The organism is Roseateles sp., from assembly GCF_039929605.1.
Classification (GTDB): domain Bacteria; phylum Pseudomonadota; class Gammaproteobacteria; order Burkholderiales; family Burkholderiaceae_C; genus Pelomonas.
Window position 1 is genome coordinate 1 of sequence record NZ_JBDSQX010000125.1, and the last position, 46,855, is coordinate 46,855.

Annotated in this window: 47 protein-coding genes; 19 read left to right on the top strand and 28 right to left on the bottom strand. The window is 68.5% G+C overall.

The window, feature by feature from the left end; genetic code table 11:
- The coding region (locus ABIS05_RS17340; RefSeq protein ID WP_348010522.1) for an AMP-binding protein at positions 1-1,276 on the top strand (1,276 nt) is incomplete at its 5' end.
- A 62-nt stretch (positions 1,277-1,338) separates the two neighbouring features.
- Positions 1,339-1,854, top strand: a complete 516-nt coding sequence (locus ABIS05_RS17345) for a hypothetical protein (RefSeq protein WP_348063295.1) — start codon at positions 1,339-1,341, stop codon at positions 1,852-1,854.
- A gap of 9 nt (positions 1,855-1,863) precedes the next feature.
- Here ABIS05_RS17345 and ABIS05_RS17350 read toward each other — a convergent pair whose 3' ends face one another.
- On the bottom strand, positions 1,864-2,424 hold the full coding sequence (locus ABIS05_RS17350; protein ID WP_348010524.1) for a thymidine kinase: 561 nt from the start codon (positions 2,422-2,424) through the stop codon (positions 1,864-1,866).
- Between the two features lie 156 nt (positions 2,425-2,580).
- Between ABIS05_RS17350 and ABIS05_RS17355 the strand changes: the two genes are divergently transcribed.
- Complete coding sequence (locus tag ABIS05_RS17355) at positions 2,581-2,784, top strand: hypothetical protein (RefSeq protein ID WP_348010525.1); 204 nt, start codon at positions 2,581-2,583, stop codon at positions 2,782-2,784.
- Positions 2,785-2,813: 29 nt separating this feature from the next.
- Here the strand turns inward: ABIS05_RS17355 and ABIS05_RS17360 are convergent, their stop codons facing one another.
- The 4 genes from ABIS05_RS17360 to ABIS05_RS17375 all read right to left on the bottom strand — a co-directional run bounded on the left by ABIS05_RS17360 (position 2,814) and on the right by ABIS05_RS17375 (position 9,523).
- Complete coding sequence (locus ABIS05_RS17360; RefSeq protein ID WP_348010526.1) at positions 2,814-4,199, bottom strand: efflux transporter outer membrane subunit; 1,386 nt, start codon at positions 4,197-4,199, stop codon at positions 2,814-2,816.
- A 3-nt stretch (positions 4,200-4,202) separates the two neighbouring features.
- Positions 4,203-7,403, bottom strand: a complete 3,201-nt coding sequence (locus ABIS05_RS17365) for a multidrug efflux RND transporter permease subunit (protein ID WP_348010527.1) — start codon at positions 7,401-7,403, stop codon at positions 4,203-4,205.
- A gap of 92 nt (positions 7,404-7,495) precedes the next feature.
- Entirely contained in the window at positions 7,496-8,713 is a 1,218-nt protein-coding gene (locus ABIS05_RS17370; RefSeq protein WP_348010528.1) for an efflux RND transporter periplasmic adaptor subunit, read from the bottom strand.
- A gap of 21 nt (positions 8,714-8,734) precedes the next feature.
- A complete protein-coding gene (locus tag ABIS05_RS17375; protein ID WP_348010529.1) occupies positions 8,735-9,523 on the bottom strand; it encodes an alpha/beta hydrolase fold domain-containing protein in 789 nt (262 codons plus the stop codon).
- Positions 9,524-9,648: 125 nt separating this feature from the next.
- Between ABIS05_RS17375 and ABIS05_RS17380 the strand changes: the two genes are divergently transcribed.
- Positions 9,649-10,581, top strand: a complete 933-nt coding sequence (locus ABIS05_RS17380; protein WP_348010530.1) for a LysR family transcriptional regulator — start codon at positions 9,649-9,651, stop codon at positions 10,579-10,581.
- Positions 10,582-10,599: 18 nt separating this feature from the next.
- Here the strand turns inward: ABIS05_RS17380 and ABIS05_RS17385 are convergent, their stop codons facing one another.
- From ABIS05_RS17385 to trpE, 8 genes are all read right to left on the bottom strand, one after another.
- Complete coding sequence (locus tag ABIS05_RS17385) at positions 10,600-10,761, bottom strand: hypothetical protein (protein ID WP_348010531.1); 162 nt, start codon at positions 10,759-10,761, stop codon at positions 10,600-10,602.
- 146 nt (positions 10,762-10,907) lie between these two features.
- Positions 10,908-11,606, bottom strand: coding sequence for a uracil-DNA glycosylase (locus ABIS05_RS17390; protein ID WP_348010532.1), 699 nt, complete (start codon positions 11,604-11,606; stop codon positions 10,908-10,910).
- A gap of 4 nt (positions 11,607-11,610) precedes the next feature.
- Entirely contained in the window at positions 11,611-12,342 is a 732-nt protein-coding gene (locus tag ABIS05_RS17395) for a hypothetical protein (RefSeq protein WP_348010533.1), read from the bottom strand.
- Positions 12,343-12,374: 32 nt separating this feature from the next.
- Entirely contained in the window at positions 12,375-13,169 is a 795-nt protein-coding gene (gene trpC, locus ABIS05_RS17400; protein ID WP_348010534.1) for an indole-3-glycerol phosphate synthase TrpC, read from the bottom strand.
- A complete protein-coding gene (trpD, locus tag ABIS05_RS17405) occupies positions 13,169-14,203 on the bottom strand; it encodes an anthranilate phosphoribosyltransferase (RefSeq protein WP_348010535.1) in 1,035 nt (344 codons plus the stop codon). Before trpD ends, trpC begins: the two co-directional genes overlap by 1 nt.
- Before the next feature lie 101 nt (positions 14,204-14,304).
- Entirely contained in the window at positions 14,305-15,354 is a 1,050-nt protein-coding gene (gene ltaE / locus ABIS05_RS17410; RefSeq protein WP_348010536.1) for a low-specificity L-threonine aldolase, read from the bottom strand.
- Positions 15,351-15,935 carry an aminodeoxychorismate/anthranilate synthase component II gene (locus ABIS05_RS17415; protein ID WP_348010537.1) on the bottom strand — a complete coding sequence of 195 codons (585 nt, stop codon included), beginning with the start codon at positions 15,933-15,935 and terminating at the stop codon, positions 15,351-15,353. The genes ltaE and ABIS05_RS17415 overlap by 4 nt, the downstream gene beginning before the upstream one ends.
- 76 nt (positions 15,936-16,011) lie before the next feature.
- Entirely contained in the window at positions 16,012-17,499 is a 1,488-nt protein-coding gene (gene trpE, locus ABIS05_RS17420; RefSeq protein WP_348010538.1) for an anthranilate synthase component I, read from the bottom strand.
- A gap of 256 nt (positions 17,500-17,755) precedes the next feature.
- Between trpE and ABIS05_RS17425 the strand changes: the two genes are divergently transcribed.
- Positions 17,756-18,358: a chalcone isomerase family protein gene (locus tag ABIS05_RS17425; protein WP_348010539.1), complete on the top strand. Its 603-nt coding sequence runs from the start codon at positions 17,756-17,758 to the stop codon at positions 18,356-18,358.
- Here ABIS05_RS17425 and gph read toward each other — a convergent pair.
- The 3 genes from gph to ABIS05_RS17440 are packed head-to-tail and all read right to left on the bottom strand — an operon-like array spanning position 18,336 to position 21,806.
- Entirely contained in the window at positions 18,336-19,028 is a 693-nt protein-coding gene (gph, locus tag ABIS05_RS17430) for a phosphoglycolate phosphatase (RefSeq protein WP_348010540.1), read from the bottom strand. The two genes, ABIS05_RS17425 and gph, sit on opposite strands and share 23 nt — an antisense overlap.
- Positions 19,021-20,337 carry a glucoamylase family protein gene (locus tag ABIS05_RS17435; RefSeq protein WP_348010541.1) on the bottom strand — a complete coding sequence of 439 codons (1,317 nt, stop codon included), beginning with the start codon at positions 20,335-20,337 and terminating at the stop codon, positions 19,021-19,023. The genes gph and ABIS05_RS17435 overlap by 8 nt, the downstream gene beginning before the upstream one ends.
- Positions 20,334-21,806 (bottom strand): GH39 family glycosyl hydrolase, encoded by a 1,473-nt coding sequence (locus tag ABIS05_RS17440; RefSeq protein ID WP_348010542.1) that lies wholly within the window; start codon positions 21,804-21,806, stop codon positions 20,334-20,336. The genes ABIS05_RS17435 and ABIS05_RS17440 overlap by 4 nt, the downstream gene beginning before the upstream one ends.
- Before the next feature lie 450 nt (positions 21,807-22,256).
- Between ABIS05_RS17440 and ABIS05_RS17445 the strand changes: the two genes are divergently transcribed.
- Genes ABIS05_RS17445 through cyoD form a run of 11 tightly spaced genes read left to right on the top strand, consistent with a single transcriptional unit; the run spans position 22,257 to position 33,623 of the window.
- Positions 22,257-24,695, top strand: coding sequence for a membrane-bound PQQ-dependent dehydrogenase, glucose/quinate/shikimate family (locus ABIS05_RS17445; RefSeq protein WP_348010543.1), 2,439 nt, complete (start codon positions 22,257-22,259; stop codon positions 24,693-24,695).
- Positions 24,692-25,510, top strand: coding sequence for an SDR family oxidoreductase (locus ABIS05_RS17450; RefSeq protein ID WP_348010544.1), 819 nt, complete (start codon positions 24,692-24,694; stop codon positions 25,508-25,510). Before ABIS05_RS17445 ends, ABIS05_RS17450 begins: the two co-directional genes overlap by 4 nt.
- 2 nt (positions 25,511-25,512) lie before the next feature.
- Positions 25,513-27,132, top strand: coding sequence for a GMC family oxidoreductase (locus ABIS05_RS17455; RefSeq protein ID WP_348010545.1), 1,620 nt, complete (start codon positions 25,513-25,515; stop codon positions 27,130-27,132).
- On the top strand, positions 27,132-27,536 hold the full coding sequence (locus ABIS05_RS17460; RefSeq protein WP_348010567.1) for a DoxX family protein: 405 nt from the start codon (positions 27,132-27,134) through the stop codon (positions 27,534-27,536). The genes ABIS05_RS17455 and ABIS05_RS17460 overlap by 1 nt, the downstream gene beginning before the upstream one ends.
- A 19-nt stretch (positions 27,537-27,555) precedes the next feature.
- On the top strand, positions 27,556-28,014 hold the full coding sequence (locus ABIS05_RS17465; protein WP_348010546.1) for a cupin domain-containing protein: 459 nt from the start codon (positions 27,556-27,558) through the stop codon (positions 28,012-28,014).
- Between the two features lie 10 nt (positions 28,015-28,024).
- A complete protein-coding gene (locus ABIS05_RS17470) occupies positions 28,025-28,987 on the top strand; it encodes an SMP-30/gluconolactonase/LRE family protein (protein ID WP_348010547.1) in 963 nt (320 codons plus the stop codon).
- 23 nt (positions 28,988-29,010) lie between these two features.
- Positions 29,011-29,847, top strand: a complete 837-nt coding sequence (locus tag ABIS05_RS17475; RefSeq protein WP_348010548.1) for a VOC family protein — start codon at positions 29,011-29,013, stop codon at positions 29,845-29,847.
- Positions 29,844-30,665, top strand: coding sequence for a ubiquinol oxidase subunit II (cyoA, locus tag ABIS05_RS17480; RefSeq protein WP_348010549.1), 822 nt, complete (start codon positions 29,844-29,846; stop codon positions 30,663-30,665). The genes ABIS05_RS17475 and cyoA overlap by 4 nt, the downstream gene beginning before the upstream one ends.
- Complete coding sequence (gene cyoB / locus ABIS05_RS17485; RefSeq protein WP_348010550.1) at positions 30,665-32,608, top strand: cytochrome o ubiquinol oxidase subunit I; 1,944 nt, start codon at positions 30,665-30,667, stop codon at positions 32,606-32,608. The genes cyoA and cyoB overlap by 1 nt, the downstream gene beginning before the upstream one ends.
- On the top strand, positions 32,605-33,231 hold the full coding sequence (locus tag ABIS05_RS17490) for a cytochrome c oxidase subunit 3 (RefSeq protein WP_348010551.1): 627 nt from the start codon (positions 32,605-32,607) through the stop codon (positions 33,229-33,231). The genes cyoB and ABIS05_RS17490 overlap by 4 nt, the downstream gene beginning before the upstream one ends.
- Positions 33,228-33,623, top strand: coding sequence for a cytochrome o ubiquinol oxidase subunit IV (gene cyoD / locus ABIS05_RS17495; RefSeq protein WP_348010552.1), 396 nt, complete (start codon positions 33,228-33,230; stop codon positions 33,621-33,623). The genes ABIS05_RS17490 and cyoD overlap by 4 nt, the downstream gene beginning before the upstream one ends.
- Before the next feature lie 24 nt (positions 33,624-33,647).
- Here the strand turns inward: cyoD and ABIS05_RS17500 are convergent, their stop codons facing one another.
- From ABIS05_RS17500 to alaC, 12 genes are all read right to left on the bottom strand, one after another.
- The gene (locus ABIS05_RS17500; RefSeq protein WP_348010553.1) at positions 33,648-34,694 is read right to left on the bottom strand and encodes a putative sulfate exporter family transporter; all 1,047 of its coding nucleotides are present in this window, start codon (positions 34,692-34,694) and stop codon (positions 33,648-33,650) included.
- Between the two features lie 6 nt (positions 34,695-34,700).
- On the bottom strand, positions 34,701-35,474 hold the full coding sequence (locus ABIS05_RS17505; protein WP_348010554.1) for a ferredoxin--NADP reductase: 774 nt from the start codon (positions 35,472-35,474) through the stop codon (positions 34,701-34,703).
- Entirely contained in the window at positions 35,471-35,779 is a 309-nt protein-coding gene (locus ABIS05_RS17510) for a DUF971 domain-containing protein (RefSeq protein ID WP_348010555.1), read from the bottom strand. The genes ABIS05_RS17505 and ABIS05_RS17510 overlap by 4 nt, the downstream gene beginning before the upstream one ends.
- On the bottom strand, positions 35,776-36,648 hold the full coding sequence (locus ABIS05_RS17515) for an ABC transporter ATP-binding protein (RefSeq protein ID WP_348010556.1): 873 nt from the start codon (positions 36,646-36,648) through the stop codon (positions 35,776-35,778). Before ABIS05_RS17515 ends, ABIS05_RS17510 begins: the two co-directional genes overlap by 4 nt.
- The gene (locus ABIS05_RS17520) at positions 36,645-37,664 is read right to left on the bottom strand and encodes an ABC transporter permease (RefSeq protein ID WP_348010557.1); all 1,020 of its coding nucleotides are present in this window, start codon (positions 37,662-37,664) and stop codon (positions 36,645-36,647) included. Before ABIS05_RS17520 ends, ABIS05_RS17515 begins: the two co-directional genes overlap by 4 nt.
- A gap of 23 nt (positions 37,665-37,687) precedes the next feature.
- The gene (locus tag ABIS05_RS17525; RefSeq protein ID WP_348010558.1) at positions 37,688-39,148 is read right to left on the bottom strand and encodes an ABC transporter substrate-binding protein; all 1,461 of its coding nucleotides are present in this window, start codon (positions 39,146-39,148) and stop codon (positions 37,688-37,690) included.
- 77 nt (positions 39,149-39,225) lie between these two features.
- Positions 39,226-39,564, bottom strand: coding sequence for a ferredoxin FdxA (gene fdxA, locus ABIS05_RS17530; RefSeq protein WP_348010559.1), 339 nt, complete (start codon positions 39,562-39,564; stop codon positions 39,226-39,228).
- Positions 39,561-40,514, bottom strand: a complete 954-nt coding sequence (locus ABIS05_RS17535) for a HEAT repeat domain-containing protein (RefSeq protein WP_348010560.1) — start codon at positions 40,512-40,514, stop codon at positions 39,561-39,563. Before ABIS05_RS17535 ends, fdxA begins: the two co-directional genes overlap by 4 nt.
- Before the next feature lie 5 nt (positions 40,515-40,519).
- Positions 40,520-40,753, bottom strand: a complete 234-nt coding sequence (locus ABIS05_RS17540) for a ferredoxin family protein (protein ID WP_056269581.1) — start codon at positions 40,751-40,753, stop codon at positions 40,520-40,522.
- Between the two features lie 13 nt (positions 40,754-40,766).
- Positions 40,767-42,494, bottom strand: a complete 1,728-nt coding sequence (locus tag ABIS05_RS17545; protein WP_348010561.1) for a fumarate reductase/succinate dehydrogenase flavoprotein subunit — start codon at positions 42,492-42,494, stop codon at positions 40,767-40,769.
- An 85-nt stretch (positions 42,495-42,579) separates the two neighbouring features.
- Positions 42,580-43,359, bottom strand: coding sequence for a GntR family transcriptional regulator (locus ABIS05_RS17550; RefSeq protein ID WP_407074846.1), 780 nt, complete (start codon positions 43,357-43,359; stop codon positions 42,580-42,582).
- Positions 43,360-43,557: 198 nt separating this feature from the next.
- Positions 43,558-44,775: an alanine transaminase gene (gene alaC, locus ABIS05_RS17555; protein WP_348010563.1), complete on the bottom strand. Its 1,218-nt coding sequence runs from the start codon at positions 44,773-44,775 to the stop codon at positions 43,558-43,560.
- A gap of 92 nt (positions 44,776-44,867) precedes the next feature.
- Between alaC and ABIS05_RS17560 the strand changes: the two genes are divergently transcribed.
- From ABIS05_RS17560 to ABIS05_RS17570, 3 genes are all read left to right on the top strand, one after another.
- On the top strand, positions 44,868-45,557 hold the full coding sequence (locus ABIS05_RS17560; RefSeq protein WP_348010564.1) for an alpha/beta family hydrolase: 690 nt from the start codon (positions 44,868-44,870) through the stop codon (positions 45,555-45,557).
- Positions 45,558-45,566: 9 nt separating this feature from the next.
- Complete coding sequence (locus ABIS05_RS17565; RefSeq protein WP_348010565.1) at positions 45,567-46,475, top strand: carbohydrate kinase family protein; 909 nt, start codon at positions 45,567-45,569, stop codon at positions 46,473-46,475.
- The coding region (locus ABIS05_RS17570; RefSeq protein ID WP_348010566.1) for a pseudouridine-5'-phosphate glycosidase at positions 46,472-46,855 on the top strand (384 nt) is incomplete at its 3' end. The genes ABIS05_RS17565 and ABIS05_RS17570, both read left to right, overlap by 4 nt.

Genomic DNA, 46,855 nt, shown 5'->3' on the forward strand with positions numbered 1-46,855 from the left:
GTTGCAGCAGGTGATGGCGGCAGTGCCGACGCGCCATGTGATCGTGGCCTCGGTTGGCGACCTGCTCGGCTTTCCGGTCGGCCTGATCGCCAATTACGTGGTGCGCAAGGTCAAAAAGGCGGTGCCCGCCTTTGAGCTGCCGTCGGCGGTGAGCTTCAAAGATGCGCTGTCCAAGGGTCGCAGCTTGGCATACCAAGCGCCCGCCTTGGGTCCGAATGACATCGCGGTGCTGCAATACACCGGCGGCACGACCGGCGTCAGCAAGGGTGCCGTGCTCTTGCATCGCAACTTGGTGGCCAATGTGATGCAGTGCGAGGCTTGGTACCAGCCGGCCATGAACAAGATGCCGCCGGGCGAGCAGTTGATGACTGTTTGCGCGCTGCCGCTGTATCACATCTTCGGTTTCACCACGAACATGATGCTGTCCATGCATGTCGGGGGCTGCAACATCCTGATCCCAAATCCGCGCGACCTGCCCGGTGTTTTCAAGGAGCTGGCTCGCCATCAATTCCACAGCCTCCCGGCCGTCAACACGCTCTTCATGGCGATGGCCAACCACCCCTTGTTCGACACCGTCAACTGGGGCGGGCTGGTGATTTCGGTCGGCGGCGGCATGGCGGTGCAGGCCGCCACCGCCAAGCTCTGGCTGGAAAAGACCGGCTGCCCCATCGTCGAGGGCTACGGCCTGTCCGAGACCTCGCCGTCGGCCACCTGCAACCCGACCGACAGCACTGCCTACAGCGGCACCATCGGCCTGCCCATGCCGCTGACCGAACTCACGCTGCTGGATGACGACGGCAACGAAGTGCCCATGGGTCAGCCGGGCGAGATCGCCATCCGCGGCCCGCAGGTCATGGCCGGCTACTGGCAGCGGCCGGACGAGACCGCCAAGGTCATGACGGCGGACAACTTCTTCCGCACCGGTGACATCGGCACCGTCGATGAACGGGGTTATTTCAGAATAGTCGACCGCAAGAAGGACATGATCCTCGTCAGCGGTTTCAACGTGTATCCCAACGAGGTCGAGGACGTTCTCACGCAGATGCCCGGCGTGCTGGAGTGCGCCGCCGTGGGCGTGCTGGACGCCAAGGCCGGAGAGGCCGTGAAGGTCGTCATCGTGAAGAAAGACCCGAATCTCACCGAGGCCGATGTACGGGCCTATTGCGAACTGAACCTGACCGGCTACAAACGTCCCAAGATCGTCGAGTTCCGCACCGACCTGCCCAAGACCCCCGTGGGCAAGATCCTGCGCCGCGAGTTGCGAGACAAGACCTGATCGCCGTTTCTTTGTGACGAGGCCTGCCGACGGTGAATCCGTCGCGGGCGAGGCTCCACACCGTGCTTGATTTGCTGCATTCCAAAACTGAGGCTGGCCGCGCCGAGATTCGCGCGCGCGCCCTGCCGTTGTCCCGCGCCGCGCGCAACCTGCTGCTGGTGCTTGACGCGAGCAAGACGGCCGGCGACTGGCTGCGCATGGTCACCGGGGCGACCGAGGCCGATCTCGAAGCGCTGCGCCAGCAGGGCCTGATCGTGCCGCAAGGCGGTTCGGCTCCGCCGCCGGCACCCCCACGTGCCGCAGCGCCTGCACCGGCTCCTGCGGCCGCAGCGGCATCACCTCCGCGCGGTGCCGGGGGCTCCCCGCTGCTGGACCGCGCCGCCCTCTACACCTACATGAGCGGTCAGGCCACCAAGCTGCTCGGCCCCTTCAAGGGCTATGCCTTCGCGCTGGAGGTCGAGCGCTGCGACAGCCTGAGCGAATTGCAGGGCCTGGCGCTGCAGTTCGTGGAGCGCGTGCAGAAGGCCAAGGGCGACGACGCCGCCGCCGCCGTGCGAGACGCGCTGGGCCTGCGTTGATCGGCCGGGCTAGCCTTGCCTGAAGCAGCGCCCGCAGACTGATCGGTAGCGGGCGTTGCCGCCGATCTCCACCTGGGCACCCTCGGTGACCTTGCGGTTGCCGGCGTCCACACGCATGTTCATCGTCGCCTTGCGGCCGCAGTCGCAGATGGTCTTCATCTCGTCCATCTCGTCGGCCAGCGCCAGCAGCGCGGCCGAGCCAGGGAAGAGCTCGCCCTGGAAGTCCGTGCGCAGGCCGTAGCAGATGGCCGGCAGGTTGCTCAGATGCGCCATCTCGTGCAACTGCTGCACTTGCTGTTTGGACAGGAACTGCGCCTCGTCGATGAGGATGCAGGCGATGCCGGGGCTGTCTGTCATCAGCGCCCGGAAGTCGGTGTGGGCATCGAACTGCTCGGCCTCGCGCTTGGGGCCCAGGCGCGACGTGACGAAGCCGTGGCCGTAGCGGTCGTCCAGCCGGGCCGTGAAGATGCGCACGCGGTGGCCACGCTCTTCATAGTTGTGAGCCACCTGCAGCAGCGCGGTGGACTTGCCCGCATTCATTGCGGCATATCTGAAAAAGAGCTTGGCCATGGGTCGTCGAGAGCAGGCTTGCATTGTCCCCGGCGCCTGACCCCGTGCTTGCGGGTAGGGGAAGCCCGTGGTTTGATGCCTAACCAGGGGCTTGCGAGGTGGCGCTGTCATGCTTCATGTGCATCAATGCACACTTCGTCCTGACCTGTGCGAAGAATGAGCAAAGACACCGTGACCGCGGTCCGCCAAGACGGCCTGCGCTACCAGACGAAAGTGGGCGGTTCGCCCTTCCTCGGCAGCGGCCACACGCGCTCCTGCTTCAAATGCGGCAAGCACCGTGCGCCTGCCAGCCTGCAGTCGATCCGGCTGTTAGGGCGTAACGAGGTGGTCTGCAAGCCCAACTGCAAGACCCTCCCCTGACGCAGCAACCTAGCTGATGCCGGCCGCGCTCAGCGGCCAGCCAGCTTGACGCCGACCTCGCTCCAGCCGCCGCCCAGCGCGCGGATGAGGCCGACGGTCGCCTGGTACTGCGCCGAGCGCACCTGCAGCGCCGCACGCTTGTTGGCGAGTTCGCTGCGGCGTGCGTCCAGCAATTCGAGTTGGCTGACGAGGCCGTTGCGGTAGCGCGTGTCGGACAAGCGCAGCGCCTGGCCAGCGGCGCTGACGGCACGTGAATTGGCTTCGCCCTGGGCCTGCAGCAGCGTGAGGGCGCCGAGCTGGTCTTCCACGTCCTTCAGCGCCAGCAGGAACTGCTCGCGGAAGGCTATTGAACTGCCGTCGAGCTGAGCCTTGGCCGCGTTGACGCCGGCCTCGCGGCGGCCGCCATCGAAGATCGGCAGCGCGGCCAGCAGGCCCACGCCCCAGGTGCTCGCGCCGCTCCGCAACAGGTCGGAAACCTGGCTCGACACGCCACCACCCTGGGCCGTCAGCGCGAGGCTGGGCCACCAGGCGGCCTGCGCCACGCCGACTCGGGCCTGCGCGGCCTGCAGCTGGCTGCTGGCGGCGGCGAGGTCGGGCCGGCGCTGCAGCAGCTCGCTGGGCAGGCCAGCGGGCACGGTGGGCAGCGCGGTCGTCCACGGCGTGGGTGCGAGGCGGAAGTTGGACGCTGGCTCGCCCAGCAGCACGGCCAGCGCCGTTTCCAGCTCCAGGCGGCGGCGATCCAGCGCGAAGGCCTCGGCCTCGTTGGCGGCCAGCTCGGTGCGCACACGGGCCAGGTCCAGGTCGGCCACGTCGCCGGCGCGGGCGCGCTTTTCGGTCAGGGCCAGCGTCTCGGCATAGGCCGCGACGGTGCCGCGCACGATGTCGCGCTCAGCGTCCAGCGCGCGCAGTGCCAGGTAGCCGCGGGCGACGTTGGCCTGCACCAGCAGGCGGGCGTCGGCCAGCAGCTGCTCACGGGCTCGCACGTCCAGCGACGAGGCGTTGCGCTCATGCAGCAGGCGGCCGCCGAGGTCCAGCTCATAGGCCAGGTTCAGGCCGGCGCTGTACTGCGTGGCGCCTCGCGCGCCGGGGTCGGCTGCGCGGCCGGCACCGGCCGATGCGCCGAGCTGCGGCAGCCGCGAGGCCTCGGCGCCGCCCAGCGCCGCGCGGGCTTGCGCCAACCGGTTGGCGGCTGCCTGCACGCTCGTGTTGGCCGCCATCGCGCGGCCGACGAGGTCGTCCAGCACGGGGTCGGCAAAGGGCTGCCACCAGCTGGCGGTCAGTGCAGGTGCGTCGTTCGCAGATGCGGCCTTGTAGGCTGCTGGCGCCTGCGGCAGCTGGGCCGGGTCGACCGTGCCGGCCGAGGCGCAACCGGCCAGCAGCAGTGCTGCAAAAAGTGGGGTCAGGTTCAATTTCATTGATCACTCTCCTTGCGGGATGGCGGCGGCGGCATGAGCGACCTGACCGCCGTGGTGGCGCAGTGGCGCGTTGCCGGTGAGGCGGCGGACGATGACGTAGAAGAGCGGCGTCAGGAACAGGCCGAAGACGGTCACGCCGATCATTCCGGCGAACACGGCGATGCCCATGGCCTGGCGCATTTCGGCGCCAGCTCCCGTCGACAGAACGAGCGGCAGCACGCCCATTACAAAGGCCATCGACGTCATCAGGATGGGCCGCAGCCTCAGCCGTGCCGCCTCCAGCGCGGCCTGCACCGGCGTGCGGCCGGCAAACTCCAGCTCACGTGCGAACTCGACGATCAGGATCGCGTTCTTGGCCGACAAGCCGACCAGCACGATGAGCCCGATCTGCGTGAACACGTTGTTGTCGCCGTGGCTCATCCAGACGCCCGTCATCGCGGCCAGCAGGCCCATCGGCACGATCAGCAGGATGGCGATCGGCAGCGTCAGGCTTTCGTACTGCGCGGCCAGCACCAGGAAGACCAGCAGGATGGCCAGCGGGAACACCCACGCGCCCGAGTTGCCGGCGATCTTTTCCTGGTAGGTCAGGTCGGTCCACTCGTAGCCGACACCAGGGGGCAGCGTCTCGGCGGCGATGCGCTCGGCGGCGGCCTGGGCCTGGCCCGACGAGAAGCCGGGCGCCGCGCCGCCGTTGATGTCGGCGGTCAGGAAACCGTTGTAGCGCATGGCGCGCTCGGGGCCGAAGCTGGGCTTGACCTTCATCACGGCTGACAGCGGCACCATCTCGCCGGTGTTGGAGCGCACCTTCAGCGAGCCGATGTCCTCGGCCCGGGCGCGGTAGGGCGCATCGGCCTGCACGCGGACCGAGTAGGTGCGGCCGAACTGGTTGAAGTCGTTCACGTACAGGCTGCCGAGGTAGATCTGCATCGTGTCGAACACGTCTGTCACGGCCACGCCGAGCTGGCGGGCGCGGGTGCGGTCGAGGTCGGCAAACAGCTGCGGCACGTTGACCTGGTAGCTGGAGAACAGCCCGGCCAGTTCCGGCGCTGTTGCGGGGTTGCCGGCCTTGGCCATGAAGGCCTTGACCGCCTGGTCCATCGCCTCGTAGCCGACGCCGCCGCGGTCCTGCAGCTGCAGCTTGAAGCCGCCCGTCGTGCCCAGGCCCTGCACGGGCGGCGGCGGGAACATGACGATGAAGGCGTCCTCGATGGCGCCGTATTGCGCGTTCAGCGAGCCGGCAATCGCGCCGGCGGACAGGTCTTTGCTCTTGCGCTCATCGAAGGGCTTCAGCGTGGCGAAGACGATGCCCGAGCTGGAGCTGTTGGTGAAGCCGTTGATCGACAGGCCGGGGAAGGCCACCGCGTGTTCGACACCCGGCGTCTTCAGCGTGATGTCGGTCATGCGGCGGATGACGTCTTCCGTGCGGTCCAGCGTGGCGCCGTCGGGCAGCTGGGCAAAGCCGATCAGGTACTGCTTGTCCTGGCCCGGCACGAAGCCGCCGGGCACGGCCTTGAAGAGGCCGGCCGTGGCCGCCACCAGCACCAGGTAGATGACCATCATCAGCGCCTTGCGCGACATCAGCGTCTTCACGCCGCTGCCGTACTTCGCTGAGCTGCTGGCGAACAGCCGATTGAAGCCTGCGAAGAAGCGGCCGAAGACCTTGTCCATGCCGCGCGTCAGCGCGTCCTTGGGCGCGTCGTGGCCCTTCAGCAGCAGGGCGGCGAGGGCCGGCGAGAGGGTGAGCGAGTTGATCGCCGAGATCACCGTCGAGATGGCGATGGTCAGCGCGAACTGCTTGTAGAACTGGCCCGTCAGGCCGGTGATGAAGGCCAGCGGCACGAACACCGAGATCAGCGTCAGCGCGATGGCGATGATGGGGCCGGAGACCTCACGCATCGCGCGGTAGGTGGCCTCGCGCGGCGACAGCCCCGAGGCGATGTTGCGCTCCACGTTCTCCACCACGACGATGGCGTCGTCCACGACGATGCCGATGGCCAGCACCAGGCCGAACAGGCTCAACGCGTTGATCGAGAAACCGAAGCCGTGCATCACCGCGAAGGTGCCGATGATGGACACCGGCACGGCCAGCAGCGGGATGATGGACGCGCGCCAGGTCTGCAGGAACAGGATGACGACGAGCACCACCAGTGCGACCGCTTCGAGCAGCGTGTGGATGACGGACTCGATGGACGCGCGCACGAACTGCGTCGGGTCGTAGACGATGGTGTATTCCACGCCTTCGGGCATCGCGGCCTTCAGCTCTTCCATCGTGGCGCGCACGTTGGCGGAGATGTCCAGCGCGTTGCCGCCCGGGGCCTGGAAGATCGGCACGGCGACGGCGGACTTGTTGTCCAGCAGCGAGCGCAGCGCGTATTCGCTGGCACCGAGTTCGAGGCGGCCCAGGTCACGCAGCCGCGTGACCGCTCCGTTAGTACCGCTCTTGACGATGATGTCGCCGAACTCCTCAACCGATTGCAGACGCCCTTGTGCGTTGACCGACAACTGCAGGTCGATGCCTGCCAAGCCGGGCGACGCGCCGACCACACCGGCGGCCGCCTGCACGTTCTGGCTGCGGATGGCGGCCACCACGTCGCTGGCCGACAGGCCGTGCTCGGCCACCTTCTGCGGGTCCAGCCACACGCGCATCGCGTAGTCGCCCGCGCCGAACATCAGCACCTGGCCGACGCCGGGGATGCGCGCGAGGCGGTCCTTGACGTTGAGCAGCGCGTAGTTGCGCAGGTAGGTCATGTCGTAGCGGTCGTTGGGCGAGGTCAGGTGCACGACCATGGTCAGGTCGGGGCTGCTCTTGACCGTCGACACGCCCAGGCGCTTGACCTCCTCGGGCAGCCGCGCCTCGGCCTGGCTGACGCGGTTCTGCACCAGCTGCTGGGCCTTGTCGGGGTCGGTGCCGAGCTTGAAGCTCACGGTCAGCGTCATCAGGCCGTCGGTGGTCGCCTGGCTGCTCATGTAGAGCATGTCCTGCACGCCGTTGATGGCTTCTTCCAGCGGCGTGGCCACCGTCTCGGCGATGACCTTGGGGTTGGCGCCCGGGTACTGGGCACGCACGACGACCGAGGGCGGCACGACGTCGGGGTATTCCGAGATCGGCAGCGCGCGTATCGACAGCAGGCCGCCGATGAAGATCAGCAGCGACAGCACGCCCGCAAAGATGGGGCGGTCGATGAAGAATTTGGAGAAATTCATGGTGCTTCCTTCGGCGAACGGCAACACCACGCCCACGGGCCGGCGTAACCGGCCCGCAGCGCGGGGCTCGCGGTGAGGTGGGGGCTAAGGAATCAGGAGGTCTTCGCAGCCGCTTGCTGCGCAGCGAGCTCGGGCTTGGCGTCCATGGCGACGTCCTTCGGGGCGAGCACGGAGCCCGGCTTCACCCGCTGCACGCCGCCGACAACGACGCGCTCGCCGGCTTTCAGCCCGCTCGTCACGACGCGCAGGCCGTTCACGTTGGCGCCCAGCGTCACTGGTCGCCACTCGGCCTGGTTGCCCTGACCGACGACGATGACATAACGCTTGTCCTGGTCGGTGCCGACGGCGCGCTCATTCACCAGCAGCGCGGCCTCGCTCGATGCCTGGCCCATGCGCAGCTTGGCGAACTGGCCGGGCATCAGGCCGCCGTCCTTGTTGTCGAACACGGCGCGCACGCGCAGCGTGCCGCTCTTGGCGTCGACCTGGTTGTCGACAAGCTGCAAGCGGCCGGTGGTGGCTTTGTCACTGCCCGCGAGCATCTCGACGGGGATGCGCTCCAGCCCCAAGCGCGCGGCCGCACCGCTGGGCAAAGAAGCGAGCGCCTCGCGCACGACCTTCTCGTCGGCGTCGAAGCTCGCGTAGATCGGGCTCACCGACACCAGCGTCGTCAGCACCGGCGCACCGGCACCGGCGGCGACGAGGTTGCCCTGCGTCACCTCCACGCGGCCGACGCGGCCCGCCACCGGCGCCCGCACCTGCGTGTAGCCCAGGCTCAGCTGCGCCGACTGCAGCGCGGCCTGCGCGGCGCGCAGGTTGGCGGCGGCCTCACGGGCAGCGTTGTCCTTCTCGTCGAACTCGCGGCGGGCCACGGCGCGGTCTTCCCACAGCGCCTTGGCCCTTGCGGCTTCGCTCTGCGAGTAGGTCACGCGCGCCTGGGCTGCGGCCACCTGCGCCTCGAAGCGTGCCACCTCGGCCTGGTAGGGCGCGGGGTCGATGGTGACGAGCAGGTCGCCCGCCTTCACGAGGCTGCCCTCGCGGAAATGGAGTTGCTGCACGGCGCCCGACACGCGGGCGCGCACGTCGACGCGCTCCACGGCCTCGAGCCGGCCGGAGAACTCGTTCCAGGCGGCCACGTCCTGGCTGACGACCTGGGCGACCGAGACCGGCGTGGCCGGCGGTGCGGCGGGGCCCGAGTTGGCCTGGGCCGGCTGGTTGAACTGGCCGAAGCCGATGGCGCCGAGTGCCACGAGGGCGATGGCACCCGCGATGACGCCGATGCGGCGATTGAAACGGGGGGTGGTGGATGGCATGTCGTTCTCTCCCAGGGGGTATCAAGCAGAAGGCGATGCGAGAGCCTGGCGCGTGGCCTGGCTCAGGAATTCATGGATGGGGGCCAGCACATAGCCCGGCGCGATGGCCGGCAGCGTCAGCTCCTTGGCGGCGCCACCGTGCTCGCGCAATGCGGCGGCGTAGCGGCGCGATTCGTCGTTCAGCGGATGGCCAGCCACGCTGAGGATCAACGCCTGCGCCAGGCCCGCCAGGCGGCTGGCGTTCAGCGGTGCGGCGTAGGGATGGTCAGCGCGCGTGCTGGTGCCCAGGTAGGCCTGCCAGCCCTTGGCGTAGATGCATTCGCAGCCACCGCATTCGCCCTCGCGCATGGAGGCCGTTCCCAGCACCGGGTCCAGCATCGGCGAGATCAGCAACTGGCCGGCGAGATGCGGGGCGCGCTGGTCACGCGCCATCAGCGCCAATGCGGCGGCGATGTTGCCGCCGGCTTCCTCGCCGGCCACGAACAGCGCCGTCTGGGCACTGCCGATCAGTTTCGGCGGCTTGGCGGCCAGGGCTTGCAGCGCCTCGAAGGCGGCGCTCAGGCCGGTGGGGAAGGGGTGGGCGGGCGCGAGTGGGTAGTCCAGCGCGACAACGTCGGCACCGGCTTCGGCCAGCAGCTGGCTGCGCGCGGCGGCGGCCTCGGTCGCGCAGTCGGTGAACGCGCCGCCGTGCAGAAAAAGCACCAGCGCGCGCCCGCCGCCGTCCAGCGGACGTACTGCGGCGTAGTACTGGGCCGTCAGACCGGGGGCGGGGCCCAGGCGCAGCGGGGAAGGGGTGGCGAGCTTGTCCATGGACCGAAAGATAGGGCTTCGTGTCCCCTAGATAAACGCCCTGCAAAGTGACTCACTTTTCCTTCGCGTGGAACAATCTGCGTCGCCAGCAACAGTTGGCCGACCGGCACTCAACAACGAAGCCCATGGACCGACTCACTGCGATGCAAGCCTATGTCCGGGTCGTCGAGGCCGGCACCTTCACCAAGGCGGCCGACTCGCTGGACCTGCCCAAGGCCACCGTCACGCGGTTGATCCAGACGCTGGAATCGCATCTGCGCACCAAGCTGTTGAACCGCACGACACGCCGTGTCACGGTCACGCCAGACGGCGCCGCCTACTACGAGCGCGCCGTGCGCCTGCTGGGCGACCTGGAGGAGTTGGAAGGCAGCATGAGCCAGGCGCGCGTGACGCCGCGTGGGCGCATTCGCATCGACGTGCCCGGCGTGGTGGGCCGCGAAATGATCATTCCCCACCTGCCTGATTTCTACGCCAAGTACCCGGACATCCAGATCGAGCTGGGTGTTAGCGACCGCACGGTGGACCTGATCAGCGACAACATCGATTGCGTCATCCGCGGTGGTGACCTGACCGACCAGAGCCTGGTGGCGCGGCGCATTTCCGAGTTCCGCTTCATCACCTGCGCCACGCCGGAGTACCTGCGCCGCCACGGCACGCCCGCCCACCCGCGTGAGCTGGGCGAGGCGCCGCACCGCATGGTGGGCTACTTCTCGGCGCGCAGCGGCAAGGTCATGTCAGACACCTTCCGCCGTGACGATGAGCGTGTGGAGGTGGTGGGCAACCATGTCCTCGCGGTGAACGATGCGAATGCTTATCTGAACGCCGGCCTGGCCCATCTGGGCGTGGTGCAGGTGACCTGCTTCATGGCCTCGCCGCTGATCAAGAGCGGCGCGCTGGTGCGGGTGTTGGAGGACTGGGACGCCGAGCCGGTGCCGGTCTATGTGGTCTATCCGCCCAACCGCCACCTCAGCAGCAAGCTGCGGGTGTTCGTCGACTGGGTCGTCGAACTGCTCGGGCGCGAGGCGCTGGGCGGGATGACGTTGCGCTGTACGAGCTGATCGCTGGATAGCCCAGGCTCAGGCCTGCTCGGGCTCCGCTGCGGCCATCAGAGCCGGGGGCGAGAAATCATCCGTGGCCGGCGCTGGTGCGCTGATGGCCAGCAACATGCTCGCCGCCAACGCCACGACGGCCGTCGCGGCGGTGATGAGCGTGAAGAGGGGGCGTGCGGTGTTGTTCATGGTGACTCTCCTGGGCCGGCCACCCTCGTGTGGAATGGGGTGTGCCGACAGGTTGTCACTTTAAGAATTGCGGGCCGCGAGATAAAGCGGGCGCAGCAGAACGGCGAGTTGCTGGGCGCGGAACAATCCGCCGCTTGAAGCCGCCCTCAGGCTTTGCGAGGCGCACCCCGCCCGCGCTCTTCCAGCCAAGCCTTGGCCGTCGAGAAATGCCCGCAGCCGATGAAGGGGCGCGGCGGTTTCAGCGCTGAGAGGGGCGACGGGTGGTTGGCCTTCAGCACGAGGTGGCTTTGGCCAGCCGCCTCGATCAACGGCGCCTTGGCCTGGGCGTAGGCGCCCCACAGCATGAAGACCTTGGGGGCCGGGTCTTGCGCCGCAGCCTTGATGAGCGCGTCGGTCAGCGCCTCCCAGCCCTTGTTGGCGTGGCTGGCGGGCTGGCCGTCTTCCACGGTCAGCACGGCGTTCAGCAGCAGCGTGCCGCCCTTGGCCCAGCTGACCAGGCTGCCGGTCTTGGGGCGGGGCGTGCCGAGGTCGCGCTCGATCTCCTTGAAGATGTTCAGCAGGCTCGGCGGCGGGCGCACGCCCTCGGGCACGCTGAAGGAGAGGCCTTCGGCCTGGCCGGGGCCGTGGTACGGGTCCTGGCCGAGGATGACGACGCGGGTGGCGCTGAGCGGCGTCAGCGTCAATGCACGCAGTGGCTCGGGCGGGTAGATGGTGGCGCCGGCGGCGACGCGCTCTTCCAGGAAAGCCTCGATGCGCTGGCCGGCGGGTGACGCGGCCCAGGCTTCGACGACGGGGCGCCAGTCATGCAGGTCGTCAGGATTTGCAGGAAAGACAGACCGGCTCACGCATTCATCTCCGGTTTCCGGATGCGCCACTGGCGGGGCGGGACTGGAAGCTTGCCAAGCTCACGTCCGCCTCTAGAAGCAAGGTCCGCAGCAGGTCCTCCGATACCTTGACCCTGGCGATCACCTCGGGTCTCGCAGGTGGGCAATTCGCCAGCCAGGCCTTCTTGGCAGCCTCCAAGTCCTGTCGGGCCCCGGCGCGCGCCAGCGCACTGCGAATCCTGGCGTATTGGTTCTCCGGTGCCTTGACGTAGTAGAAGCTCAGGATGACGTTCTGAGCTGCAGCAAACGGGTCGGCGAGGATGTTGGGGGCGCAGACCCAGGCGGCTTGCTTCCAGGCGAAGTTAGACAAGGTCCATGCAGTAGCACCCGTGGAATTGCTGGCTTCCAGCTCGCGTCTGACGGCGGGTGACTCCAGCAAAGCTTCCACAACGAGTGCATAGCCATGCAGGCTGGCATGCATCAACACCGTTGAGCCTCCCTCGGTCTTGTCAACCAAGCTGGGATGCTCTGGATCAGCTATGACGCGCTCGCGGACCTTGGCCGCCACGCGCTCCTCGATCTGTCGTTGTTGCGCCCAATCGCCAGTCGTTTGCGAGATGCGAGAGATGGGGCCGCGTAGTGAGTCCATCCATTGCCGGATGGAGTCCGTGGGCGCTGACTGAGCGGCGCAGATTCGACTGAAACACAGCAGGCCAGCCGTGGCGATGGCAACGAGGAAACGGTGGGCGGGCAACATGTGAGGTTCTGCAGATTTCGAGTGCTGGACGTTCAAACCGAGAACAAGTTCGCCAGCGCCTGGCCCGGGTCCGGCGCACGCATGAAGGCCTCGCCGACGAGGAAGGCGTTCACGTTCGCCGCACGCATGCGTTGCACGTCCGCCGCGCCGAGGATGCCGGACTCGGTCACCAGCAGCCGGTCTGCCGGCACGCGCGACAGCAGGCCCAGCGTGGTGTCCAGCGTCACGTCGAAGGTGCGCAGGTTGCGGTTGTTGATGCCCACCAGCGGCGTCTTCAGCTTCAGCGCGCGGCCGAGTTCGTCGCCGTCGTGCACCTCGACCAGCACGTCCAGGCCGAGCGCGAACGCCGCCGCTTCGAGGTCGGCCATCTGCGTGTCGGCCAGGCAGGCGGCGATCAGCAGGATGCAGTCCGCGCCCATTGCGCCGGCTTCCATGACTTGGTACTCGTCGACCATGAAGTCCTTGCGCAACACCGGCAGCTCGCAGGCGGCGCGGGCCTGCTGCAGGTAGGCGACGGAACCCTGGAAGAAGCGCTCGTCGGTCAGCACGCTCAGGCAGGCCGCGCCGTTGCGGGCGTAGGTCTCGGCGATCTCGGCGGGCTTGAAGTCCTCGCGCAGCACGCCCTTGCTGGGGCTGGCCTTCTTGATCTCGGCGATGACGGCGGCGTGGCCGGCTGCAATGGTCGCGCGCAGCGAGCGCTCAAAGCCGAGGCGCTCGGGCTTGCGGGCCTCGGCCTCCTCACGTTGCGAGGCGAGCGAGCGCTTCAGCTTGACCGCCGCGATCTCTTCCCACTTGACCTCGACGATCTTGTTCAGGATATCGCTCATCAGTTCTTCCCCAGTCTTTGGGTGGCCTGCACGAAGGCATCCAGCTTGGCACGCGCCGCGCCGCTGTCCAGCGCCTCGCGGGCGTGGGTGATGCCGTCGGCCAGCGTCGGCGCCACGTTGGCGGCGTATAGCGTCGCGCCGGCGTTCAGCAGCACGATGTCGCGCGCCGGGCCCGGCTTGCCGTCCAGCACGCCGATCAGCATCTCGCGCGACTGCTCGGGGCCTTCCACCTTCAGGCTGCGGTTGCTGGCCATCGCGAAGCCGAAGTCTTCCGGGTGGATCTCGTACTCGCGCACGGCGCCGTTGCGCAGCTCGCCCACCAGCGTCGTCGCGCCCAGCGAGATCTCGTCCATGCCGTCCTTGCCGTAGACGACGAGGGCGTGCTCGGCGCCCAGGCGCTGCAGTACGCGCACCTGGATGCCGACGAGGTCCGGGTGGAAGACGCCCATCAGGATGTTGGGCGCGCCGGCCGGGTTGGTCAGGGGCCCGAGGATGTTGAAGATCGTGCGGATGCCCAGCTCGCGGCGCACCGGCGCGATGTTCTTCATCGCCGGGTGGTGGTTGGGCGCGAACATGAAACCGATGTCGCATTCGGCGACCGAGGCGGCCACCTGGCGCGGCGACAGCTGGATGTTGGCGCCCAGGGCCTCCAGCACGTCGGCACTGCCGGTCTTGCTGCTCACACTCCGGTTGCCGTGCTTGGCCACCTGCGCGCCACCGGCGGCGGCCACGAACATCGAGCAGGTCGAGATGTTGAAGCTGTGCGCGCCGTCGCCGCCGGTGCCGACGACGTCGACCAGATGCGGCTGCGGGCCGAGCGGCACCTTGTTGCTCAGCTCACGCATGACCTGCGCGGCAGCGGTGATCTCGCCGATGGTTTCCTTCTTCACGCGCAGGCCGGTCAGCAGCGCGGCGGCGATGACGGGCGACATCTCGCCGGCCATGATGCGGTGCATCAGCGTCAGCATCTCGTCGTGGAAGATCTCGCGGTGCTCGATGACGCGGGTCAGGGCTTCGTTGTCGGTGATGGACATGTCAGTTTTCCATTCCGTGTTCGCAGCACCCGCGAGGCATGAAACGCGAGGCGGCGTGCGGCAAGAGAGCACAGCCTCTGTGGCTTTGTTTGGTTTTCATTTCATGCCTTTTCGAGGAATTCGCGGGCAACTGCGATAGCGTGGTCGATGCCGGCGGCGTCGACGTCGAGGTGGGTCACGAAGCGCAGGCCGATGAGGCCGGTGGCCAGCACGCCGCGTGATTTGAGGTGCTCCAGCAGCGCCGGCGTGCGGCCGTCGCTCACCTGGGCGAAGACGATATTCGTCTGCGGTGGCGTGACGGTGACATCCGGCAGCGCGGCCAGCCCCTCGGCGAGCCGGCGGGCCAGCGCGTGGTCATCGGCCAGGCGGTCGACGTGGTGGGTCAGCGCATGGTCGGCCGCTGCCGCCAGCAGGCCTACCTGGCGCAGCCCGCCGCCGACCATCTTGCGCACGCGGTAGGCGCGAGCGATCAGCTCGCGCGAGCCGACGAGCATCGAGCCGATGGGCGCGCCCAGGCCCTTGCTGAAGCAGATGGAGACCGAGTCGAACGTGCGCGCCAGGTCCGCCACGCTGCGGCCGGAGGCGACTGCGGCGTTGAACAGGCGCGCGCCGTCCAGATGCGTGGCCAGGCCGCGCGCATGCGCCAGCTCGCAGGCTTCGTTGGTGTACTGGGTGGACAGCACCTGGCCGCTCCACGTGTTCTCCAGCGCCAGCAGCCGCGTGCGCGCGAAGTGCGGGTCATCGGGTTTGATGGCGGCGGCGATGTCCTCCAGCTTCAGCGTGCCGTCGGGCTGCTGCGCCAGCGGTTGCGGCTGGATGCCGCCCAGCGCCGCCGCGCCGCCGCCCTCGTAGCGGTAGGTGTGGGCGAGCTGGCCGACGATGTACTCGTCGCCGCGCCCGCAATGGGCCAGCAGGCCGCAGAGGTTGCTCTGCGTGCCACTGCTCATGAAGAGGGCGGCCTCTTTGCCGAGCAGGGCGGCGACGCGCTCCTGCAGCGCGTTGACGGTGGGGTCATCGCCGAACACGTCGTCACCGACCTGCGCCGCCGCAATGGCCGCGAGCATGGCCGACGTCGGCTTGGTGACCGTGTCGCTGCGCAGATCAACGGTGACGGGCCCGCCACCGCTGGAAGACGGCGCGTAGTCGCTCATGCCCGCAGTTCGAGGAAGTTGCGCAGCATCGCGTGGCCATGCTCGCTGAGGATGGACTCGGGGTGGAACTGCACGCCCTCCAGCGGCGTGGCCGTGCCGGCCAGCTCGCGGTGGCGCACGCCCATGATCTCGCCGTCTTCGCTGCGCGACGTGATCTCCAGCACCGCCGGGCAGGTCACTTCCTCGATGACGAGGGAGTGGTAGCGGATGACGCTGAAATCCTTGGGCAAGCCGGTGTAGACGCCGCGCTGGTCGGTCGTTAGCGTGCTGGCCTTGCCGTGCATCTGCCGCTGCGCGCGGACGATCTTGCCGCCCAGCGCCTGGCCCATGGCCTGGTGGCCGAGGCACACGCCCAGCAGCGGCTTCTTGCCGATGAAGTGCTGGATGGCTTCCACGCACACGCCGGCCTCGGTGGGCGTGCAGGGGCCGGGCGAGAAGACGATGTGGTCCGCGTTCAGCGCCGCCATCTCGGCGACGCTGATCTCGTCGTTGCGCACCACCTTCACGTCGGCGCCCAGTTCACCGAAGTACTGGACGAGGTTGAAAGTGAAGCTGTCGTAGTTGTCGATCATCAGCAGCATTTGGACTCCCGCCGGGCCGCCCCAAGGGAGGCCATCCCCCGTGGGGGGCAGTGAACGAAGTGAACGTGGGGGCTCATCAAAATCCCTCCTCGACGAGTTCGGCGGCGCGCAGCAAGGCGCGGGCTTTCGCTTCCGTCTCTTGCCATTCCAACTCAGGCACCGAGTCGGCCACAACACCCGCTGCCGCCTGCACGTACAGCATGCCGTTCTTGATGATGCCGGTGCGAATGGCGATGGCCAGGTCCATGTCGCCGGCAAAGCTGAGGTAGCCGCAGGCGCCGCCGTAGATGCCGCGTTGCACCGGCTCCAGTTCGTCGATGAGCTCCATCGCCCGCACCTTGGGCGCGCCGGTCAGCGTGCCGGCGGGGAAGGTGGCCTTGAGCACGTCGAGCTGGCCGACTTCGGGGCGCAACACGCCTTCGACGTTGGAGACGATGTGCATCACGTGCGAGTAGCGCTCCACGGCGAAGGACTGCGTCACCTTGACGCTGCCGGTGCGCGCGATGCGGCCGATGTCGTTGCGCGCCAGGTCGATCAGCATCAGGTGCTCGGCGCGCTCCTTGGGGTCGGCCTGCAGTTCGGCTTCAAGTTCGAGGTCGCGCTCGGGCGTGGCGCCGCGTGGGCGGGTGCCGGCCAGCGGGCGGATGGTGACCTTGCGGCTGCCGTCGCTGGCGTGCTCCTCGCGCACCAGGATCTCGGGGCTGGCGCCGACGATCTGGAAGTCGCCCATGTCGTAGAAGTACATATAGGGGCTGGGGTTCAGCGCCCGCAGCGCGCGGTACAGCGCGATCGGCTCGGCCTTGTAGGGCTTGGAGATGCGCTGGCCCACCTGCACCTGCATCAGGTCGCCGGCGGCGATGTACTCCTTGGCCTTGGCCACGGCGGCCAGGTAGTCGGCCTTGGCGAAACCGCGCGTCACGGCGTGCGCCTCGCTGCGCTGCACGCGCGGCACGCTCACCGAGTAGGTCAGCTTGTCGCGCAGCAGCGAGAGCTTCTTCTTGGCGCGGAAGTAGGCCTCGGGCTGGCGCGGGTCCGCCCAGACGATGAGGTAGAGGCGGCCGGACAGGTTGTCGATGACGGCGACTTCCTCCGACAGCAGCAGCACGATGTCCGGCGTGCCCAGGCTCTCGCCCTTGTGCTCACGGTCCAGGCGCTTCTCGATGGCCCGCACGGCCTCGTAGCCGAAGTAGCCGGCCAGGCCGCCGCAGAAGCGCGGCAGGCCGCTCGGGATCTTGGGCTTGATGCGGTCTTGATAGGCCGCGATGAAGTCCAGCGGATTGCCTTCGTGCGTCTCGACGATGGCGCCGTCGGTCAGCACCTCGCAGTGGTTACCCGTCGCGCGGATCAGCGTGCGCGCCGGCAGGCCGATGAAAGAGAAGCGCCCGAAGCGCTCGCCGCCGACGACCGACTCCAGCAGAAAGCTGTTGCGCGCATGGCCAGCGCCCGAACACAGCTTGAGGTAGAGGGACAGCGGGGTTTCGAGATCCGCAAAGGCCTCGCTGATCAGCGGGATGCGGTTGTAGCCCTCGGCGGCGAGGCTCTGGAATTCGAGTTCAGTGATCACGTCTCAAACCTTGAATGGACAGCTTCAGGGCTTGGCGTGCAGCCCGGTGGAGAACGGGCAACGCGAAAAAGAGCGCGTCAGGGCGCGCCAAGCGGCATCAGTCAGCAGTGACCCAGGGACGCCAGGGCCAGGCTCCCCGGTCGCTCGACCCTGTGATGTGCTTGCGCGTGATGAACATGGTGCGGGCGAGTGTATAGCGGAGCCATACTTCAGCCCGCGAAGGCGCCGTTGTTGCGCCACGAATACGGAGACAGACATGCGTGCATTCATCTTCGCGGCCCTGTTGGCCGCCAGCAGCCTGGGCGGGGGAACCGCCCGGGCCGAAACGGTCGAAGTGGCCAACGTGAAATACGAGACGGCGCTGGACCTGGCCGGCCAGAAGCTGGTGCTCAACGGCGCTGGCGTGCGCTACAAGTTCGTCGTCAAGGTCTACACGGCGGGCCTGTACCTGACGGGCAAGGCCGGCACGACGGCCGAGGTGCTGGCGGCCCCCGGCCCCAAGCGCATCCACATCCACATGCTGCGCGACATCGACGGCAACGAACTGGGCAAGCTCTTCACCAAGGGCATGGAGGCCAACGTGTCGCGCGACGAGTTCGCCAAGTCCATCAACGGCGTGCTCAAGCTCAGCGAGATCTTCGCCAGCCGCAAGCAGCTCAACAACGGCGACACCTTCACCGTCGACTACGTGCCGGGCATCGGCTCGACGCTGCTGCTCAACGGCAAGAACGTCATGCCCGAGCCCATCAAGGAGCCCGAGTTCTTCGCGTCGCTGCTGCGCATCTGGCTGGGCGAAAAGCCGGCCGACGACGGGCTGAAGGACGCCCTGCTCGGCGTCAAGCGCGAAAAGCGCCGCTGAACTCGTCCAGCCGTTCGACGTGCTGCTCGGCCCGCACGGCGCGGATGTCCTCGCCGTGGTTGTAGCCGTAGGTCACCAGCACGAGCGGGCAGCCGGCCGCGTGCGCCGCCTCGGCGTCGTTGCGGGAGTCGCCCACCATCCATGTCGCTGAAGGCGGCGTGCCCAGGGCCTCGCAGGTCTTGAGCAGCGGCAGCGGGTCGGGCTTCTTGCGCGCAAACGCGTCGCCGCCGAAGACGTGCTGGAAGTAGCCGTCCAGCCCCTTGCGCCTGAGCAGCTCGCGCGCGGGCACGCCGGGCTTGTTCGTCAGCACCGCCAGCGGCAGCCCGCGTGAACGCAAGGCCTGCAGGCCTTCGATGACGCCTGGATAGACCGCCGCGTGCGCGCCGTTGATCTCGGCGTAATGCTGTTGGTAGAGCCCCCAGGCGCGGTCGAACAGGCTCGCCTGCGCGCCCACCTCGGCCAGCGTTGCGCGGACCAGGTGCTCGCCGCCGCGGCCAATCGTGCGCTCGACAAAGCCCCGCTGCACCGCCGGCAGGCCCAACTCGGCGAGCACTTGGTGCAAGACCGCGACGAAGTCACCCAGCGTGTCGATCAGCGTGCCGTCCAGGTCGAGGATGCAGGCCCGTGGTGACGCGTGCGCCGTCGTGTTGTTGGCATTGATTTCAGCCATGCGCCTCCAGCCAGCCGCCGGAGAAGCCAGCAGCCGCCAGGCCTTTGCGCAGTGCACTGCACTTTTTCATCAGTCGCCAGATGAGCTGGCTGCGGTGGTTTTCGATCATCAGTACCGTCGGGCCTTCGTTGATGCCGAAATGGTAAGGCGACACCCAGCCGATGCCGTTGTCCAGCTCCTCGCGGTAGACGGGATTGAACGAGGCCTTGAACCCATACGGGTTGGGCACGTCGACGTGCAGCGCGGCCATGTGCGTGATCGTCGGCGCGACGATTTCAGGCGCAAAGCACAGCGACGCCGCCACCGCCCAAGGCGCGACGGTGCCGTCGTCGGGCCCGTAAGGCGCGCCGCGGGCCACGTAGTCGTAGAACACGCGCTCGACGCCATTCACCTTCTTGGTCAGCGTGCCCGGCCCGTCGCTGGCGCTGATGCCCCAGCACAGCGCCCCGCTGTGTTTGAAGCCCTGCGGGTTGTGGATCGCGTACTGCTGCTGCACCAGCGTCGCGCGGCGGCTGTTCTCGAAATAGTCGCAGTCGTGCTTGCGCATGAACTGGTCTCGAATGCCGCGCATGTCGCACCAGATGTGCGACATCTGGTGAATGAACAGCGGCCCGGCGTACAGCAGATCGATGCCGTAGATCGACTTCCACGCATAGGTGTTGCACCAAGCGTCGTAGCAGCGCGCATCGATGGGGTGGGTGGGCGAGCCGAGCGCCAGCAGGTACAGGATCAGCGCCTCGTCGTAACCCTCCCAGCGGTACGCCAGAAAGCCGCTCTCCGGCTTCCAGCCATGGCAGACGGTGTCGCCGCCGTGCAGCATCCAGGCCCAGTCGATGCGCTCGTAGAGATGCTTCACCAGCGCGCGGATTTCGACTTCGTCGGCGGCGTCGCCGTCAAAGTATTCGCCGGCCGCGAGTGCACCGGCAATCAGCAGCGCCGTGTCGATGCTCGACAGCTCGCACCGCCACGCGCGCCGGCCCGTTTGCATGTGCAGGAAGTGGTAGTAAAAGCCTTTGTAGCCGGTCGCCTCCGGGGAGTCGCTCTGCTCGCTGGCGGCCAGAAACCGCAACGTCGCCAGCGTTCTGTCGATGGCTTCACTGCGCTCGATGAAACCGCGCTCGACGCCGACGGGATACGCCGTCAGGGCCATGCCGACGGCGGCAATGCTGGCGGGCCAGTCCGACGCCGTCTTGTCGAGCACCAGGCCATTGGCCGGATTCACCTCGTTGACGAAGTAGTCGAACGAATTCCGCTGCAGCCGGCGCAGCGTGCGCGCATCCAGCGAGTTGTCTTCGGCACAGCTCTTCATGCGTCCATCCATTGAATGTCGAGTTGATTCACCGATTGCGGCGCGAGTGTCAGGCGAACGGTGAGCACCGACTCACCGGCTTCGAAAGGCACCGGTTCTGAGGCGACTTCGGAGGCAGACACCAGCGCGGCAACCTGGGCCTGCGAGGGATAGGCCGGCGCGCCCATCTCGTGCCAGGCACGCTCGGGGTTGGCGTGCTCGGCATCGATGCGCTTGAGCGTCACCGCGCGGGGCTTGCGACCGCTGGCATGAGACAGGCGCAGCGTGACCTGCTCGGCGGCAATGGGGTGCCGCGGCAGGGCCTGGTTGATCAGCACGACGCGGCTCGACGGCGAGGCCTCGGTGCCCGCGCCCACCCACACCGCGACGGTGGCGTGTTCGCCCGTCACGTCGATCTGTCGGTCGCCGAGCGCCCGCAGCATCTGCATGGCGCGGTAGATGGGCTTGGGCACGCCATACAGGTTCATCATGCCGAAGCCGCCGTGGAAGGGTGCGCTCGGAAAGTAGTTCTCTTCGAAGATGTCCGTGAACGTCCAGTAGCTGTAGCCATCGACCACATCGTCCACGCTCATGACGATGCGCGTGGCGAGCGCCGCAGCAAACGAGCTGTCGTGAAACGGGTCGCGCGGGTTAGAGCTGATGCTCCATTCGGTGTAGTACAGCGGCAGCGTGCCGGCCACGGCGCGCGCCTCGCTGGCCCGCTGGCGCATGACTCCAGGCGGGGAGTGCTCGAGTTGGGTGATGGTGTCGGAGTCGATGGCGCCGAAGGGGTCGGTCGGGTAGTAGTGCGTGCTGACGAAATCGAATGGCACGTCTTTGCGTTTGCAATACGCAGTGAAGTCGTCCAGCCACCCATTGCCCGCCGTGACCGGGCCGCCGACCTGCAGGCGCGCATCGACCTGTTTGATGGCCTGCGCGGTGGCGCGGTAGAGCGCAAAGTAGTCGGCCTGGTCGCCCGTCCAGAAGGCCTTCAGATTGGGCTCGTTCCAGCACTCCATCGGCCAACTGGCGACTTCGTCGATGCCGTAGCGCTCGACCCAGTGCGACACCAGCCGGCGTATCAATTCGGCCCATGCGTCCAGGTCCTTGGGCGGCGTGATATTGCCCTGGTAGTGGAAGACGATGTCGCCGCCGGACGAGAGCGTGCGCGGCATGAAAGACAACTCCACCACCGGCTTCATGTTGATCGAGAGCAGGAAATCGAAGATCCGGTCGGTGTTGAAGAACGAATACAGCGGCTGATCGTTCTGGCAGATCAGCGTGCCCATGTCATCGTCGAGGATGCCGTGAAAGCGCACGTACTTGAAGCCTAGGTCACGTTGTGCCTGCGCCAGTTGGGCCTGCCAATCGGCGCGCAGTGCCAGCGTGGCATGGCCACTGCCCACGCACCACTGCCAGGGTTGACGCAGTGCCCGCGACGGCGCCGTCAGGTCGGCGGCAAAGCGTGCGTTTGAAACGGAATCGGTCATGCTCGAAGGGCTCCGTGATGGCCAACGCCTGAATGCGACTCAGGCAACGGGTGGAGAGAACAGGAAGGCGAGTGCGAGGAGTGCATACACACCGATGAGCAGCACGCCCTCGAACCAGGTCGTCTCGCCGTCAGCAGGAGCAGCAAAGGAATGGCGTGCGCGCGCAGGTTCACGGCAATGGCCAGTCATACAGCCCTGGGCGCCGGGGTGGCGCCGGGCGTATGAATGGAGCTGAGTCATTCATTGCCGCCAGTGTGGTCGATTCCACCGTGCCCAATGCAGGGCGCGGGCCAGGACCGGGCCAAGTCCTACAAGCGGCTCGGTCTGGGCCTACGACGGCCCCAGGCCTCACTTCCTATCGTCGATACAGGCGTCGCGCGGTGCGGGGTCAGCCCCATCCGCCGTGCCTCAGCAAGCTGAGCTGGCGGTCAACGAGGAGTGCAGCGCCCCATGGACACCCGCCGCCGTTTTTCATTTGCCGGAGTCGCTGGCGTGTTGGCCGCTGTCTTGCTGCTCGCCGGCCTGGCGCTGGGGTTGGGGGGGCTCTGGTTGATCACGCTGGGCGGCAGCCTCTACTACGCGCTGCTGGCCGCCGCGCTACTCGCCTGCGGGGCCCTGCTGCTGCGGCGCAGCCCGCTGGCGCTGTGGGTGTTCGCGCTGGCCCTCATGGGCACGCTGGCCTGGGCCTTGTGGGAGGCGGGCCTGGATTGGTGGCCACTGGCCGCGCGGCTCGACGTGCTCTTCGTGCTGGGCTTGCTGCTGCTCACGCCCTGGGTGCGCCGAGGGCTTGACGATGGGCGTGCCAGCGCGGGCGATGCGATCCAGCGCGGCGGGCGCAGGGCCTTGGCGTTGACGCTGGCACTGGTGGCACTCGTGTCTGTGGCCTCGTGGACGCAGGACGCGCATGACATTGCTGGCAGCCTGCCGCCGTCGCAGGGCGCGTTGCTGGCCGTCGGCGAACCGGTGCGCGGCGTGCCGCCCGGCGAATGGCATGCCTACGGGCGCACGGGCTATGGGCAACGCTACTCACCGCTGGCTCAGTTCACGCCGGCCAATGTGGACAAGCTGCAGGTCGCCTGGCATGCGCACACCGGCGACCTGCGCGGTCAGCCGGGCGATCCGGTCGAGACCACCGACGAGGTCACGCCCTTGAAGGTCGGCGACCGCCTCTTCCTGTGCACGCCGCACCAGCTCGTCATCGCGCTGGACGCGACCACCGGCGCGGAAGTCTGGCGCTACGACCCCAAGGTCCGGCAGTCTGACCTGGCGCTGCAACACCTGACCTGTCGCGGCCTGTCCTACCAGCCAGCGCCCGCCGCGGCGCCACAGGCTAGCGCCGTTGCGCCGCCCGGCGACGCCGCTGCGGATTGCAGCGCCAAGCTCTTCATGCCCACGGCGGACGGCCGCCTGATCGCCCTCAACCCCGCCACCGGGGCGCTATGCAAAAGCTTCGGCGGCGGCACTGGCCAGATCGACCTGTGGGCCAACATGCCCAACAAGCGGCCCGGCGCCTACTACTCGACGTCACCGCCGGTCGTGACCGCGCAGCTCGTCATCATCGGCGGCAGCGTGCTCGACAACGTCTCGACGCACGAACAGTCCGGGGTCGTGCGCGCTTTCAACCTCGACACCGGCGCGCTGGTCTGGAACTGGGACTCCGGCAACCCCGACGCCACCGAGCCGATCGCGCCCGGCGCCCACTACACCGTCAACTCGCCCAACAGCTGGTCCATCTCCAGCGTCGATGAAGCCCTCGGCCTCATCTACGTGCCGCTGGGCAACCAGCCGCCGGACCAGTGGGGCGGCAACCGCAGCGCGGTGGTGGAGCGCTTCACCTCGGCGGTGGTGGCGCTGGAGCTGGCCACGGGCAAGCTGCGCTGGGTCTACCAGACCGTGCACCACGACTTGTGGGACTACGACGTGCCCGCCCAGCCCAGCCTGATCGACCTGCGCATCGGCGGCGCGACGGTGCCGGCGCTCGTGCAGCCCACCAAACAGGGCGAGCTCTTCGTGCTCGACCGCCGCACCGGCCAGCCGCTGTTGCCGGTGACCGAGACCGCTGCGCCGCAGGGGGCCGCGCAGGGCGACCGCGCCGCGCCGACGCAGCCCAAGTCCGCGCTGTCCTACGAGCCGCCGCGCCTGACGGGCCGCGACATGTGGGGCGCCACGATGTTCGACCAGCTCTCCTGCCGCATCGCCTTCCACCGCCTGCGTTACGACGGCCGCTTCACGCCGCCCTCGGTACAGGGCTCGCTGGTCTACCCCGGCAACTTCGGCGTCTTCAACTGGGGCGGCATTGCTGTGGACCCGCAGCGGCAGATCGCCTTCACCACGCCCACCTACCTCGCCTTCGTGTCGCGCCTGGTGCCGCGCCCCAATGACACCGCGCTGATGGTGCAAGCCGACGGCCCGCCCAAGGGCACGCTGCCGGCGCTGAACGAGAACTTCGGCGCGCCCTTTGCCGCCAAGTTGGGGCCGTTCACGTCGCTGCTGGGCCTGCCCTGCCAGGCGCCGCCCTGGGGCTACGTGGCCGGCGCCGATCTGGCCACCGGCAAGATCGCCTGGCAGCACCGCAACGGCACGGTGCGTGACCTCTCGCCCATCCCGCTGCCCTTCAAGATGGGCGTGCCCAACCTGGGCGGCCCGCTGCTCACCGCCGGCGGCGTGGCCTTCCTGTCGGGCAGCCTGGACGACTTCGTCCGCGCCTACGACGTGAGCACCGGCCAGCAACTGTGGGAGGCCCGCCTGCCCGCCGGCGGCCAGGCCACGCCGATGACCTACACCGGCCGCGACGGCCGCCAGTACCTGCTCGTCGTCGCTGGCGGGCATGGCTCCACTCACACCAAGGCGGGCGATTCCGTCATTGCCTACGCCCTGCCGCACTCATGAGCACAAACGCTGTCGACAAGATTCTTCAGGGCCAGCCCGCGTTGGTCACGGGCGCTAACTCGGGCATCGGCCGCGCCGTCGCGATAGGGCTGGCGCAAGCCGGGGCGGATGTGGTCGTCAACTACATCAGCCACCCGGAGGCGGCCGACGAAGTCGTGGCGCAGATCCGTGCCGGCGGTGGCCGCGCGCTGGCCATCAAGGCCGACGTCAGCCGCGAGGATGAAGTCGAGGCCATGTTCGAGCGCGCCATCGCCGAGTTCGGCACGCTGCACATCACCGTCTGCAACGCGGGCCTGCAGCGCGACGCGCCGTTTCACAGCATGACGCTGGAGCAGTGGCAGACCGTCATCAGCGTCAACCTGACGGGCCAGTTCCTGTGCGCGCGGGCCGCCGTGCGCGAGTACCTGCGCCGGGGTGTGGTGGACGGCGTTTCGCTCGCCGCCGGCAAGGTCATCCACATGAGCTCCGTGCACGAGGTGATCCCGTGGGCGGGCCACGCCAATTACGCCGCCTCCAAGGGCGGCGTGATGCTGTTGATGAAGAGCCTGGCGCAAGAGGTGGCGCCCGCGCGCATCCGCGTCAACGCCATCGCGCCGGGCGCCATCCGCACGCCGATCAACACGGCCGCCTGGTCCACCCCGGCGGCCTACGACGACCTGATGAAGCTGGTGCCCTACCGGCGCATCGGCGAGCCCGAGGACATCGCCCGCGCGGCCGTGTGGCTGGCCAGCGATGCGTCGGACTACGTCACCGGCACCTCGCTGTTCGTCGACGGCGGCATGACCTTGTTCCCTGGCTTCGCGAGCGGCGGCTGAGCATGGCGGCCGACCATTACGACCTCATCGTCGTCGGCAGCGGCCCGGGCGGCAGCGCGCTGGCGCAGCGGCTGGCGCCCAGCGGCAAGCGCATCCTCATCCTCGAACAGGGCGGCTACCTGCCGCGTGAGACGGCCAACTGGAGTTCCAGCGAGGTCTTCGTGCACGGCCGCTACCAGGCCGAAGAGACCTGGTACGGCGCGGCGGGCGAGGCCTTCCACCCCGGGCTGCACCGCTACGTGGGCGGCAACTCCAAGGTGTACGGCGCCGCGCTGCTGCGCTTTCGGGAGCGCGACTTCGAGGCGGTGCAGCACGTCGACGGCGTCTCGCCGGCCTGGCCGCTGCGCTACGAGCATTTCGCGCCCTGGTACGACGAAGCGGAGCGCCTCTTCCACGTGCACGGCCAGCGCGGTGAAGACCCCAACGAGCCGGCCGGCGCCGGCCCGTTCCCGCACCCGCCGGTCAGCCACGAGCCGCGCATCGCCGCGCTGCACGAGCAGTTCGCCCGGCAAGGCCTGCATCCCTTTCACCTGCCCTTGGGCGTGTTGCTCGACGAGGTCGACGGCCAGCCCGCGCGCACCAGCAAATGCATCCGCTGCGACGCCTTCGACGGCTTTCCCTGCCCGCTCGGCGCCAAGGCCGATGCGCAGGTCGTCTGCATCGACCCGATGCTGGCGGCCCACCCCGACGTCACGCTGCTCACGCATGCCCGCGTCGACCGGCTGGAGACGGACGCGTCGGGCCGCCGCGTGAGTGGGGTCTGCGTCACCCGGCAAGGGCTGCGCGCCGGCCAGGTTGAGCGGTATTCGGCCGACGTCGTCGTCGTCGCCTGCGGCGCGCTCAGCTCGGCCCTGCTGCTGCTGCGCTCGGCCTCGGCGGCGCACCCGAACGGCCTGGCCAATGGCTCGGACCAACTCGGCCGCAACTACATGCGGCACAACCAGTCGGTGCTGATGGCGCTGGCGCGCGAGGCGAACGACACGGTCTTCCAGAAAACGCTGGCGGTGAGCGACTTCTACTTCGGCGCGCCCGACTGGCCGCACCCGCTGGGGCTGATCCAGATGTGCGCCAAGTCCCACCCCGACCAGATCCGCGCCGAGGCGCTGCCCGCCTGGCTGGAATGGCTGCCCGACACGCCATTCGAAGTCATGGCCCGCCACTCGATGGACTTCTGGCTGTCCAGCGAAGACCTGCCCCGGCCCGAGAACCGCATCAGCATCGGCGCTGACGGCCGCGTCACGCTCGCCCTCACGCCCAACAACCTGGAGGCGCACGTGCGCCTCAAGGAGAAGCTGAAGGAGATCCTGCGCGACACCGGCACCCACCCGCACCTGATGGAGCGCAGCCTCTACTTCGGCAAGAACATCCCGCTCGGCGGCACGGCGCACCAAGCTGGCACCGCGCGCTTTGGCACCGACGCGCGCGACTCGGTGCTCGACCTCGACTGCAAGGCCCACGAGCTGGACAACCTCTATCTGGCCGACGCCAGCTTTTTCGTCTCCAGTGCGGCCGTGAACCCAACGCTCACGCTGGTGGCCAACGCACTGCGCGTGGCCGACCGCGTGGGCGAGCGGCTGGGCATCGCACCCGGCCGGCCGGGCCGTGTGGAGGTGCGCGCGTGATGCATGCCATGCCCTGGGCCGACACGCTCGCACGCGTGCTGCTGGTGGGCATGTTCCCGTTCAGCGCGCTCGACAAGCTGCTGCACTGGTCCGCCGCCAAGAAGCAGGCGGCGTCGTCCTTCCCGCCCGGCGCGGCGGGCATGGTGGTCGCCGCGATGCTGCTGGAAGTGGCCGCGCCGGTGTGCATCGTGGCGGACTGGCACGCACGCGTTGCGGCGCTGCTGCTGGCCGGGTTCTGCGTGGTCACCGCGCTGCTGTACCACCCGTTCTGGCGCGAGGGCGACTTCTGGGCCCAAGGCGACAGCGTCGACCGCACCCACTTCTGGGACTTCACCAAGAACTTCGGTCTCGCCGGCGGCCTGCTGCTGGTGGCCCTCGGCGCCGGGCTGGCGCCGCTGACCTGACTCACTTCGACTGCCCACCATGAGCTCCTCCTCCGACCCCACCTCACCCCCTCGCACCGCCTACTGGCATTTGTGGACCGATGCCGACGGCGTCAGCCACCAGACGCGCTGCGAGCTGACCGCCTTCGAGCAGGCCCAGGTCGGTAACGCCGCGCCGCAGTGGAACGATGCCCAGGCGCGCGGCGAGTCCACCGTCGTGTTCACCGTGCAGCCGGTGGGCTGGGTGGGCGACTGGCACGAGAACCCGGCGCCGCAGTGGATCGTGCCGCTGTCGGGCCGCTGGTGGGTCGAGGCGATGGACGGCACGCGCATCGAGATGGGCCCGGGCGAGCTGTCGCTGGGCGAAGACCAGCACTGCGTGGCCGATGCCCAGGGCCGCAAGGGCCACCGCTCGGGCACCGTAGGCGACGAACCCGCGCACCTGATGACGGTGCAGCTGCACGTGGCGCCCGTCGGCTCGCCCTGCAGCCGTAAGTGAAGGCCCGGCGATGAGTGACGCCGCCGGCCTGCTGCCCAGCGCCATCCCCGGCGTCATCTCGGCGCGGCCGGTGCACTGCGACATCGTCGACCCGCGCTTTCGCGCCTTCGTGCTGCCTAATGCCTGGCTGGAGACGCTGGCCAATGACTGCCGCTGGCTGGAAGGCCCGGTCTGGTTTGCCGACCACGAGATGCTGCTGGTCAGCGACGTGCCCAACGACCGCCTGCTGCGCTGGACGGCGGCGGGCGGCACGCAGGTGCAGCGCCAGCCCGCAGGCTTCCCGAATGGCCATACGCGTGACCGTGAAGGCCGGCTCATCACCTGCTCGCACGGCCACCGCCACGTGGCGCGCACCGAGCCCGATGGCCGCCTGACCGTGCTGGCCGACCGCTTCGACGGCCAGCCGCTCAATGGGCCAAACGACGTCGTCGTCAAGCGCGATGGCAGCATCTGGTTCACCGACCCGCACTACGGCATTGCGTCCGACTACGAAGGTCACAAAGCCGCGCCGCAGCTGCCGCCCTCGGTCTACCGGATCGACCCGGTGAGTGGTGCGCTGACGCGCGTGGCGGACGACTTCGACGGCCCCAACGGCTTGTGCTTCTCGCCGGACGAAAAGCAGCTCTACGTGGCCGAAAGCGGCACCCAGTTCGCCGCCACGCCGCAGCGCCATATCCGCGTGTTCGACGTCGACGAGGGCGGCGGCCGGCTCGGCCATGGCCGCGTCTTCCACGTCGTGGCGCCTGGCTATGCCGATGGCTTTCGTTGCGACAGCGACGGCAACCTCTGGACCGGCGCGGGCGACGGCGTGCATTGCCTGCACCCATCCGGCGCGCTGCTGGGCCGCATCCACCTGCCCACGGCCGTCGCCAACCTGTGCTTTGGTGGCCCGCAGCGCAGCCGGCTGTTCCTGTGCGCCGGGCGCGAGCTGCATGCGCTGACGGTCAATGTGCGGGGCTGCCAATGGCCGTGACAACCGAGCTAACTGAACGGTCGGTGGCAGCCGACCTGGGCTGGCGCATCGCGGCCCTGCGGCGGCCGGTGAGCGAGTTGCGTCGGTCGATGGCGTTCTACACGCGAGGCCTCGGGTTTGTCGCCGACGCACCTGCAGAAGCGGGCCGCGCGCTGATGCGGCTGGGCGAGGAATGCATCGAGCTGGTGGAGCAGCGCACACCACAGGCAGCGCAGTGGCCGCCAGGCCCCGACGTGCGCTTCCAGCACGCCGCCATCGTCGCCGCCGACATGGCGGCGGCGTTCGAGCGGCTGGCGCGCCTGTCACCGCGCGCGATCTCGCGCCACGGGCCGCAGCGCCTGCCCGCCGCAGCCGGCGGTGTGCAGGCCTTCAAGTTCTTCGACCCCGACGGCCATCCGCTGGAGTTGCTCGCCTTCCCGCCCGGCACCGGCAAGGCACGCTGGCAGGCCGGCAGCGGCGCGGGGCCGACGCTGGGCATCGACCACTTCGCCCTCAGCGTGAGCGACGTGGCGCGCAGCATCGCCTTCTACGAGCACACGCTCGGCCTGACGCTCGCGGCGCGGCAGACCAACCGTGGCCCGGAACAGGCCTGGCTCGATGGGCTGGACGGCGACGGCGTCGTGGTCGACGTGGTCGCGATGGCGTCGGCCGTGCCGGGCACACCGCATGTGGAGCTGCTCGGCTACCGCCAGCCCGCGCCGCGCACGCACGAATCGCTCAACCCGCCTGCTGCGGTGGACTGCCTGCTGTTCGAGCGCGAGGCGGGGCCGGCCACGCCTGCAGACCGGGCCGGCGCCGTGTTCGCGCGCGACCCCGATGGCCACGCGTTTGCCTGCGCGCCCACGGGGGTGCGGCCATGAGCGGCTGGCGCACCGGCGTGCTCGACCCGCAGGGCCCGGTGGCTGCGGCCGAGCACAGCATCCTGATGAATGCGACGCTGGTGATGCTGGCCGTGGCGGTGGTGGTCATCGTCGCGACGCTGGCGTTTGCGTGGTGGTTCCGCGAGGGCAATGTGCATGCGCGGCGGCGGCCGCAGTGGGCGTATTCGGGGCCGATCGAAGTCACCGTGTGGGCTATCCCGGTGCTGATGGTGATGTTCCTGGGCGGCCTGGCCTGGATCGGCTCGCACCAGCTCGACCCGCAGCGGCCCATCGACGCGCCGCAGCCGCCGCTGGACGTGCAGGTGGTGTCGCTGGACTGGCAATGGCTGTTCATCTACCCCGCGCAGGGCATCGCCAGCCTCAACCGGCTCGTCGTGCCGGCGGGCCGGCCGCTGCGGCTGCGGCTCACGTCGGCCAGCGTGATGAACAGCTTCTTCGTGCCGCAGCTCGGCAGCCAGATCTACACCATGCCCGGCATGACGACCACGCTGCACCTGTTGGCCGGCCGGCCCGGCAGCTACGCCGGCCTGTCGGCGCAGTTCAGTGGCGACGGCTTCTCCGACATGCGCTTCGACGTGCTCGCGCTCAGCCCGCCCGAGTTCGAGCGCTGGCAGGCCAGCACGCAGGCCGGCCCGGGCCGGCTCGACGCCGCGCGCTACGCGGTCTTGGCGCAGCCGGCTGCCGCGTCGGGCCCGGCCAGCTTCGGCAGCGTGGCCCCGCAGCTGTTCGAGTCCATCGTCGCGGCGGTGGGGCCGGTGTGTGCCGCTTCGGCACCCGTAGCCCGGGGGAGCCTCTGATGTGGGGCCGGCTGAGCTGGGACGCCATTCCCTGGCATCAACCCATCCAGATGGCGGCCAGCGGCCTGGTGCTGGCGTCGCTGCTGGCGGTGCTGGTGCTGATCACGGCCAAGGGCTGGTGGGGCCCGCTGTGGCGCGACTGGATCACCAGCGTCGACCACAAGCGCATCGGCGTGATGTACGTGCTGCTGTCGCTGGTGATGATGCTGCGCGGCTTCATCGACGCGTTGATGATGCGGTCGCAGCTCGCGCTGGCGGCCGGTGGCGCGGCGGGCTATCTGCCGCCCGAGCACTACAACCAGATCTTTAGCTCGCACGGCACGATCATGATTTTTTTCGTCGCCATGACCTTCATGGTCGGGCTGATGAACTTCGTCGTGCCGCTGCAGATCGGTGCGCGCGACGTGGCCTTTCCAGTGATGAACTCCGTTAGCTTCTGGCTCACGGCGGCGGGCGTGCTGCTGGTCAACCTGTCGCTGGTGGTGGGCGAATTTGCGCGCACCGGCTGGCTGGCCTACCCGCCGCTGTCGGAGCTGGCCTTCTCGCCGCAGGTGGGGGTGGACTACTACCTGTGGGCGCTGCAGATCGCCGGCGTCGGCACGCTGCTGTCGGGCATCAACCTCACCACGACCCTCCTCAAGCTGCGCGCGCCGGGCATGGGCTACGGCCGCATGCCCATCTTCTGCTGGACGGCGCTGGCCGCCAACCTGCTGATCATTGCCGCCTTCCCCATCCTCACCGCCACCTTCGGCATGCTGCTGCTGGACCGCTATCTCGGCTTCCACTTCTTCACCAACGAGCTGGGCGGCAACGCCATGATGTACGTCAACCTCATCTGGGCCTGGGGCCACCCGGAGGTTTACATCCTGATCCTGCCGGCCTTCGGCGTGTTCTCCGAAGTCATCAGCACCTTCAGCCGCAAGCCGGTGTTCGGCTACCGCTCGATGGCGGCGGCGACGATGGCGATCTGCGTGCTGTCCTTCCTGGTCTGGCTGCACCACTTCTTCACGATGGGCGCGGGGGCCGACGTGAACGGTTTTTTCGGCGTGATGACGATGATCATCGCCATCCCCACGGGCGTGAAGATTTTCAACTGGCTGTTCACGATGTACGGCGGCAGCCTGCGCTTCGAGCCGCCCATGCTGTGGGCCATCGGCTTCATCGTCACCTTCGTCATCGGCGGCATGAGCGGTGTGCTGCTGGCCGTGCCGCCCATCGATTTCGTGCTGCACAACAGCCTCTTCCTGGTGGCGCACTTCCACAACGTCATCATCGGCGGCGTGCTGTTCGGGGCCTTCGCCGGCTACAACTTCTGGTTCCCCAAGGCCTTCGGCTTCACGCTTGACGCGCGGCTGGGCAAGGCCGCGTTCTGGTGCTGGTTGGTGGGCTTCTACCTGGCCTTCATGCCGCTGTACCTGCTGGGCCTGATGGGCGCGACGCGGCGCATGCAGCACTACGCCGACACCGGCTGGCAGCCGCTGATGGTGGTGGCGCTGGCCGGCGCGGTGGTCATCCTGTGCGGCATCGGCTTCACCGTGGCGCAGCTCGTCGTCAGCATCCGCACGCGCGAGCAGCGGCGCGACCACAGCGGCGACCCCTGGAACGGCCGCTCGCTGGAATGGGCGACCGCGTCGCCGCCGCCGGCCTGGAACTTCGCGGTGCTGCCGCAGGTCGGCGGGCTCGACGCGTTCTGGCAAGCCAAGCAGGACGGCACGGGCGAACTGCCGCGAGCGGAGGGCGGCGCAGGCGACCGCTTGACGGTGCCGCGCCCGAGCGCGCTCGGCGTCGTGCTCGCCTTCTTCGCCTCGGTGGCGGGGTTCGCTGCGGTCTGGCACATCGGCTGGCTGGCATTGGTCGCGCTCGCCGGTGGCTTGGTGGCCTGGCTGGCGCACGCCTGGCGCACCGAGCATGACGAGCCGGCGGGTGAGGCCGCCACGGCATGAGCGCGCAAGCAACCAGCAGCAGCCTGTCGCCGCACGAGGCGGTGCCGCCGTCGCAGCGGGGGCCGGCATCGCGGCGCATCGTCGTCGGCTACGGTTTCTGGCTCTTCCTGCTGAGCGACATCATCATGTTCGCGGCGCTGTTTGCGGCCTACGCCGTGCTGTCGCACCGCACGGCGAGCGGCCCCGGCGGCGCGCAGCTGTTCCACCGCGGCCACACGTTGGCAGAGACCGGCGCGCTGCTCGCGTCGACCTTCAGCTGCGGCATGTTGTCGCTGGCAACTCGGGCGCGCAGCCAGCGCTGGCTGTACGTCAGTGCGCTGTTCACCTTCGGGCTGGGCGCCGCCTTCGTCACGCTGGAGCTGGGTGAGTTTTCCGACCTCATCGCTGCCGGCGCCGGGCCGGGTCGCAGCGCCTTCCTGTCGGCCTTCTTCGCGCTGGTGGGCCTGCATGGCCTGCATGTGGCAGCGGGCCTGCTGTGGCTGGTGGTGATGGCCGCGCAGGTGGCCACGCTGGGCCTGCGGCCGATGGTGACGCGCCGGCTGCACTGCTTCAGCCTGTTCTGGCACGCGCTGGGCATCGTCTGGATCGGCGTGTTCACCATCGTCTACCTGGGCGCGCGATGACCGACGAAATCGACCAGCGCCACGCCGGCTCCGAGGGCGAGGACGAAACCCCCGGCGAGACGCCCGAGCTGCGCACCGCCGTCGCCAAGTACCTGGCCGGCCTGCTGATCTCGGTCGCGCTGACGCTGGCCTCGTTCTGGGTCGCGGGCGGCGCTGCCGTGTGGGGGCCGGGCATCGACGTGCTGCTGGCGGCCCTCGCGGTGGGCCAGATGGGCGTGCACCTGGTGTTCTTCCTGCACCTGTCCAGCGGCCCCGACAACACCAACAACATCCTCGCGCTCGCCTTCGGTGTGTTCGTCGTGGCGCTGCTCGTGTTCGGCTCTCTCATCATCATGGCCAACCTCGATGCCCACATGGTGGCGCCCGAGGTCCCGCTGCAAGGGCAGCGCTGAGCGGACCTGATCTGCAGTGATGGCTTAGCGCCCGGCCCACGCAGCGCTGAGCATCAGCGTGGCGAGAAAGGCGCTGGTCGCCACCATCAACAGCATGGGCCGCCAGCCGGCGCTGGCCAGGTGGGGGAAGGAGGTCTTCATGCCCAGCCCCGCCACGCCCAGCATCAGGCAGGCGCGGGAGGCCTGGTTGAGGGTCTGTTGCAGCGGCTGCAGCAGGCCCAGCGAGTTCAGCAGCGCCAGGGCGATAAAGAGCCACAGGAAGCCCGGCACCAGCGTGCCGACGCGTGCCTGCCACGACGCGGGCGCGGCGCGTGCGCCCCGGCAGCTGAGCGCCACGCCCATCACGACGGCGGCGAGCAGGCTCACGCGCAGCAGCTTGACGAGCGAGGCCGCGTCGCCTGCGGCCGGCGAGAGGGAGTAGCCGGCCACGACGACCTGGGCCACGTCGTGGATGCTGCCGCCGATGAAGAGGCCGGCCGCAGCGGGTGACAGCTGCAGGTAGCGTGCGATCAGCGGGTAGGCCACCATCGCCACGGTCGACAGCAGCGTGGCCATCACCGCGATGACCAGCGCGTGGCGCTCGGTGGGCGTCTCGCCGTCCTTCGCGCGCGGCAGCACGGCCGCGATGGCGAGCGCGGCCGAGGCGCCGCAGATGGCGGTGGCGCCGCCGGCCAGCACGCCCAGCGTCCACGGCAGGCGCATCACCTTGGCCAGCCACCAGCCGCACAGCAGCGTGCTGGCCACCGCGCCGATGACGATGAGCACCGTCGGCCAGCCCAGGCCGGCGATCTGCGCCCAGGTGATGCGCGCGCCCAGCAGGCCCACGCCCAGGCGCAGCAGCGTGCGGCTGCAGAAGTCCACACCGGGGGCCGTGCGGCTCTCCAGGCTCTGGTGATGCAGGGCCACGGCGAACAGCAGCGCGTACAGCATGGGCGGGCCCTGATAGAGCTCCGCGACGAAGGAGGCCGCGAGGGCGATCAGCACGCACAGCGCCCAGCCCGGCCACAGGCGCCGCACGGTCTGTGCGGGCGCCTCCAGGAAAGCGATCAGGAAGGCTGCCCTGGCTTGCATGACGGCCTACTTCTCGACGAAAGCCCGCTCGATGACGAACTCCCCCGGCGTGCTCATATTGCCCTCGGTCATGCCGAGTTCGACGAACAGCGCGCGGGTGTCGCGCAGCATCTCGGGGCTGCCGCACAGCATGAAGCGGTCGTCCGCCTTGCTCATCGGCGGCAGGCCGATGTCGCTGAACAGCTTGCCGCTGGCCATGAGCGTGGGGATGCGGCCCTGGTTGCGGAAGGCCTCGCGCGTGACGGTCGGGTAATAGATGAACTTCTGCTTCACCTGCTCGCCGAAGTACTCGTTCGCCGGCATCTCGCGGTTGATGACCTCGTCATACGCCAGCTCGCTGACCTGGCGGCAGCCGTGCACGAGGATGACCTTGTCGTACAGCTCGTAGACCTCGGGGTCGCGCACCATCGCCATGAAGGGCGCCAGGCCGGTGCCGGTGGACAGCAGGTAGAGGTGGCGGCCGGGCCGCAGGTTCTGCGTCAAGAGCGTGCCCGAGGCCTTGCGGCCGATCTGCAGCGTGTCGCCGGCCTGGATGTGCTGCAGGCGCGACGTGAGCGGGCCGTCGGGCACCTTGATGCTGAGGAATTCGAGCGTGTCCTCCAAATGCGGGCTGACGACGCTGTAGGCCCGCATCAGCGGCCGGCCGTCGACGATGAGGCCGATCATCGTGAACTGGCCGCTCTGGAAGCGAAAGCCCGGGTCGCGGGTGCAGGTGAAGGAGAACTGCCGGTCGGTCCAGTGGCGGACGTTCAGCACGGTGGCGTCGAAGAGGGCGCTCATGCGGGGAGATCCTCGAAAAGTTCGTTCAGATAGGGCCAGGGGTAGATGCCCCGGTCGTGGCCGTCGCTGAACACCAGTTGCACGCCCATCTCGCCGATGGGGTTGATCTGGGTCAGCGCCGTTTGTGCCGGTGCCGTGAGCGGGTTGCCGTCGCGCCGCCGCTTCTCGCAGGCCGAGCACTTGCAGGCTTCGCGCAGGCTCCGGGCCGTGAGCCTGGCGCGGCGGCCGCCCACCCAGCCCAGCTCCAGCATGCGGCTGGCCTCGTGCCAGACCAGCTCGGTGGGCACGGCTGCGGTGGCGCTCATACGAGCTGCCCCACGCCCTGCGGGCCGACCTCGGTGCACAGGCCCGAGAGGCCGCCGTCCTTCAGCTCGCCGCCCATGGCGGCGATGCTTTCCTCGCGGATCAGGCCCTTGATCTGCCGCACCATGGCGGCGAACTCGGGCGACGCGGTCATCTCCGCCGTGCGCGGGCGTGGCAGCGGCACGGTCAGCTCGGCCTTGATGCGCCCGGGGCGCGCGGTCATCACGTAGACGCGGTCGGACAGGAACACCGCCTCGTCGATGTCGTGCGTGATGAACAGCACCGAGAGGCGCAGGCGCTGCCACATATTGGTCAGGATCTCCTGCATCACCACGCGGGTCTGCGAATCGAGCGCGCCGAAGGGCTCGTCCATCAGCAGCACCTGGGGGCTGGTGGCCAGCGCCCGCACGATGCCCACGCGCTGCTTCATGCCGCCCGAGAGCTGGTCGGGGTAGTGGTTCTCGAAGCCGAGCAGGCCGGCCAGACCGAGCAGCGTGCGCGCCGTCGTCTCGCGCTTGCTTGGCGCCACGCCCTGCATCTTCAAGCCGAACTCGACGTTCTTGCGCACCGACATCCAGGGGAACAGCGAGTACTGCTGGAACACCACACCGCGGTCGGAGCCGGGGCCGGTGATCTTGCGGCCGTCGAGCAGGGCCGCGCCCTGCGTGGCCTGGCTGAAGCCGGCCACCACGTTGAGCAGGGTCGACTTGCCGCAGCCCGAGGGGCCGATGATGGAAACGAACTCGCCCGGCGCGACGTGCAGCGACACATCGCTGACCGCGTGCACCCGTTGCTGCGCGCTGCCGAAGGTCATGCTGAGGTTGCGCACCTCGATGTGGCCGCTGGTGATGGCCGTCGTGGTGGCAGTCATGACCGGCCCCCTGCCTTGGCGAATTCAAGCCAGGGCATCTGGAACTTGCCGGCCAGGCGGATGAGCCAGCTGCACGCCAGCCCCAGCACGCCGATGGTGATCATGCCGAGCACGATGTCGGAGTAGGCGATCAGCGAATAGGCTTCCCAGGTGAAGTAGCCGATGCCGAACTGCCCCGAGATCATCTCGGCGGCAATCAGCGACACCCAGGCCACGCCCATGCCGACGGCCAGGCCGGTGAAGATCTGCGGCATGGCACCGGGCAGCACGACATGCCACATCAACTGGGGCTCGCGGGCGCCCAGGCATTGACCGGCGCGCAGCAGCACCGCATCCACCGCCTGCACGCCGCTCACGGTGTTGAGCAGGATGGGGAAGAAGGCGCCGATGAAGGTGATGAAGACGATGCTCACTTCGTTGTCGGGCCACAGCATGATGGAGATGGGCACCCAGGCAATGGCCGGGATGGGGCGCAGCGCCTCGAACGCGGGGAAGAGCAGTTCGTGCATGCGCCGATAGCGCCCGATCACCAGGCCCAGCCCAACGCCCGCGACGCCGGCCAGCGCGAAGCCGATGAAGATGCGGCGCAGGCTCATGCCGATGTTGGTGATGAACTTGCCGTTGCTGCCGGCCTGCAGCACCGACTGCCAGACATCGGCCGGCGTCGGGATGTTGCTGAAGCGGATGTAGAAGTCGAGCCGGTAGGTGGTGGCCACATGCCAGAACAGCACCATGCCGCCCAGCGAGCAGGCGGCCAGCACGGCGGCCAGCCCATGCCGGCGGCACTGTTCGGCGCACCATCCGGTGAACGCTCCGGCGAAGGATCTGCCCGCCTTGCCGGGGCGCGGCGCGGCCTCGGTGGGCGGGCGCTCAGGCGGCGCGATCTGGGCCGCAGGGCTCACCACCACTTCGCGCAGGTGGGGTGGCGGCAAGGGGGCCCCGGTTGGGGCCGGCAGGGCGGTTTCGCCGACATCGAAGACGACGTCCTGGATGCGGCGCAGTGGTGCAGTCGACATGGCGGGCTCCGGCTGGGGTGGGCTCAGAACGACACGGCCGCGACGGCCAGCGCGTCGGCGTAGCTGGCCACCTTGCCGCCGATCTTGGCGGCGTGGGCTTCGGCGTCCTTCTTGAGCAGGAAGGGCACGATCACCGGCTTCTTGGCATCGCTGGCGTTCACGGCGTAGAAGGCCTTGTCGGCGAACACCTTGATGCCCAGCGCCTGGTCGATCAGGTAGGCCACGCGAACCTTCTTGCCGGCGGCCTCCAGCTTGGCGATGGCGCCCAGGGTGCACAGCGGCGAGGCGTGCGGCTCGACGCCGACGCCGTCGATCCAGACCTCACCCGCTTCCTTGGGATGGGCGATCGGCGTCTTGCACAGCTTGTCGGTGCCGGTGATGTCGAAGAGGGCCATCGACTGCTTCTGCGCCTCGTAGTCGAGCTTGAGCTGCTTGAAGGCTTCGCGCACATAGGTCTCGTTCACCCAGGCCTTGATGTCCAGGGGCTTGACCCGCTTGAGCTCGGTCAGCACGCCGTGGCCGATCTTGATGGTCTCCAGCCAGCGCGGCTTGATGGTCGGGTCCAGCGTGTGGATGCCGCCCGGGCCGAGGTAGAGATAGGCCACTTCCTTCTCGATCTTGGTCCACTCCTCGATCTTGGTGACGGCGTTCACCGGGTCGGCCTTGAACCAGGCGTTGGCCTCCATCAGCGCGCGGATGTAGGCGACGACGACCTCGGGGTACTCCTCGGCAAAGTCCTTGCGCACGATGACGCCGTGGAAGGTCGGCACGCCGGTCTGCACGCCGTCGAAGATCTTGCGTGCGAAGCCGCGGTAGGGCAGCAGGTCGGCGAAGGGCACGAAGTCGGCGTGGGCGTCGATCTTCCTTTCCTGCAGGTTGGTGGTGCCCACCTCGGGGCTCTGGCTCACCAGCGAGAAGAAGTCGGGCGGCAGGCCGCGCGACTGCAGCGCCTGCAACACCATGCCGTGCGCCGCCGAACCGAAGGGCACCGACACGAGCTTGCCCTTGAGGTCGGCCAGCTCGAAATAGGGCGAGTCCTTGTGCACCACGATGCCGTTGCCCGAGCCGAAGGCGTTGTAGGCGATGGTGGCGATCAGCTGGGTCTCGTTGCCAGGCTGCGACTGGCCCGTCGCGCCGGCGACCAGCAGCGGGTAGTCGCCCATCATGCCGATCTGCAGCTTCTTGGCCATCAGGCCGTTGATGATGGGCGGGCCCGAGGTGGCGTTCTGCCAGTCGAGCTTGAACTCGATGTCCTTGTACTTGCCGGTCGTCGGCAGGTACTTCTCGATCAGCTTCATCTCCTTGAGCACGACGCCGCCGGTGACAGTGTTGGTGGTGGTGTTCTGGGTGCCGATGCCGATGGTCACCACCTCCTTGGCCAGCACCTGCAAGGGCCAGCCGGCCAACAGCGCGGCGCCGAGGGCCAGGCACCGCAGGCGCTGGCGGGCGGTATCGGGAACATGCGAGAGCGTTCGGAAGTCCATCTCAATCTCCTGGCAGTCGGGTTCGGTTCAGGGAGGCGTTGCGCAAGAACGGTGCCCGGCGCATGGCTTGGCGGGTTTCAGACTTGTTCGGCGCTTTCGGTCAGCAGCGCGCGTTTGTGCGCTTGGCCGGCCCAGTGCTCGGCATCGGGCAGGGGCTCCTGCGCGGCGGTGATGAGCGGCCACTGCGCGGCGAGGCGGCGGTTCAGCTCGGCGTACTCGCGGTGCTCGGGCGCCAGGTCCTTGGCGTCGAAGATGGCTTCCACCGGGCACTCGGGCACGCAGACACCGCAGTCGATGCAGGCCTCGGGGTCGATGACGAGGAAGTCGGGCCCCTCGTGGAAACACTCCACGGGGCAGGCGGCGACGCAGTCGGTGTACTTGCAGCGGATGCAAGCCTCTGTCACGACAAAGCTCATGCGGCACCCCCGTTCATCTGGATCGTTGCGAGCGCCAGCTTGGACAGCTTGCGCACGTCCGGGTCGGGGTCGCGCAGCGTGCGCTCCAGCGGCGTGATGGCGCGCGGGTCGCCGATCTCGCCCAGCGCAATGACTGCTTCCTTGCGCAGGTTGCTCAACGGATGGATGAGGGCCTCCACCAGCGCCATCACGCCGTCGCGCGCCTTGAGTTTGCCCAAGGAACGCGCGGCCTTTACGCGCACCTGCCAGTACTCGTCCTCCATGGCGCGCACCAGGTGGGGCACGCCGAGCACCGAGCCGGTTCGGGCGACGGTGGTGGCGGCCTCCTCGCGCACCTGCCACTCGGGGTCGGTGAGGGCGCGGCTCAACGCGGGCAGCACGCTCAACGCTGCCGCGTTGTTGGCGAAGCTCAGCGCGCCGATGGCGACGCGGCGCACTTCGGCATCGGTGTCATGCGCGGCGATCTCGGTCAGCGAGCCGATCGCCTGCGGGTTCTTCAGGTAGCCCAGCACGCCGACTGCCGCGCGGCGCACGCGGGCGTCGGCATGCGCCAGCGCCTGCACGGCGGGCTCGAAAGCGGCGTCCACGCGCAGGGCCTTCACCGCCTGCAGCGCGGCGGCCTGCACTTCGGGGTCGGCATCGGCCAGGTAGGGCAGCAGTGCGGCGGCGGAGGCCGGCTCCTTCAGCTCGGCCAGCGTGTAGGCGACGGCGGCGCGCACATCGGCGTCGGCGTCCCTCAGCAGCGGTGCAATGGCTGCCAGCACCTCGGGCTCCTCGAAGCCTTCGAGGGCCTTGGCGGCTTCAAGCCGCACGGTCGCGTCGGCATCCGACAAGGCCGCGATCAGCAGCGGCGCGATGTCGTCTTCCTCGTCGGTGTAGGGCAGATCGATGACGGCGATGCGGCGCACGCCTGCGTCGGGGTTGCGGAGTCGGTCGTGGATGGTGGCCATCGTGTTCACCTCACGAGATAGGGGATGTCGACGCGCACGGCGCCGGTGGGGCAGTCCTTCTCGCAGGGCATGCAGTACCAGCATTCATCGAACTTCATGAACGCTTTGTTCTTCGTCAGGTCGATGGCCAGCACGTCGAGCGGGCAGACGTCCACACAGACGGTGCAGCCCTTGTCGGCGATGCATTTGTCCTCGTCGATGACGACGGGGGCTTGGGTGCGGGTGATGGCGATGGTCATGTTGAATTCCTCGTTAGGCAGCGGCAGGCGTGGCGACGCGCAGGCGCTGGTAGGCGGACTTCTCTTCCTCGTTCAGCTCCACCACGTAGGGCTCCACGGCGCGCTTGCGGAAGACGGCGTTGCCGTTCGCGTCGCTCGTCACGTTGGTGTGGCAGAACCAGTCGGCGTCGTTCTTCTCGGGGTGGTCCACGCGCAGGTGGTACAGGCCCCAGCGGCTTTCGGTGCGGTAGAGCGAGGCGCGCGCCGCCAGCTCGGCGCAGTCGCGGATGGTGTGGGCTTCCATGGCCCGCATCAGCTCGTGCGGGTCGGCGGCGCCCATGTGCTGCAGGTCCTCGCGGATCTCGTCGAAGCGCTGCAGGCCGATCTCCATCTTGCGGGTGACCTTGGGCGGCTGCAGGTAGTCGTTGACGATGCGGCGCGTCTTGTATTCGACCTGGAAGGGCGTGAGCCCGTCCAGCTTGCCCAGCGGCGCATAGACGCGCGCCTTCTCGGCCGCGACCTGGCCGGCGTCGGCCACGGGTTGCGACACGCCGCTCACGTAGTCGGCCGCGTTCTCGCCACAGAACTTGCCGTAGACGAAGGCGCCGAGCATGTAGTTGTGCGGGATGCTGGCGCAGTCGCCGGCGGCGTACAGGCCGGGGATGGAGCACTCGCCGCGCTCGTTCGTCCAGATGCCCGAGGCGCTGTGGCCGCTGCAGAAGCCGATCTCCGAGATGTGCATCTCGATCATCTGCTTGCGGTAGTCGGTGCCGCGGCCTTCGTGGAAGCGCCCGCGGCTGGGGCGCTCTTTGGTGTGCAGGATGTGCTCGATCTCGCTGATCGTTTCTTCAGCCAGGTGGTCGAGCTTCAGGAACACCGGGCCGCGGCCGCCTTCGAGTTCGTTCCAGAACTCCATCATCATCTGGCCGCTCCAGTAGTCGCACTCGATGAAGCGCTGGCCGGCGTTGTTGGAGGTGTAGCCGCCGAACGGGCCCGTCACGTAGGCGCAGGCGGGGCCGTTGTAGTCCTTGATCAGCGGGTTGATCTGGAAGCATTCGAGGTTGGTCAGCTCGGCACCTGCGTGATAGGCCATCACGTGGCCCTCGCCGCAGTTGGTCGGGTTCTCGTAGGTGCCGAACAGGTAGCCGCTGGCGGGCAGGCCCAGCCGCCCGGCCGCGCCGGTGCAGATGATCACGGCCTTGGCCTTGATGACGTGGAAGTCGGCCGTGCGGCAGTCGAAGCCCATGACGCCTGTAACCTCGCCGTTAGCACCGGTCAGCAGCCGGGTGGCGACGACGCGGTTGGTGATCTCCACACGCGCCCGCTTGAGCTGCCGGTAGAGCACCCGCTTCATGTGGTGGCCCTCGGGCATGGGCAGCACATAACTGCCCAGGTGGTGCACCTTGCGCACCGAGTAGTCGCCGGTCTCGTCCTTCTCGAACTTGATGCCCCAGCGGTCCAGCTCCTCGATCATGGCGAAGCTGTTGGCCGCGTAGGCGTAGACACCCTTCTGGTCGACCACGCCGTCGTTGGCGACGGTGATCTCCTTGGTGTATTGCTCGGGCGTCGCGTGGCCGGGGATGACGGCGTTGTTCAGGCCGTCCATGCCCATGCTGATGGCGCCGCTGCGCTTGACGTTGGCCTTGTCCAGCACCAGCACGCGCAGCTTGGGGTTCTTCTCTTTGGCCTTCACCGCAGCCATCGGGCCACCGGTGCCGCCGCCGACGATGACGAGGTCGTATTCGGTTTCGATCGTGTTCATGCTTGCTCCGCGAGGGTGGGCAGTGTGGGCAGGGGGGTCGCAGGCACCAACGAAGTGCTGCGTCTATCGATATGCAGGGCGTGGTTCATGACGCACGCTCCGCAACGGGCACGCGATCGACGCGCACCTTGTACTGAAAGGCGTCGCCGCGGTAATAGAGGTGTTCGTAGTCGATGGGCGTGCCGTCGGTGGTGTGCGTCGTGCGCTCGATGAAGAGCACCGGCGAGCCTTCCTCCACCTTCAGCTGGCCGGCGAGCGTGTCGTCGGCGAGGGTCGATCCGATCTGCAGCTCGGCGTGGCCGAGCGCGATGCCGAAGTCGTTCTCCAGGATGACGAAGACGTCACGTGCGGCCAGGTCTTCCTTGGCCAGGCGCTGGCCAATCGAGGAGGGCACATAGGTCACGTCCAGCGAGATCGGCTCGCGGTTCAGGAAGCGCACGCGTTGCAGCTCGGTGACCTTGGCGCGTTTGGGCAGATGCAGCTTTTCGGCCACCTGCGGCGAGGGCGTCACCGTCTTGATCGACAGCACGCGCGAGAAGGTCTCGTAGCCCATCTGCCGCATCGCCTCGCCGAAGCCCTGCAGCCGGCCCAGATCCTGGAACGCCTTGGGCTTGGAGACGAAGCTGCCCTTGCCGTGGATGCGGAAGATGAGGCCTTCGTTCTGCAGGTCGTTGAGCGCCTGGCGAACGGTGATTCGACTGACGTCGAACATGGCCATCATGTCGTTCTCGGACGGCATGCGCTCGTGCGGCTGATAGCTGCCATCGAGGATGCGGGCGCGCAGGATCTCCTTGATCTGCGTGTACAGCGGGGCCGCTGCCGTCAGCGCCACACGCTGGGTGCCGCCCGCCTCGGGCGAGGGCACCAACGTCAGGGCTTTCGTCGTCGCAAGAGCGTCTTTGCTCATGGTCGTCCAACTCGTTATGACGAGTTATGACGAGCACAAGCCGTGCCAGGCTTTTCGGCGTGGTTTAGCCGGGTTCCTGCCCGGATTTGCCTGCGGATGTGAACCGGCTTGGCGCACGCGCCCCGAAAGCGGGAGCGCGCAAACGATCTCGGGGCGCTACTTCATCAGCCCATCCGCCTTGAACATCGCCTTGATGCCGCGCACCGCCTGACGGATGCGCGATTCGTTCTCGATCAGGGCAAAGCGCACATGCCCGTCGCCGTGGTCGCCGAAGCCGATGCCGGGCGACACGCAGACCTTGGCCTTCTCCAGCAGCTGCTTCGCAAACTCCAGCGAGCCGAGTTCGCGGTAGGGCTGGGGAATAGGCGCCCAGATGTACATGCTGGCCTTGGGGCAGTCGACCTGCCAGCCGGCTTCGCTCAGGCCCTTGTAGAGCACGTCACGCCGGCGCTGGTAGCTGGCGGTGATGTCCAGCACGCACTGCTGGTCGCCCTCCAGCGCGGCGATGGCGGCGACCTGCAGCGGCGTGAAGGTGCCGTAGTCGTGATAGCTCTTGATGCGCGCCAGCGCGGCCACGAGATCCGAGTTGCCGACCATGAAGCCGATGCGCCAGCCGGCCATGTTGTAGCTCTTGCTCAGCGTGAAGAACTCGACCGCCACGTCCTTGGCGCCGGGCACCTGCATGATGGACGGCGCCACGTAGCCGTCGTAGACGATGTCGGCGTAGGCGAGGTCGTGCACGACGAGGATGTCGTGCTTCTTGGCCAACGCCACGACGCGCTCGAAGAAGCTCAGCTCCACGCACTGCGCCGTCGGGTTGGACGGGAAGCCGAACACCATCATCTTGGGCTTGGGGTAGCTGCCGCGGATGGTCTTCTCCAGCTCGGCGAAGAAGTCGACCTCGCTGGAGACCGGGATGGCGCGGATGTCCGCACCGGCGATGACGGCGCCGTAGATGTGGATGGGGTAGCTCGGGTCGGGCACCAGCACGGTGTCGCCGCGGTCGAGAGTCGCCAGCATCAGATGGGCCAGGCCCTCCTTGGAGCCGATAGTGACGATGGCTTCGTGGTCGGGGTCGATGGCCACGCCGTAGCGGCGCTGGTACCAGTGCGCGATGGCGCGGCGCAGGCGCGGGATGCCCTTGCTGGCCGAGTAGCCGTGGGTGTCGGGTCGTTGCGAGACTTCGTTGAGCTTGGCGACGATGTGCGGCGGCGTGGCCCCATCGGGGTTGCCCATGCTCATGTCGATGATGTCTTCGCCGCGTCGGCGGGCCGCGAGCTTGAGCTCCGCGGTGATGTTGAAGACGTAGGGCGGGAGGCGGTCGATGCGCGCGAAGCGGCGCTTGCCGCCGGAGGCGGAAGAGGAGGAAGTCATTGGCAGTGTCACGTGAGCGCCCGGAACCGTCCGAGCGACGTGGGCGGCTTGGCGCCGCACCGCGGGCGACTCTAGCGCACTAAGCTGGCGGCATGAACCCACCCCAGCCTCTCACGCTGACGGTCGACGGCGACACCGCCGTGTCCGCCCTCTGGCTGCAGCCGCCGCAGCCGCGTGCCAGCTACGTGTTCGCCCACGGCGCAGGCGCGGGCATGCATCACAGCTTCATGGCGGCGTTGTCGCTGGCCCTGTTCGACGAGTCCGTGGCCACGCTGCGCTACCAGTTCCCCGCCATGGAGCGTGGCTCGAAGCGGCCCGACACGCCGGCCGTCGCGCATGCCGCCGTGCGCGCCGCAGTGGCGGCCGCCCGCGAACGGCTGCCCGGCGCGCCGCTGTTCGCGGGCGGCAAGTCCTTCGGCGGTCGCATGACCTCGCAGGCCCAGGCTGCCGAGGCTATGCCCGGCGTGCGCGGGCTGGCGTTCGTCGGCTTTCCGCTGCACCCGGCCGGCAAGCCGGGCATTGAGCGGGCTGCTCACCTGGCCGAGGTCGACGTGCCGATGCTGTTCCTGCAGGGCACGCGCGACGAACTGGCCGAACTGAGCTTGCTGCGCGGCGTCGTCCAGGGTCTGGGCGGCAAGGCCCTGCTGCACGTCGAGGAGGACGCCGACCACGCCTTCCACGTGAGAGCGCGCAGCGGGCGCAAGGACGAGCAGGTGGTGCTGGCGCTGGCGGCGACCATGGCTGCGTGGTTCTTGCAGCGCGCTGGCGAGCGGACTTCCTAGAATCGCGAGATGACCCACCCAGCCGCCCCCATCGTCTGCATCGGCGGCCTCAACATCGACCGCAAGCTGCGCCTGCTGGCCCAGGCGCTGGCCGGGTCGTCCAACCCCTGCGAAGCGCATGAAACGCCCGGCGGCGTGGTGCGCAACGTCGCCGAGAACCTGGCGCGCCTGGGCCTGCCCGTCGCGCTGATCGGGGCCGTGGGCGACGACGCTGGCGGCCGCATGCTGATGGAGCAGGCGGCGCGCGTGGGTATCGACACGCAGGCCGTGCTGCGGCCGCGCCGGCAGGTGACCGACAGCTACACGGCCGTGCTGTCGCCCGATGGCGACCTGCACCTGGGTTTTGCGGCCATGCCGCTGGTGGAGAAGCTCAGCCCCTGGGCGCTGGACGCCAGCAAGGGCCTGCGGGCCGGTGCGGCGCTGGTCGTCGCCGACGGCAACCTGCCGCCCGACGCCTGGCCGCTGCTGCTGGGCGAGGCGCGTGCCAGCGGCATCCCGCTCGTGGGCGTGGCCGTGTCCGAGGCCAAGATGGAGCGCCTGCCAACCCAGCTCGGCGGCCTGCACCTGCTGATCCTGAATGCCGGCGAGCTGTCGACCGTGGCCGAGGAGCCCGAGGCCGCGCTGGCGCGGCTGCATGCGCGCGGCGTGGGCTGCGTGCTGGTGTCTTACGGCGAGGATGGCCTGATGCTGAGCGAGCCCGGCCACGAGCCGCGCCACTGGGCCGCGCCGCAGGTCGACGTCGTCGACGTGACCGGCGCGGGCGATGCGCTGTCGGCCGGCGTCTGCGCCGCGCTGCTGAACGACCCGAATGACTTCGACGCCGCCGCCCGCCTGGGCCTGGACCTTGCCGCGCTGACGCTGCAGACCGAGGACAGCGTGCACCCCGAACTGAACCCCCGTTTTCTTGAAGACCGATGAACGACCTGATCCAGCTTTCACCCGAAGTCACCGCCGCCCGCGCCGAGGGCCGGGCCGTCGTGGCGCTTGAGTCCACCATCATTGCCCACGGCATGCCCTGGCCGCAAAACCTGGAGACGGCGCGCGAGGTGGAGGACGTCATCCGCGCCGAGGGCGCCGTGCCGGCCACCATCGCCGTCATCGGCGGGCGCGTCCGTGTCGGGCTCACGAACGACGAGCTGACTCAGCTGGCCCAGGCGCCCGACGCGATGAAGCTCAGCCGCCGCGACCTGCCCTATGCCATCGCCACCGGCCAGTTGGGTGCCACCACGGTGGCCGCGACGATGATCTGCGCGCATCTGGCCGGCATCGAGGTCTTCGTGACTGGCGGCATAGGCGGC

Coding starts and splice junctions, on each gene's coding strand:
- trpC (WP_348010534.1), bottom strand. CDS start 13,169: ATGAGCGATATCCTGAACAAGATCGTCGAGGTCAAGTGGGAAGAGATC.
- cyoD (WP_348010552.1), top strand. CDS start 33,228: ATGACCGACGAAATCGACCAGCGCCACGCCGGCTCCGAGGGCGAGGAC.
- ltaE (WP_348010536.1), bottom strand. CDS start 15,354: ATGAGCGACTACGCGCCGTCTTCCAGCGGTGGCGGGCCCGTCACCGTT.
- ABIS05_RS17515 (WP_348010556.1), bottom strand. CDS start 36,648: ATGACTGCCACCACGACGGCCATCACCAGCGGCCACATCGAGGTGCGC.
- ABIS05_RS17395 (WP_348010533.1), bottom strand. CDS start 12,342: ATGTTGCCCGCCCACCGTTTCCTCGTTGCCATCGCCACGGCTGGCCTG.
- gph (WP_348010540.1), bottom strand. CDS start 19,028: ATGGCTGAAATCAATGCCAACAACACGACGGCGCACGCGTCACCACGG.
- fdxA (WP_348010559.1), bottom strand. CDS start 39,564: ATGAGCTTTGTCGTGACAGAGGCTTGCATCCGCTGCAAGTACACCGAC.
- ABIS05_RS17525 (WP_348010558.1), bottom strand. CDS start 39,148: ATGGACTTCCGAACGCTCTCGCATGTTCCCGATACCGCCCGCCAGCGC.
- ABIS05_RS17560 (WP_348010564.1), top strand. CDS start 44,868: ATGAACCCACCCCAGCCTCTCACGCTGACGGTCGACGGCGACACCGCC.
- ABIS05_RS17540 (WP_056269581.1), bottom strand. CDS start 40,753: ATGACCATCGCCATCACCCGCACCCAAGCCCCCGTCGTCATCGACGAG.
- ABIS05_RS17445 (WP_348010543.1), top strand. CDS start 22,257: ATGGACACCCGCCGCCGTTTTTCATTTGCCGGAGTCGCTGGCGTGTTG.
- trpD (WP_348010535.1), bottom strand. CDS start 14,203: ATGTCCATCACCGACAACGAAGCCCTGACCCGCGTCATCGAGCACCGC.
- ABIS05_RS17435 (WP_348010541.1), bottom strand. CDS start 20,337: ATGAAGAGCTGTGCCGAAGACAACTCGCTGGATGCGCGCACGCTGCGC.
- ABIS05_RS17355 (WP_348010525.1), top strand. CDS start 2,581: ATGAGCAAAGACACCGTGACCGCGGTCCGCCAAGACGGCCTGCGCTAC.
- ABIS05_RS17440 (WP_348010542.1), bottom strand. CDS start 21,806: ATGACCGATTCCGTTTCAAACGCACGCTTTGCCGCCGACCTGACGGCG.
- ABIS05_RS17360 (WP_348010526.1), bottom strand. CDS start 4,199: ATGAAATTGAACCTGACCCCACTTTTTGCAGCACTGCTGCTGGCCGGT.
- ABIS05_RS17380 (WP_348010530.1), top strand. CDS start 9,649: ATGGACCGACTCACTGCGATGCAAGCCTATGTCCGGGTCGTCGAGGCC.
- ABIS05_RS17365 (WP_348010527.1), bottom strand. CDS start 7,403: ATGAATTTCTCCAAATTCTTCATCGACCGCCCCATCTTTGCGGGCGTG.
- ABIS05_RS17375 (WP_348010529.1), bottom strand. CDS start 9,523: ATGGACAAGCTCGCCACCCCTTCCCCGCTGCGCCTGGGCCCCGCCCCC.
- ABIS05_RS17505 (WP_348010554.1), bottom strand. CDS start 35,474: ATGAGCGCCCTCTTCGACGCCACCGTGCTGAACGTCCGCCACTGGACC.
- ABIS05_RS17490 (WP_348010551.1), top strand. CDS start 32,605: ATGAGCGCGCAAGCAACCAGCAGCAGCCTGTCGCCGCACGAGGCGGTG.
- ABIS05_RS17455 (WP_348010545.1), top strand. CDS start 25,513: ATGGCGGCCGACCATTACGACCTCATCGTCGTCGGCAGCGGCCCGGGC.
- ABIS05_RS17510 (WP_348010555.1), bottom strand. CDS start 35,779: ATGAGCGCCACCGCAGCCGTGCCCACCGAGCTGGTCTGGCACGAGGCC.
- ABIS05_RS17370 (WP_348010528.1), bottom strand. CDS start 8,713: ATGCCATCCACCACCCCCCGTTTCAATCGCCGCATCGGCGTCATCGCG.
- ABIS05_RS17460 (WP_348010567.1), top strand. CDS start 27,132: ATGCATGCCATGCCCTGGGCCGACACGCTCGCACGCGTGCTGCTGGTG.
- alaC (WP_348010563.1), bottom strand. CDS start 44,775: ATGACTTCCTCCTCTTCCGCCTCCGGCGGCAAGCGCCGCTTCGCGCGC.
- ABIS05_RS17450 (WP_348010544.1), top strand. CDS start 24,692: ATGAGCACAAACGCTGTCGACAAGATTCTTCAGGGCCAGCCCGCGTTG.
- ABIS05_RS17545 (WP_348010561.1), bottom strand. CDS start 42,494: ATGAACACGATCGAAACCGAATACGACCTCGTCATCGTCGGCGGCGGC.
- ABIS05_RS17565 (WP_348010565.1), top strand. CDS start 45,567: ATGACCCACCCAGCCGCCCCCATCGTCTGCATCGGCGGCCTCAACATC.
- ABIS05_RS17385 (WP_348010531.1), bottom strand. CDS start 10,761: ATGAACAACACCGCACGCCCCCTCTTCACGCTCATCACCGCCGCGACG.
- ABIS05_RS17500 (WP_348010553.1), bottom strand. CDS start 34,694: ATGCAAGCCAGGGCAGCCTTCCTGATCGCTTTCCTGGAGGCGCCCGCA.
- ABIS05_RS17535 (WP_348010560.1), bottom strand. CDS start 40,514: ATGGCCACCATCCACGACCGACTCCGCAACCCCGACGCAGGCGTGCGC.
- ABIS05_RS17465 (WP_348010546.1), top strand. CDS start 27,556: ATGAGCTCCTCCTCCGACCCCACCTCACCCCCTCGCACCGCCTACTGG.
- ABIS05_RS17425 (WP_348010539.1), top strand. CDS start 17,756: ATGCGTGCATTCATCTTCGCGGCCCTGTTGGCCGCCAGCAGCCTGGGC.
- cyoB (WP_348010550.1), top strand. CDS start 30,665: ATGTGGGGCCGGCTGAGCTGGGACGCCATTCCCTGGCATCAACCCATC.
- ABIS05_RS17470 (WP_348010547.1), top strand. CDS start 28,025: ATGAGTGACGCCGCCGGCCTGCTGCCCAGCGCCATCCCCGGCGTCATC.
- cyoA (WP_348010549.1), top strand. CDS start 29,844: ATGAGCGGCTGGCGCACCGGCGTGCTCGACCCGCAGGGCCCGGTGGCT.
- ABIS05_RS17415 (WP_348010537.1), bottom strand. CDS start 15,935: ATGCTGCTGATGATCGACAACTACGACAGCTTCACTTTCAACCTCGTC.
- ABIS05_RS17350 (WP_348010524.1), bottom strand. CDS start 2,424: ATGGCCAAGCTCTTTTTCAGATATGCCGCAATGAATGCGGGCAAGTCC.
- ABIS05_RS17520 (WP_348010557.1), bottom strand. CDS start 37,664: ATGTCGACTGCACCACTGCGCCGCATCCAGGACGTCGTCTTCGATGTC.